Annotated in this window: 45 protein-coding genes (1 of these 45 only partly in view); 19 read left to right on the top strand and 26 right to left on the bottom strand. The window is 61.4% G+C overall.

Annotation, left to right across the window (positions count from 1 at the left end; genetic code table 11):
• The 6 genes from EV679_RS14170 to EV679_RS14195 all read left to right on the top strand — a co-directional run.
• Positions 1–303, top strand: the 3' end of a protein-coding gene (locus EV679_RS14170; RefSeq protein ID WP_130487561.1) for a Fic family protein. It extends 819 nt beyond the left edge of the window; 303 of the gene's 1,122 nt are visible here — the last part of the coding sequence; the start codon falls outside the window, past its left edge; the stop codon is at positions 301–303.
• A gap of 80 nt (positions 304–383) precedes the next feature.
• A complete protein-coding gene (locus EV679_RS14175; RefSeq protein WP_130487562.1) occupies positions 384–1,946 on the top strand; it encodes a class I SAM-dependent DNA methyltransferase in 1,563 nt (520 codons plus the stop codon).
• The gene (locus tag EV679_RS14180; protein ID WP_130487563.1) at positions 1,936–3,267 is read left to right on the top strand and encodes a restriction endonuclease subunit S; all 1,332 of its coding nucleotides are present in this window, start codon (positions 1,936–1,938) and stop codon (positions 3,265–3,267) included. The genes EV679_RS14175 and EV679_RS14180 overlap by 11 nt, the downstream gene beginning before the upstream one ends.
• Entirely contained in the window at positions 3,264–6,482 is a 3,219-nt protein-coding gene (locus EV679_RS14185; protein ID WP_130487564.1) for a type I restriction endonuclease subunit R, read from the top strand. Before EV679_RS14180 ends, EV679_RS14185 begins: the two co-directional genes overlap by 4 nt.
• Before the next feature lie 108 nt (positions 6,483–6,590).
• Positions 6,591–7,592 carry a restriction endonuclease gene (locus EV679_RS14190; protein WP_130487565.1) on the top strand — a complete coding sequence of 334 codons (1,002 nt, stop codon included), beginning with the start codon at positions 6,591–6,593 and terminating at the stop codon, positions 7,590–7,592.
• 243 nt (positions 7,593–7,835) lie between these two features.
• Positions 7,836–8,474 (top strand): hypothetical protein, encoded by a 639-nt coding sequence (locus EV679_RS14195; RefSeq protein WP_130487566.1) that lies wholly within the window; start codon positions 7,836–7,838, stop codon positions 8,472–8,474.
• Positions 8,475–8,867: 393 nt separating this feature from the next.
• Here the strand turns inward: EV679_RS14195 and EV679_RS14200 are convergent, their stop codons facing one another.
• Both EV679_RS14200 and EV679_RS14205 read right to left on the bottom strand, forming a co-directional pair.
• Positions 8,868–9,344, bottom strand: a complete 477-nt coding sequence (locus EV679_RS14200; protein ID WP_130487567.1) for a hypothetical protein — start codon at positions 9,342–9,344, stop codon at positions 8,868–8,870.
• A gap of 41 nt (positions 9,345–9,385) precedes the next feature.
• A complete protein-coding gene (locus EV679_RS14205; protein ID WP_130487568.1) occupies positions 9,386–9,622 on the bottom strand; it encodes a hypothetical protein in 237 nt (78 codons plus the stop codon).
• Between the two features lie 225 nt (positions 9,623–9,847).
• Between EV679_RS14205 and trhA the strand changes: the two genes are divergently transcribed.
• Positions 9,848–10,516, top strand: a complete 669-nt coding sequence (gene trhA / locus EV679_RS14210) for a PAQR family membrane homeostasis protein TrhA (protein WP_278043812.1) — start codon at positions 9,848–9,850, stop codon at positions 10,514–10,516.
• A gap of 168 nt (positions 10,517–10,684) precedes the next feature.
• On the opposite strand, the gene EV679_RS14215 is transcribed toward trhA, so the two are convergent.
• The 7 genes from EV679_RS14215 to EV679_RS14245 all read right to left on the bottom strand — a co-directional run bounded on the left by EV679_RS14215 (position 10,685) and on the right by EV679_RS14245 (position 19,539).
• Positions 10,685–11,698, bottom strand: a complete 1,014-nt coding sequence (locus tag EV679_RS14215) for an MDR family oxidoreductase (RefSeq protein ID WP_130487569.1) — start codon at positions 11,696–11,698, stop codon at positions 10,685–10,687.
• 383 nt (positions 11,699–12,081) lie between these two features.
• The gene (asd, locus tag EV679_RS14220; RefSeq protein WP_207224940.1) at positions 12,082–12,939 is read right to left on the bottom strand and encodes an archaetidylserine decarboxylase; all 858 of its coding nucleotides are present in this window, start codon (positions 12,937–12,939) and stop codon (positions 12,082–12,084) included.
• A gap of 167 nt (positions 12,940–13,106) precedes the next feature.
• A complete protein-coding gene (gene brnQ / locus EV679_RS14225; protein WP_068371189.1) occupies positions 13,107–14,435 on the bottom strand; it encodes a branched-chain amino acid transport system II carrier protein in 1,329 nt (442 codons plus the stop codon).
• Positions 14,436–14,781: 346 nt separating this feature from the next.
• Positions 14,782–15,711, bottom strand: a complete 930-nt coding sequence (locus EV679_RS14230; protein WP_193755188.1) for an NAD(P)-dependent oxidoreductase — start codon at positions 15,709–15,711, stop codon at positions 14,782–14,784.
• Positions 15,672–17,399 carry a dihydroxy-acid dehydratase gene (gene ilvD / locus EV679_RS14235; RefSeq protein ID WP_068371195.1) on the bottom strand — a complete coding sequence of 576 codons (1,728 nt, stop codon included), beginning with the start codon at positions 17,397–17,399 and terminating at the stop codon, positions 15,672–15,674. The genes EV679_RS14230 and ilvD overlap by 40 nt, the downstream gene beginning before the upstream one ends.
• A 26-nt stretch (positions 17,400–17,425) precedes the next feature.
• On the bottom strand, positions 17,426–18,214 hold the full coding sequence (locus tag EV679_RS14240; protein WP_130487570.1) for an SDR family NAD(P)-dependent oxidoreductase: 789 nt from the start codon (positions 18,212–18,214) through the stop codon (positions 17,426–17,428).
• On the bottom strand, positions 18,211–19,539 hold the full coding sequence (locus EV679_RS14245) for an MFS transporter (protein WP_130487571.1): 1,329 nt from the start codon (positions 19,537–19,539) through the stop codon (positions 18,211–18,213). The genes EV679_RS14240 and EV679_RS14245 overlap by 4 nt, the downstream gene beginning before the upstream one ends.
• 278 nt (positions 19,540–19,817) lie before the next feature.
• Between EV679_RS14245 and EV679_RS14250 the strand changes: the two genes are divergently transcribed.
• From EV679_RS14250 to EV679_RS14260, 3 genes are all read left to right on the top strand, one after another.
• A complete protein-coding gene (locus EV679_RS14250) occupies positions 19,818–20,774 on the top strand; it encodes a LysR family transcriptional regulator (protein ID WP_130487572.1) in 957 nt (318 codons plus the stop codon).
• A gap of 191 nt (positions 20,775–20,965) precedes the next feature.
• Entirely contained in the window at positions 20,966–22,144 is a 1,179-nt protein-coding gene (locus EV679_RS14255; RefSeq protein WP_130487573.1) for an SGNH/GDSL hydrolase family protein, read from the top strand.
• 77 nt (positions 22,145–22,221) lie between these two features.
• The gene (locus EV679_RS14260; RefSeq protein ID WP_207224941.1) at positions 22,222–23,286 is read left to right on the top strand and encodes a metallophosphoesterase; all 1,065 of its coding nucleotides are present in this window, start codon (positions 22,222–22,224) and stop codon (positions 23,284–23,286) included.
• Positions 23,287–23,446: 160 nt separating this feature from the next.
• On the opposite strand, the gene EV679_RS14265 is transcribed toward EV679_RS14260, so the two are convergent.
• Positions 23,447–24,472: a TRAP transporter substrate-binding protein gene (locus EV679_RS14265; protein WP_068371212.1), complete on the bottom strand. Its 1,026-nt coding sequence runs from the start codon at positions 24,470–24,472 to the stop codon at positions 23,447–23,449.
• Between the two features lie 402 nt (positions 24,473–24,874).
• Here EV679_RS14265 and EV679_RS14270 point away from each other — a divergent pair, with 402 nt between their 5' ends.
• Positions 24,875–26,572 carry an alpha-keto acid decarboxylase family protein gene (locus EV679_RS14270; RefSeq protein ID WP_130487574.1) on the top strand — a complete coding sequence of 566 codons (1,698 nt, stop codon included), beginning with the start codon at positions 24,875–24,877 and terminating at the stop codon, positions 26,570–26,572.
• 141 nt (positions 26,573–26,713) lie between these two features.
• Here the strand turns inward: EV679_RS14270 and EV679_RS14275 are convergent, their stop codons facing one another.
• Positions 26,714–27,193: an Lrp/AsnC family transcriptional regulator gene (locus EV679_RS14275; RefSeq protein WP_068371217.1), complete on the bottom strand. Its 480-nt coding sequence runs from the start codon at positions 27,191–27,193 to the stop codon at positions 26,714–26,716.
• A 289-nt stretch (positions 27,194–27,482) separates the two neighbouring features.
• On the opposite strand from EV679_RS14275, the gene EV679_RS14280 reads away from it, so the two are divergent.
• On the top strand, positions 27,483–28,370 hold the full coding sequence (locus EV679_RS14280; RefSeq protein ID WP_341272969.1) for a LysR family transcriptional regulator: 888 nt from the start codon (positions 27,483–27,485) through the stop codon (positions 28,368–28,370).
• A 197-nt stretch (positions 28,371–28,567) separates the two neighbouring features.
• On the opposite strand, the gene EV679_RS14285 is transcribed toward EV679_RS14280, so the two are convergent.
• Positions 28,568–29,896 (bottom strand): tetratricopeptide repeat protein, encoded by a 1,329-nt coding sequence (locus EV679_RS14285; protein WP_130487575.1) that lies wholly within the window; start codon positions 29,894–29,896, stop codon positions 28,568–28,570.
• A 323-nt stretch (positions 29,897–30,219) separates the two neighbouring features.
• On the opposite strand from EV679_RS14285, the gene def reads away from it, so the two are divergent.
• The 5 genes from def (at position 30,220) to nadB (ending at position 38,300) form a co-directional block, all read left to right on the top strand.
• Positions 30,220–30,753 (top strand): peptide deformylase, encoded by a 534-nt coding sequence (def, locus tag EV679_RS14290; protein ID WP_068371231.1) that lies wholly within the window; start codon positions 30,220–30,222, stop codon positions 30,751–30,753.
• A gap of 76 nt (positions 30,754–30,829) precedes the next feature.
• Complete coding sequence (locus EV679_RS14295; protein ID WP_068371234.1) at positions 30,830–34,291, top strand: hybrid sensor histidine kinase/response regulator; 3,462 nt, start codon at positions 30,830–30,832, stop codon at positions 34,289–34,291.
• A 266-nt stretch (positions 34,292–34,557) separates the two neighbouring features.
• Positions 34,558–35,460, top strand: a complete 903-nt coding sequence (gene nadC, locus EV679_RS14300) for a carboxylating nicotinate-nucleotide diphosphorylase (protein ID WP_068371237.1) — start codon at positions 34,558–34,560, stop codon at positions 35,458–35,460.
• Positions 35,461–35,542: 82 nt separating this feature from the next.
• Positions 35,543–36,706 carry a quinolinate synthase NadA gene (gene nadA / locus EV679_RS14305; protein WP_068371240.1) on the top strand — a complete coding sequence of 388 codons (1,164 nt, stop codon included), beginning with the start codon at positions 35,543–35,545 and terminating at the stop codon, positions 36,704–36,706.
• Positions 36,690–38,300 (top strand): L-aspartate oxidase, encoded by a 1,611-nt coding sequence (gene nadB, locus EV679_RS14310; protein ID WP_130487576.1) that lies wholly within the window; start codon positions 36,690–36,692, stop codon positions 38,298–38,300. Before nadA ends, nadB begins: the two co-directional genes overlap by 17 nt.
• Positions 38,301–38,322: 22 nt before the next feature.
• Here nadB and EV679_RS14315 read toward each other — a convergent pair whose 3' ends face one another.
• The 10 genes from EV679_RS14315 to EV679_RS14360 all read right to left on the bottom strand — a co-directional run bounded on the left by EV679_RS14315 (position 38,323) and on the right by EV679_RS14360 (position 49,562).
• Entirely contained in the window at positions 38,323–39,132 is an 810-nt protein-coding gene (locus tag EV679_RS14315; RefSeq protein WP_165390059.1) for a sugar phosphate isomerase/epimerase family protein, read from the bottom strand.
• A 7-nt stretch (positions 39,133–39,139) separates the two neighbouring features.
• Positions 39,140–39,952: an SDR family NAD(P)-dependent oxidoreductase gene (locus tag EV679_RS14320; RefSeq protein ID WP_130487578.1), complete on the bottom strand. Its 813-nt coding sequence runs from the start codon at positions 39,950–39,952 to the stop codon at positions 39,140–39,142.
• Between the two features lie 6 nt (positions 39,953–39,958).
• A complete protein-coding gene (locus EV679_RS14325) occupies positions 39,959–40,987 on the bottom strand; it encodes a TRAP transporter substrate-binding protein (protein WP_130487579.1) in 1,029 nt (342 codons plus the stop codon).
• Positions 40,988–41,070: 83 nt separating this feature from the next.
• Positions 41,071–41,571, bottom strand: coding sequence for a TRAP transporter small permease (locus EV679_RS14330; RefSeq protein ID WP_165390060.1), 501 nt, complete (start codon positions 41,569–41,571; stop codon positions 41,071–41,073).
• A 24-nt stretch (positions 41,572–41,595) separates the two neighbouring features.
• Positions 41,596–42,873 carry a TRAP transporter large permease gene (locus EV679_RS14335; protein WP_130487581.1) on the bottom strand — a complete coding sequence of 426 codons (1,278 nt, stop codon included), beginning with the start codon at positions 42,871–42,873 and terminating at the stop codon, positions 41,596–41,598.
• A gap of 154 nt (positions 42,874–43,027) precedes the next feature.
• Positions 43,028–44,620 (bottom strand): GMC family oxidoreductase, encoded by a 1,593-nt coding sequence (locus EV679_RS14340; protein WP_130487582.1) that lies wholly within the window; start codon positions 44,618–44,620, stop codon positions 43,028–43,030.
• Positions 44,617–45,099 carry a type II 3-dehydroquinate dehydratase gene (locus EV679_RS14345; RefSeq protein ID WP_130487583.1) on the bottom strand — a complete coding sequence of 161 codons (483 nt, stop codon included), beginning with the start codon at positions 45,097–45,099 and terminating at the stop codon, positions 44,617–44,619. The genes EV679_RS14340 and EV679_RS14345 overlap by 4 nt, the downstream gene beginning before the upstream one ends.
• A gap of 76 nt (positions 45,100–45,175) precedes the next feature.
• Complete coding sequence (locus EV679_RS14350; protein ID WP_130487584.1) at positions 45,176–46,165, bottom strand: PhnD/SsuA/transferrin family substrate-binding protein; 990 nt, start codon at positions 46,163–46,165, stop codon at positions 45,176–45,178.
• A complete protein-coding gene (locus tag EV679_RS14355; protein WP_242611503.1) occupies positions 46,162–48,036 on the bottom strand; it encodes a thiamine pyrophosphate-binding protein in 1,875 nt (624 codons plus the stop codon). Before EV679_RS14355 ends, EV679_RS14350 begins: the two co-directional genes overlap by 4 nt.
• Positions 48,033–49,562 carry an aldehyde dehydrogenase family protein gene (locus tag EV679_RS14360; protein ID WP_207224947.1) on the bottom strand — a complete coding sequence of 510 codons (1,530 nt, stop codon included), beginning with the start codon at positions 49,560–49,562 and terminating at the stop codon, positions 48,033–48,035. The genes EV679_RS14355 and EV679_RS14360 overlap by 4 nt, the downstream gene beginning before the upstream one ends.
• Positions 49,563–49,948: 386 nt before the next feature.
• On the opposite strand from EV679_RS14360, the gene EV679_RS14365 reads away from it, so the two are divergent.
• The gene (locus tag EV679_RS14365) at positions 49,949–50,926 is read left to right on the top strand and encodes a LysR family transcriptional regulator (protein WP_130487585.1); all 978 of its coding nucleotides are present in this window, start codon (positions 49,949–49,951) and stop codon (positions 50,924–50,926) included.
• A gap of 26 nt (positions 50,927–50,952) precedes the next feature.
• On the opposite strand, the gene EV679_RS14370 is transcribed toward EV679_RS14365, so the two are convergent.
• The 4 genes from EV679_RS14370 to EV679_RS14385 all read right to left on the bottom strand — a co-directional run bounded on the left by EV679_RS14370 (position 50,953) and on the right by EV679_RS14385 (position 56,045).
• A complete protein-coding gene (locus EV679_RS14370) occupies positions 50,953–51,624 on the bottom strand; it encodes a response regulator transcription factor (protein WP_130487586.1) in 672 nt (223 codons plus the stop codon).
• 173 nt (positions 51,625–51,797) lie between these two features.
• Positions 51,798–53,750 carry an acetate--CoA ligase gene (acs, locus tag EV679_RS14375; protein ID WP_130487587.1) on the bottom strand — a complete coding sequence of 651 codons (1,953 nt, stop codon included), beginning with the start codon at positions 53,748–53,750 and terminating at the stop codon, positions 51,798–51,800.
• A 325-nt stretch (positions 53,751–54,075) separates the two neighbouring features.
• Positions 54,076–55,737 carry a cation acetate symporter gene (locus EV679_RS14380; RefSeq protein WP_068371252.1) on the bottom strand — a complete coding sequence of 554 codons (1,662 nt, stop codon included), beginning with the start codon at positions 55,735–55,737 and terminating at the stop codon, positions 54,076–54,078.
• On the bottom strand, positions 55,734–56,045 hold the full coding sequence (locus EV679_RS14385) for a DUF485 domain-containing protein (protein ID WP_068371255.1): 312 nt from the start codon (positions 56,043–56,045) through the stop codon (positions 55,734–55,736). Before EV679_RS14385 ends, EV679_RS14380 begins: the two co-directional genes overlap by 4 nt.
• Before the next feature lie 512 nt (positions 56,046–56,557).
• Here EV679_RS14385 and EV679_RS14390 point away from each other — a divergent pair.
• A complete protein-coding gene (locus EV679_RS14390) occupies positions 56,558–57,436 on the top strand; it encodes a pirin family protein (protein ID WP_130487588.1) in 879 nt (292 codons plus the stop codon).
• The last annotated feature ends 235 nt before the right edge of the window (positions 57,437–57,671 follow it).

Consider the following 57,671-nt stretch of genomic DNA (forward strand, 5'->3'; position numbering starts at 1 on the left):
CTTGAGACCCTGCTAAAAGCCATCGAACACGCCCATGGCGTCCTCGATCAAGTTTTCACCAAGGCGAAGTTCTGGCAGCACGCCGCAACCATTCCGATGAATGAGCGACAGATAAAGGTGCTGAATCGGCTACTGGATGGATTTGAAGGCAAGCTGACGACTAGCAAATGGGCAGCGCTAGCCAAATGCTCTCAAGACACGGCTTTACGTGACATCACAGAGTTGCTACAGCGGAGTGTTCTACAAAAAACCAACGCAGGTGGCCGCAGCACAAGCTACCAAATCCGACAGCTCCATGATTAAGCATAAACAAAAATCACTGAGAAACGTTTATGCTAACTACGATTCAGTAACATTAACTTTCATTAACTTGTAAGCCACGCATGATCCAAGACATCAAAAAAACCTTATGGGCTGCTGCTGACAAGCTGCGCGCCAATATGGATGCCGCAGAATACAAACATTTGGTTCTGGGCCTTATCTTCGTCAAATACATCTCGGACTCGTTTGCTGCGCATCGCGCTGAGCTGACGAAACGATTTGCCGACGAAAACAATGACTATTTCCTTCCCGATGCTGACGCAGAATTAATTGCGGCCGAGTTGGAAGAGCGTGATTACTACACGGCAGACAACGTTTTCTGGGTACCCGAAGCAGCGCGTTGGGAATCCTTACGTGCCGCGGCAAAACAACCCGACATCGGCAAGCGTATCGACGATGCCCTAACAGCGATTGAGGCCGAGAACCCTAAGCTCAAAGGCATTTTGGACAAGCGCTACGGCCGCGCTCAACTGCCTGACGGTAAGCTGGGCGAACTGGTGGACTTAGTTTCCACCATCGGCTTTGGTGGCGATGCCAACACCGCCCGCGACATTCTGGGCCAGGTCTACGAATACTTCCTCGGCCAATTCGCCAGCGCCGAAGGCAAGAAAGGCGGTCAGTTCTATACGCCAGCCAGCATCGTCAAAACCCTCGTCGCCGTCCTGGCCCCGCATAAAGGCCAGGTCTACGACCCCTGCTGCGGCTCTGGCGGCATGTTCGTGCAATCCGAGAAATTCATCGAAGCCCATGGCGGCAAAATTGGCGACGTCTCCATCTACGGCCAGGAATCCAACCCCACCACCTGGCGACTGGCGGCGATGAACCTGGCGATTCGCGGCATTGACTTCAACCTGGGCAAAGAGCCGGCAGATACCTTCACCCGCAATCAACACCCCGACCTGCGCGCCGACTTCATCCTCGCCAACCCGCCATTCAATATCAGCGACTGGTGGCACGGCAGCCTGGAGGGCGACGTTCGCTGGGAGTACGGCGACCCACCGCAAGGCAACGCAAACTACGCGTGGTTGCAGCACATGCTGCACCACCTCAAACCCACCGGCCGCGCTGGCATTGTGCTGGCGAACGGCTCCATGAGCTCCAGCCAGAACAACGAAGGCGTGATCCGCGCGGCGATGGTCGACGCGGATGTGGTGGAAGTCATGGTGGCCCTACCCGGTCAGTTGTTCTTCAACACGCAGATTCCCGCCTGCTTATGGTTCCTCGCCAAGCAGAAAAAGCGCAAAGGCGAAATTCTATTCATCGACGCCCGCAAACTGGGCAAGATGATTTCCCGCGTGCAAGCGGAACTGGATGACGAGGCTATTAAGCGCATCGCAGAAACCGTTGCGGCTTGGCGAGGTGAAGTGGAAGACGGCGTAAGCATCACCGAATATCAAGATATCCCCGGCTTTTGCCGCAGCGTGACGCTTGCCGAAATTGCTGAACATGGGCATGTACTCACCCCGGGTCGCTATGTTGGTGCAGAAGAAATCGAAGATGATGATGAAGCCTTTGCCGAAAAGATGCAAAAGCTGACTGAAAAGCTGGGTGAGCAAATGGCGAAAGGTGCTGAGCTAGATGCGTTGATTCGGCAGAAACTGGGGGGGCTAGGGTATGAGTTCTGAATGGTCTAAATCATATTTTCTGAATGATCTTTGTCTAAAAATTACAGATGGAGCACACCAAAGTCCTAAGTCAGTCCTAAAGGGAAAACCTATGGCGTCTGTAAAGGACATGACCTCATCCGGTATCGACTTATCAAATGCCAGACGTATATCACCAAAAGACTTTGAGAGTCTCGTAGCTCAAGGCTGTCAACCACAAATAGGTGACGTACTAATCGCCAAAGACGGAAACTCTGCATTAGACACAGTTTGCTGTTTGAATGAGCCCTTAGATGCGGTGTTACTTTCATCCGTAGCTATACTTCGTCCTAATCCAGAACTTTTATACCCGCTATTCCTCAAGTATTACCTGTCATCACAGGACGTAATTTCATACTTAAAAAGCAACTTCATTTCCGGAGCAGCAATTCCACGCGTTGTCTTACGGGATTTTAAAAAAGCCAGAATAAATCTTCCCAGCTTAGCGTCGCAAAAAGCAATAGCTAAAACCCTCAAAACTCTCGACGACCGCATCACCCTCCTACGCGAAACCAACAAAACCCTTGAATCCATCGCCCAAGCGTTCTTCAAGTCTTGGTTCGTGGATTTCAACCCCGTGCGTGCCAAGATGGAAGGCCGTCAGCCGGAAGGCATGGACGAAGCCACCGCTGCGCTGTTTCCGGATTCGTTTGAAGAATCGGAGTTGGGGTTGGTGCCGAAGGGGTGGACAACCACAACCATTCAAAACGTTTGTGAAATCATCACTAACGGGTCCACACCTAGCAGAGCCAATAGTGAATACTGGGAAAATGGCGATATCCCCTGGATCAAAACGGGTGAATTAGCGGACGGATTTCTTATTTCATCTGGCGAAAAAATTACGGGGAAAGCATTATCTAAAACATCCGTAAAACTGCTTCCCGAGAATTCTATTCTTATGGCGATATATGCGGCCCCCACTGTTGGCCGTCTTGGGGTTTTAACTCAACCGTCAACATTCAATCAGGCTTGCACTGGCCTGATTCCTAAAAATGATATCGGCACATGGTTCTTATTTTGGACACTTTTCTTCGGGCGAGAATGGTTTAACTCCCGCGCAAATGGAGCAGCGCAGCAGAATATTTCAAAGAAAATTGTCGAAGGTTACAAAATTGTTTTACCACCCAAACGCCATCTTTCTAAGTTCGACGATATTGCATCTCAGGTACATAAAAAAATCAGAGCCAATGCTGAAAATATAAGCATCCTCAGCAGGCTACGAGACACCCTCCTCCCACGCCTTATCTCCGGCCAACTCCGCCTTCCAGAAGTCCAAGAACAGACTGAGAACGCTTTGACATGACTGAAGACCAACTCGAACAGGAAGCGTTAGGCTGGCTGGCAAAAACAGGCTATACGCTGCGGAGCGGCCCAGACATTGCGCACGACGGCGCTGATCCGCAACGCAGTGGCTATACCCAAGTCATCTTGTCTGCGCGACTACAGGCAGCGATGACTAAGCTGAACCCAGGTATCCCAGCAGCGGCGCTGGATGATGCGATTCAGCAAGTCGAACACCTAGACACCCCTGTTCAGTTGGTCGCGAATCGCGCCTTTCATAAGTTGCTCGTCAACGGCGTGCCGGTGCAATATCAAAAGGATGGCGAAACAAGAGGCGATTTGGTGCGCTTGGTCGATTGGAGCAATCCGCAGAACAACGAGTTCTGGGCTGTCAGCCAATTCACCATCAAAGGCCCGCACCATACCCGCCGACCCGACATCGTGCTGTTCGTCAATGGTTTGCCTCTGGTGTTGATGGAGCTGAAAAATTCCGTTAACGAAAACGCCGACATCTGGAAAGCCTACGACCAGATTCAAACCTATAAAGCCCAAGTCCCGGACATCTTCGACTACAACGAGATTTTGGTGATTTCTGACGGCAGCGAGGCCCGTTTTGGATCGTTGTCGGCAAATTCCGAACGTTTCATGCAGTGGCGCACGATTGATGGCGTGACGCTAGACCCTTTAGGTCAGTTCAACGAACTGGAAACCCTGATACGTGGCCTGCTTGCACCGCACTACCTGTTGGACTACCTGCGCTACTTCGTTTTGTTTGAAGACGACGGCAAGCTCATCAAGAAAATTGCGGGCTATCACCAGTTTCATGCCGTGCGCTTCGCTATTGAAGAAGTCGTGCGTGCCTCACGTCCAGATGCGCAACACGAAAAGCGTGGCAAAGGCGGCGTGGTGTGGCACACGCAGGGCAGCGGTAAAAGTATCACCATGACCTGCTTTGCGGCACGAGTGATGCAAGAACCCGCCTTGCAAAACCCGACCATCGTGGTGATTACCGATCGTAATGACTTGGATGGACAGTTGTTCGGCGTGTTCAGTCTGTCGCAAGATCTGCTGCGAGAACAGCCTGTCCAGGCCACGACGCGTCAGCAATTGCGCGCCTTGCTAAGCAATCGCCCATCTGGCGGTATCGTGTTTGCCACGATTCAGAAATTCATGCCGGGTGAAGATGAAGATATTTTTCCCGAGCTCTCAGATCGCAGCAATATTGTGGTGATTGCAGACGAGGCACACCGGACCCAGTACGGTTTCGAAGCCAAGCTAAAGACGCGAAAGCGCAACGCCGACAGACCGAGCGCGTATCACCTGACACCGGATGGCGTCCCTAGCTCGGCCCTCGCCGTTGAGTTCTCCGGTGCAGAGTACCAAACCAAGTATCAGGCGGGTTACGCACAACACCTGCGCGACGCCTTACCCAACGCAACGTTTGTGGCCTTTACCGGTACGCCAGTCAGCAGCACCGACCGCGATACGCGATCAGTGTTTGGCGACTATATCCATATCTATGACATGCAGCAGGCCAAGGAAGACGGTGCTACGGTCGCCATTCTTTATGAGTCACGCCTGGCGAAACTCAAACTCAGAGAAGCCGATCTGGAGGCTATTGACGAGGAAGTCGACGAGCTTGCTGAGGACGAAGAGGAAAATACACAGGCACGGCTAAAGTCAAAATGGGCTGCACTGGAAAAGGTAGTCGGTGCCGAGCCTCGCATTGCCAGTGTTGCGGCCGACTTAGTGGACCACTTTGAAGAACGCAACAAAGCGCAAGACGGCAAGGCGATGGTCGTCGGGATGAGTCGCGATATTTGCGTACACTTGTACAACGAAATCGTGAAGCTGCGTCCAGACTGGCACGATGACGACCCGGAAAAAGGTGCTATTAAAGTCATCATGACGGGTAGCGCTAGTGACAAGGCCTTGCTGCAACCTCACATCTACAGCAGTCAGGTTAAAAAACGGCTGGAGAAGCGCTTTAAAGACCCTGCAGACCCATTAAAAATGGTCATTGTGCGGGACATGTGGCTGACGGGTTTTGATGCGCCTTGCGTGCATACGATGTACATCGACAAGCCGATGAAGGGCCATAACCTGATGCAGGCCATCGCCCGCGTAAACCGTGTATTCCGCGACAAACAAGGCGGCCTCGTTGTGGACTACATCGGTATCGGCAACGAACTCAAAGCCGCGATGAAGGAATACACCGCCAGCAATGGCCGTGGCAAACCGACTGTCGATGCACATGAAGCCTTGGCCGTTATGCTAGAGAAACTCGATGTGCTGCGCGCCATGTTGCACGGATATGACTACTCAGGCTTCAAAACCGGTGGTCACAAAACGCTGGCCGGTGCAGCGAACCACATCCTCTCCCTACGCCCTCCTTCGGGTCAAAAAGACGGCAAACTCGACTGTAAAAAACGCTTTGCCGATGCCGCCCTGGCCCTGAGCAAAGCGTTTTCACTGTGCTGCACACTGGATGAAGCCAAGGCATTACGCGATGAGGTTGCCTTCATGCAGGCGGTGAAAGTCATCCTCACCAAGCGAGACATCAGCACTCAGAAGAAAACAGACGAGCAACGCGAAGTCGCCATCCGGCAGATCATTAGCCAGGCAGTCGTCAGTGAGCACGTCGTCGACATCTTTGATGCAGTCGGGTTAGAGAAGCCCAACATTGGTTTGCTGGATGACGAGTTTCTGGCACAGGTCCGCAACCTACCCGAGCGCAACCTCGCCGTGGAACTGCTAGAGCGATTACTGGAAGGCGAGATCAAAAGCAAATTCGCCAGCAACATCGTGCAGCAAAAGAAGTTTTCCGAGCTACTCAGCGGTGTGATCACGCGCTACCAGAATCGCAGCATTGAAACGGCTCAGGTGATGGAAGAGCTGGTGGAAATGGCCAAAAAATTCAGGGAAGCCGCTGGCCGTGGAGAAGAGCTAGGCCTGAGTGAAGACGAAATCCGCTTCTACGATGCGCTGGCAACCAACGAATCGGCAGTGCTGGAGCTGACGGACGAAACGCTGAAAAAAATCGCTCATGAACTGACCGAAAACCTGCGTAAGAACATCACCGTGGATTGGTCCAAGCGCGAGAGTGTACGTGCCAGCCTACGACTGATGGTGCGGCGGATATTGCGCAAGTACAAGTATCCACCTGATATGGCTGATGCGGCTGTGGAGCTAGTGTTGCAGCAGGCGGAGGTGCTGGGTGAGCAATGGAGTCAGTAAGAAAAACGCGCAAGAATGCATGTAAGCCATAAAGCCAATGGCCTGCTTCTGTCACTCGTCTTGTAGACGTCGCAATCATACGTAAGCACCAAAGAGGTGAGTAGCAATATGAAAACCATGTGGATGATTCGAGGGGACGCTGGGCGCCTCTATGACGAATTTCGCGATAAGGGTGTCGCTGCTATCGGATGGCGTCAAATTGCCGCGCAAGCCAAACCAGGGGTTTCCAGACAAGCCTTAACCCAAGCGTACCTAGCAGCAGAACCCGGAATCAAAGAAGGCACCGCTATTTCAGGTGCCTCGCAAGTTTTCCGTTTTGTAAATGAAGTAAAAGAAGGCGACGCTGTTGTCACGTACTCGCCAGCGACACGCACATACTTGGTGGGAAAATTCACGAGCATCGCCCGGCACGATCCCGCCGATGCGGAACACGGTATGGCGCTAATACGTACCGTCGAGTGGAATACGGTAGAGGTTGATCGGGACCTGCTCAGCGCGGCTAGCAAAAATAGCCTTGGCTCTACCCTCACGGTTTTCAAGGTTCCCGACTTTGCACGCGAGGAGCTTCTGGCATTGGTGTCGGGAAAACCGGGCAAGATAACACCCGTACTGGAAAAACTTGCTGACGAGCAGCTTGACGATCCACTAAAAGGCCTTAGCGACATTGCTTTCGAGCGGATCAAGGACCAGATCAACCGCTTGGATTGGGATGAGATGCAAGAGCTCGTCGCTGGCTTACTGCGGGCAATGGGCTACAAAACCAACGTCTCTCCCGCTGGTTCAGACCGAGGCAAAGATATTCTCGCGTCGCCTGACGGCTTCGGGTTTCAACAGCCCCGTATCGTCGTCGAGGTAAAACATCGGGATGGCCGCATTTCCAGTCACCAAATTCGAAGCTTCCTGGGTGGTCGCCATAAAGATGACCGAGGCCTTTATGTCAGCACCGGAGGCTTCACAAAAGACGCCCTGTACGAAGCCGACCGAGCTAACGTGCCGCTCACGCTTTGGACGCTAGAAGAGCTTGCTAGAACGCTCATGGCTAACTATCAGGAAACGGATACGATCACTAAGCAATTAGTCCCACTGAAGTATTTTTATGTGCCGGCGTAGATGAAACTGGTAGCGGGACTGACTGCTGCGAATTTAGACAGCATATCGGGCTGAGTTAGGTCAGAAGCGGCCCTTCGGCCATTAATCTTCTTTATCCACTAAAAATCGAGATCAAAATTTCTAGACGTCTCCAAATATGACGACAGGTTGTTTTTCTGTAGGTCGGCAAGCGACTAGAATACCTGGCAAACTAAGCATGCTTGTTGAATATCCACTGAATTTAGTTGGACCGATTAAGAACCCATGAAAATTATCGAGCAACTGATCGAGCTTCGCCGAGATATTCTAGACGCCATCGGCACTGTCGTAGATGCCGACGGCGGTATGTATTGGGACACGACTCGACCTAATTCAACTACTCGTGCCGTTCTCAACGGCTTACTCGATAAGCACCTTCTGCTGGCCGAGAAATTCGGAATCTACGTTGTCACGCGCCATTGCTCGTGCCCTAATCCAATACACAATGGCTATGTAATTTCAAAAGGTCGTCATGGCATCAAGAAAATGGGTGATCCATCCTTCATCTGGACAGGAGATCAGCTCTTTCAGGGCGATAGGCTATCTACCTGCCCTTGCTCTTCGCACGCAAAGCCGACAAAGCACTGGGTAATTGATGAGATCGTAGTTCGTAAGCATGGTGCGACTAAGCGACACAATGTCCTTGTCAACGCAGTCTCCGACCTAGAGCAGGCCATTGAGAACTCGGGTGATAATAAGCCTAGGTCTGCGATTCGTGAGTATCTGCTCCGTGCGGTGCTTCAACTCAATGACGGGATCCTGCATCAAACCGTTGATGAGTACATCGCCTCTAGATCACTCTCAGCTGGCAAACGACCAAACGATGTGACTTCCCCCGAGGTAAAGCGCTCCCCGCTGTACTAGGCAGTACCCAAAACCTAAATAATCGGTACAGTACAGGTACACACATCAGTTTTCACCAATTTCGCCAAAATGCGCTAACCCACTGATTCACAATTACTTTTACCTACTAAAACCTACGCCCAGCTTCGTCACACTGCCCTACACAAACACTGTAAACCGCCAACTCAAAATCCCCCGCCGCAAGGCATGTCGGTTCGATTCCGGCCAAGGGCACCAAGATTTTTAAAAGCTGCCGAGTTCATGCCTTCGGGCTTTAGCGTTTGACCGTCCAACTTATGGGGGTCAGTTCAAAACGGCGGAGCCGGTTTTTTTCGTTTTTACTGTATCAAAGCTGCCATCTACGATGCTACATGTGACTACGCCTACATCCGGCTTCGTCCCAGTCCCCCTCAATCAAACAACCCCGCCCCCTTCCCCCATCAATACCTGCTCCAACAGCCCATCCAAACTTTCCGCCACTTCGGTCACTTCCTCGAATTCCGGTTCTGCGCCATGTACGACGCGGCCGGCGATTCGGGCCAGGGCCAGGAATTGGTAATCGCCGTTGACGCTCATGAATATCGGTATGTGGTGTTTCCAGAAGGATTCAGCTGCCTGCCGGTCTGCTTCGCTGATGGCGGATTCCAGGCTGATGTCACGCAAAACGTCCGGGCCGAAGGCGCTGTCGGATGTTCCCGCGTAGTCGGCGGCACACAGGAACCAGCAGGTGTCGTCCTGGTTGTGCAGTTGTTCAAAGCAAGAGAGAAATGCCGCATGGGCGGTGTTGCCTGCCAGTGATGGCAGGCTTGCGGGCATATTGCCTGTAGGAGGATGGATAACCCAGCCGCGTGCGGCCAGGTGATCCTGGAATCGTTGGTGCAGCGTTTCCATAGGCACCCCGTTTTGTACGACGGGAAGCCGGTCTGACCAAGCTACGCCGTCCGATTGGGCCGTTTGTACTGGCTCAGCGCCTGCCTGCCATTTTCAGTCAGGACGGCAATGCGTGGCGCCGGAAAAGGCGATTGGGCCGATGTTTTCTGGTAGGTGGCCTCAATGAGGCCCAGCGCTTGCAGGCGGTCGAAGATGGCCTGTTTTTTGTGCCAGGGGGTCTGGCGCAAGCGTACGGCTTCAAGCGCGTTCCAGATGCTTTCGTTTCCTACCTGTGCCATGAAGGCATTCGCCAGATGAGGCATACATCCCCCCTTTCAAGAGCGGCCACGCCATCGCAGCAAATCAGGAATCCGATGGACACGGCCTGTAGCCTTTAACTATGGCCTCTTGTTCCCGTCTTGTCCATGCCTAAGTTGCAACCGTTGCGGTTGCATTTGTGCCTGCCATGGGGCAAGCCAATATTGGGGCATCAAAAGCGGTATGACTTGGGCCAGCGCCATCAAATGTTCATCACCGCGTGTTCTACTGACCCTTTCCCCTGGAATGAGAATCACGTGTACTACGGTGAAAGATTCAATAGTTTGAGTCATCTGTCCGGGTTGCTGCTCGCCGTCGCCGGCGCAGTATGGCTGCTGGCGGGCACCATCCACTCCGGTGACGGATTCCATATTGCGGGCGCCATCATTTTCTCGGTTGCGGTCATTACCTTGTATGCCGCGTCAACGCTGTATCACAGTACCCGCACTTCCCCGCTCAAGCAGATGTGGGAACGCTGGGACCATTGTTCGATTTATCTGCTGATTGCCGGTACGGTGACACCGCTGGTGCTCCGGCAGAGCATGGATTGGAGCGCCTGGCTGGCACTGGCGGTTATCTGGGCCCTGGCGGTATTCGGCATTTTCTGCGAAGTGCGCTCCAACCAGGGCAAGGCGCCTTCGGTGTGGCTGTATATCGGCCTGGGCTGGGCCGGCGTTCTGTCTGTGCTGCTGGACTGGAACCAGCTCAGCCAGACGTCACTGCTGCTGTTGATGGCAGGCGCGCTGCTCTATACCGCCGGCACGGTGTTCTACCGCAATACGTCGAATCGCAGGCATGCCCATGGTTTCTGGCATCTGTTCGTGGTCGGCGGCACCTCGTGCCATTTTCTGTCAATTTCTGCCCACCTGCTTTGATCGCCAGGTTGCTCAGCCTATGCACCTTGGGTCTTCGCGTTTCTGATGTCACTTCCGGACCAAGAAACGCCAGGTGCACCGAATGCAACGAAGATGCCCTGTTTAGTGGGGCAGACGGTTGTCCTCTGATCCGGCTGTTTCCGCAAATTTGCCGCCCACAGGCCGGACTCAGTCCACTGCCCCGCCCGCATTCACGTCTACCAGCACCCTGCCCTGCAGTTCGCCATCAAGCATCTGCGTGCATGCCTCGGCGACGCCATCCAAGGACACCGTCCTGGCCGTAATGCCTTCCAGCTTTTCCAGAGGAAGGTCCTGCGCCACGCGCTGCCAGGTTTCGATGCGGTTGGCGGTTGGCTGCATGACGGAATCCACCCCCAGCAGGCTGACATTGCGCAGGATGAACGGCATGACAGTGGTGGGCAGATCCGCACCGCCAGCAAGCCCACAAGCAGCGACCACACCGCCATAGTGCATTTCTGCCAGTACCCGGGCCAACACACCGGAACCGACGGTATCTATCGCCGCAGCCCAGCGCTGCCCTTCCAATGGCCGCGGCACTTCAGCCCATTGAGGCCCGTCGGCAAACTCCGCCGCACCCAAGGCCCGTACATAGTCCTGTTTGGCTGGATGGCGGGTCAGCGCCGTGACGGCGTATCCCAGCTTATGCAGAATGGCGGTCGCCACGCTGCCTACGCCACCCGAAGCGCCGGTGACCAGAACTGTGCCACTCTCCGGGCGGATACCAGCTTTTTCCAGCGCATTGACACACAGCATGGCGGTAAAACCGGCAGTGCCCACCATCATCGCCTGGCGCGTGCTCAAGCCTGCGGGCAGGGGCACCAGCCAACCGCTTTTGACACGCTGATACTGCGCGTAGCCGCCCCAGTATTTCTCGCCGACGCTCCAGCCCGTCAGCACGACTTTCATGCCGGGCCGAAAAGCCGGATTGGAGGATTCGACGACTTCACCGGCAAGGTCGATACCGGGCACCAATGGCCAGGTGCGGACAATCTTGCCACGCCCGGTGACAGCCAGCGCATCCTTGAAATTGATGGTCGAGTATTCCACTTTGACCAGGGTGTCCTCGGCCGGCAGCGCCGCCAGATCAAGCGTTTCGACAGCAGCCTGGGTACGGCCGCCCTTTTCCCTGAGAACCATGGCACGAAAATGTTCAACGGACATATTGACTCCTTGATGGCCCCATGCCGAAGGCATATGCATACTGCCGTGGATGCTCGGCTTGCCCCGCTATCATCACGCGGCCTGGAAAACGACCGATCTCTGGTGCAAGCATTTAGTGCCGGCTCATGTTCGACTAAACGATCTGCCAACTATATTGAGTGCAGCACAAGGGATCAAGTACTGAAACTCAAGGAAAGAAATGGTGCACCCAGCCCATACCGTTTCAACAAGATGCCCGATCACTGGTTGTTAAACGGTAGTACAGCCTCAATCACACGGGCAAAGGCGCACAAAAAAGGCGCCTGAACGGCGCCTTGGACGTTTGTGCAACCCATGCCGGCACAGCCATCAGGCCGCGCCGGGCAGGTGCTGGCACGCGGTATTCAGTGCACGTCCGCCATCGCTTCGCCCAGGCGGATGGCGCTGCCTTCCTGCCAGGCAGGGTTGAAGCGCCAGTCCCCCGGCGGCAGCAGGGCCACGACGGTGGAACCCAACTGGAAACGGCCCATTTCCTGGCCCTGCAGGAACTCGCTGGCCTCGGGCTGGCCCGCGCCGCCATACAACCATTGGCGCGCCTCGCGGCGCCGGGGCGGCGTGACCAGGCCGTGCCAGGTGGTGGCGATGCTGCCCACGATGGCAGCGCCCACCAGCACCAGGACAAACACGCCATATTGCGGATGTTCGAACCAGCACACCAGGCGTTCGTTGCGCGCAAACAAACCTGGCACGCCTTCCACCACAACCGGGTTAACGGAGAACAGTTCGCCCGGAATATGGCGCATGCCCAGCAGCTTGCCGGCACAGGGCATGTGGATGCGGTGATAGTCGCGCGGGCTGAGATACAGCGTGGCGAAGTGCCCGTCGCGAAATGGCGCGGCCTGGGCAGCATCACCCAGCAGGGCTGCCGCCGTGAACTCTTGCCCCTTGGCCTGGATCAACCGGCCTTCCCGCATCGGGCCGAACTGGCTGACCTTGCCATCCACCGGACAGATCCAGTCCGCCTGGGCCAGCGGCCTGGCGTCGGCTTTCAGTTCACGGGTAAAGAATTCATTGAAACTTCCATAGCCAGCCGGGTCCTGCATGACGGCTTCACTCAGATTGACCTGGTACTTGCGGACAAATGAGCGGATCAGGTACTGGGCCAGCCAGGGGGTACGGCAGTCGGCCATGCAGCCGGCGAAGCGGGTCAACAGGTGCTTGGGCGCCAGATGCTGAAGCAGGATCGAGGGTTTGATAGGCATGAAAGACTGGGGGGTCCGCGCATGGCGGAAAACTCGGAAGCCGGCAGAATACCTTGTTCCGCTGCGCAGATGGAAGAACATCCGTACAGATGGCTAGAATTGCCGGTCTGAAAGGCTGGCAATACAGGCCATGAACTGGCCCGGCGGCACTTTGCCGGGCGCAGGAATCAGGCTTGCGGCTGCCCATCTGCCGCTACCTGGCGGCGCCCCAGGATAGCGTCCACGACACTGGCAATCACCAGCACCAGCACCACCGGCAGCAGCCAGTCCAGGCCTTGTTCGGCCAGCGGCAAGGTGAGCAGCCAGCCCGGCAGCCAGGCTCCCAGGCCGGCGCCATGCAGGGCATGCAGGCCACCGAACAGCAGCGCGACAGCCATCGCCGGAGCAATCGCCCGGCCTGGGGCATGCCAGAATTTCCAGCAGAAGCTCAACGCCACCATCACGATGCAGGGAGGGTAGATCGCCCCCAGGACCGGTTCGGATAATTGGATAAGCTTTGTCAGGCCAAGATTGGACACCAGCAGGCCAAAGCCCGTCAGCAGGAATACCAGGTGACGGTAGGAAATCGGCAGGACCTTGCTGAAATACTCCGCGCAGGCGCAGGTCAGGCCAACGGCAGTGACCAGGCAGGCCAGGAACATCAGCACCGCGAAGAAAGCGCTGCCGACATCCCCGAAGACGGTTTGAACATAGGCGTGCAACACGGCCGCGCCATTGGTGGCGCCCACCGCAATTTCATGGCTGCTTGCCCCCAGGCGGAAAAGACTGATGTAGACCAGCGCCAGGCCGACCCCGGCAAACAGTCCGGCGATGATGGCGTAGCGGGTGATGAGGCGCAATGAATCCACGCCTTTGGAGCGTATGGCATTGACGATGACAATACCGAACACCAGCGCCGCCAGGGTGTCCATGGTGAGATAACCGTTGATGAAGCCCTGTGCAAACGGTGCCGCCTGATAAGCCGGGGTAGCGTCGCCAACCGTACCCTGGGGCAGCAGGAAGGCGGCCACGCCCAGCACCGTAAGCGCCAGGATTTTCAAGGGCGCAAGAAAACGCCCCACGGTATCGAGCAGGCGGCCCGGATACAGCGACACGGCCAGCACCACCATGAAGTACAGCAGGGTATAGATGAACAACACCAATGGCGTATCACCGACAAGCGGCGCCACGCCAGCCTCGAATGAAGCCGTTGCCGTTCGCGGCGTGGCAAACAGCGGGCCAACCAGCAAATAGCAGGCCGCAGCAAGTATGCCGCCAGCCGTGCGCCCGATGGGGCCGCTCAGCGCATCCATGGGGCCGCCCACGCGCGCCAGCGCGACGATGGTCATGACCGGCAAGCCCACAGCCGTGACCAGGAACCCAAGGGCGGCCACCCAGACGCTGGGGCCGGCCTGCAGGCCGATAATGGGGGGAAAGATGATGTTGCCAGCCCCGACAAACAGGGCGAAGGTCATGAAACTGAGTGCCAGGATATCCTGGCTTTTCAAGGATGCCATCGTAGGTATTGCCGCGGGCTGCGCGGACGGTCAGAAATTTTTGCCACCTCAGACAGAGGCACGGCAACCATCCGGACAATCCGCCCCAGACATGCACCCGTCCATCTCCGGCAATTCAGGCCGGCCGGCCTGAGGTGTGCCGGGTGGCCCGCCAGGCAACTGGCGGAGACACCTCACCAAGGATGTTTCCCCGGCTGGTACGGCGCCACGGAATCGGCAATCCGCCAGCCTGGAAGGTTTGCAAATGTAGCACAGCCGGCATCACGCCCTTTCCGCATGGCAGCGAAAAAGACGATGCCGGATGAACGGCAAGCCCCGCATCGGCGGGCGCGGCACACGCGGAGTGTCAGGCGTTCTGGGTGCTTTCCGCCAGGCCGATGCGAAACACCTGCGACAGGTCGGCCTCCGCCAGTCCCTGGCTGACGGCCGCCTGCAGCAGGCTGCGCACCTGCGGCAGGATCCGCTGCACCGTGCCGCTGGATTGCGCCAGCTCTGCAATGGCATCCAGGTCCTTGAGCATGACGCGCACGGTGCCCGATGCTGCCTGCGGCGGCGCCACCATGCGCGGCCAGAGCGTCTGCAGCAGCACGGAGTCGGCCCAGCCGCCTTGCAGCGCGGACGGCACGGCAGCCGTGTCCATGCCGTTGCGGCTGGCCAGTACGAAGGCCTCGGCCATGCCTGCCAGGGTCGTCGCCACGATAGCCTGGTTTGCCAGCTTGGCGGTTTGCCCGGCCCCTACGTCGCCCATGCGCGTCACACGGGCGGCAAATGCACGCAATACCGGCGTGACGGCAGCAATGTCCTCGGCCGTGCCGCCTGCCATGATGGCCAGTGTGCCGGCAGCAGCCCCTGCCGTGCCGCCGGAGACGGGCGCATCCACCCAGGCGCGCCCGGTTGCGTGACGCCAGCGCTGGGCCAGCTGGCGCGTCAGGGCTGGCGCCAGCGTCGAATGATCCACCAGATAGGCAGGCGCGACGGCGGCATGCGCCAGCCCGTCTGAGCCAAACACCACGTTGTCCACCGCCTGGCCATCCCCCAGGCATAGCAGCACCATATCTACCTGGGCGGCCATCGCCTGCGGCGTGTCGCAGGCCATCGCACCGGCAGCCAGCAGGGCATCCAGCTTGTCTGCCGAGCGATTCCACACGTGCACCTCATGCCCGGCGGCCAGCAGCCGCTGCGCCATGGGCTCGCCCATGCGGCCGATGCCGCAAAACCCGACTTTCACCGTTCCCGTCACCGTTGGTCTCCTGGATGTTCCGCCTCGTAAGGCCATTCGACTGCACCGGAATGCGTCACCGCGCCCAGTTTGGCTGGCCGCACCAGCGCTTCATATTTTTCCAGCACACCGCCAAGATGGCCCCGCACAAACGGCTGCGCGACACGCGCCCGCTCGGCCATTTCGGCCTCATCGAGCTCAACGTCCAGCTTGCCACGAATCGCGTCGATGTGGATACGGTCACCGTCGCGCAACAGTCGGATGGGGCCGCCAGCCGCTGCTTCAGGGCCCACATAGCCAATGCACATGCCCCGCGTCGCGCCGGAGAACCGCCCATCCGTCAGCAGCGCCACTTTCTCGCCCATGCCTTGACCATAGATCGCCGCCGTCACACTTAACATCTCGCGCATGCCCGGGCCGCCCTTGGGGCCTTCATTGCGTATCACCAGCACATCGCCTTCGCGATAGTCCTGCGTGGACACTGCCGTCATACAGTCTTCTTCGTTTTCGAAAACGCGCGCGGTTCCCGAGAACACCAGTTGCTTCAGGCCCGCCGTCTTGAGCGCCGCGCCATCCGGCGCAAGATTGCCGCGCAGCACCACCAGGCCTGCATTGGGCGACAGGGGCTGGTCGTGCGGCCGCACCACCCGGCCGTCCGGCCCGGGAAATGCCTTCAGTGCTTCTGCCAGGGTTTCGCCGCTTTGCGTCAGCGTATCGCCATGGATATGCCCGCCCGCCAGCAAGGCATTGAGCACCGCCGGCACGCCGCCGACGTGATGCAGGTCCACCGCCAGATAACGCCCGCCAGGCTGCATGTCGCCAATGAGCGGCGTGCGCGCCAGCACCTCGGAGACATCATCAAGCGTAAAGCGTATGCCGGCCTCATGCGCGATGGCGGGAATGTGCAGCATGGCATTGGTGGAACCGCCGGTCGCGGCCACCGCCGCACAGGCATTTTCCAGGCTTTTGCGGGTGACCAGATCACGCGGCAGCGGCCCCCCCTGGCGCAAGGCGCGCATGACGCTTTCCCCAGCGCGGCGCGCCACGGCAATGCGTTCGCTGTAGGCTGCCGGCACGGTGGCCGAGCCCAGCGGCGCCAGCCCCAGCACCTCGGCCACCATTGCCATGGTATTGGCAGTGAACTGGCCGGGGCACGAGCCTGCCGTCGGCGTGCAACGCTTTTCGATCTCGCGCAAGGTCTGCAGCGGCATGTCTCCCCGCTGGGCGGTGCCAACCGCTTCGATGGCCGTCAGGATGGTGGCCTGGTTGCCGTCCGGCCCCACGCCGGGCAACATCGCACCACCGAAGAGAAAGACCCCGGGCACATTGACCCGCACCATCCCCATCAGGATGCCGGGCAGGGTCTTGTCACAGCCGGCCACGCCAACCAGCGCGTCGTAGCAATGCGCGCGCACGAAAATCTCCACGCTGTCGGCGATGGTTTCACGCGACACCAGCGAGAAGCGCATGCCGGAGTGGTTCATGGAGGTACCGTCCGACACCGAGATCGCCGACCCACGGATAGGCACCCCACCGCCGGCAGCCACCCCCAGACGGACGTTGTCCGAGATCTGGTTGAGCGACATCGAGCATGGCGTGTTTTCGCCAAAGGTATCGACGATGGCGACGAACGGCTTGTCGATGGCCGCATCATCCAGGCCGGTGGCACGCAGGAAGGCGCGATGCGGCGTGCGGGTGATGCCCTCGGTCACGGTCCGGGAGCGATGTTTGTGAAGATCCGTCATGGCAATTCCTTTTCTGAAAATACGCTTCAGGTGTTGAGCAGCAGCCCGTTTTCGATCGCCAGCACCTGCCCGGTCATGGCGGGCGTGCGGGCAGCGATGAACCAGGCCAGCTCGGCGATTTCATCTGGCTGGGAAACCCGCCCCAGCGGGGAGTTCGCCCGCATGCCCTGCACGATGCCGGCATAGGCGTCTTCACCCAGCACGCGGCGCAACAGGCCGTCATCCACCATGCCGGGGGCCAGCGCATTCACCCGCACCTGCGGCGCCAGCGTGCGCGCCAGCGACAGCGTGAGCGCATTGACCGCCCCCTTGGACGCCGCATAGGCGATGGACGAGCCCGTGCCGTTGAGCGACGCCAGAGAGGAAATATTGATGACAGCCGCCGTATGACCATTGCTGCCATCGCCGCCGCTACGCCGCAACAGCGGCGCAGCGGCGCGCGTCATCTGGAACATGCCGATCAGGTTGACGCGATAGACCCGCTCGAACTCGGCAGCGTCCAGCCCTTCCAGGTCGTCATGCGGCACGACTTTGGTCGTGCCCGCGTTATTGACCAGGGCATCCAGCCGGTGCCAGGCATCGTCCACGGCTGCCACCAGACGCCGGCAATCCGCGTCGTCGCCGATATCGGCATCCACGACCAGGACCGGCACGCCCAGTTCCCGGCACTGCTGCGCGACGGCCTGGGCAGCCGGGCGAGTGCTGTCATCAAAGTTATTGATGGCAACCGCCCAGCCTTCGCGGGCAAAGCGCAGCGCCGTGGCGGCACCGATACCCGTGGCCGCGCCGGTCACGAGGCAAACAGGAAAGCTCATTTTTTACTCCGTTGTTTTCTGAGCGACAGCGCAATGACGGCGCCTGCAACCAAGGCACATGCAAGCACGATCATGCCCGGCAGCAACTGGCCTGTCCTGTCCTTGATGAAACCGATCACATAGGGGCTGACAAACCCTGCGAGGTTGCCGGTGGAATTGATCAGGGCAATGGCTGCGGCCGCCCCTGCGCCCCCCATCATGGCCGTGGGAATACCCCAGAACACCGGCGCGATGGAGTTGATCCCGATGGCGGCCACGACCAGGGCCGCCATCGACAACCAAAGGTGATCTACCAGCAGCACCGAGGAGAGCATGCCCGCCGCGCCCAGCACGCAACAAATGGCGACGTGAATGCGGCGGTCGTTGCTGCGATCGGCGTGCCGCGCGATCAGCACCATGGCGACGGCGCTGATGACCGACGGCACCGCAGACAGCAGGCCGATGTTGCCGATATTCGCGACCCCTGCCGACTGGATGACGGTGGGCACCCAGAACACCAGCCCGTAGTTGCCCATGGCGATGCAGAAATAAAGCAGCCCAAGCAGCCAGACCTTGCTGTTGCGGAACACCTGGCGCACGCTGTGATGCGCACGGGTGCTGTCATCGGCTGCCAGGTCTTCCTTGAGCAGGCGCTTTTCTTCCGCACTGAGCCATTTCACATTCGCGATGCTGTCCTGCAGGATGAAGAACGCCGCGATGCCCACCACCAGGGAAGCCAGGCCTTCGATCAGGAACAGCCACTGCCAGCCGGCCATGCCGTGCAGGCCGCCGAACTGCTGCATGATCCAACCCGAAACCGGGCCGCCAATGGCGCCCGACACCGGGATGGCCACCATGAACAGCGCAATGATCTGCGAACGGCGGCTGGACGGAAACCAGGTGGCCAGGTACAGGACGATGCCGGGAAAGAAGCCGGCTTCGGCCACGCCCAGCAGAAAGCGCAACACATAAAAGGAAACGGGGCCCTGTGTGAACAGGGTCAGGCAGGAAATGACCGACCAGGTCACCATGATGCGGGCGATCCAGACCCGTGCGCCGACCCGGTGCAGGATCAGGTTGCTGGGCACTTCGAAAATGAAGTAGCCGATGAAAAACATGCCCGCGCCCAGCCCGTAGATGGTTTCGGACATGGACAGGTCTGCCAGCATTTCCAGCTTGGCAAAACTCACGTTGACGCGGTCTATGTAGGCCACGATGAACGCCAGGAACAGGAAGGGAATGATGTGCCAGGTCAGCTTGCGGTACAACGCGTCCCGCTGCGCCTGCGACACAGGAACGGCGGAACCGCCATGCGGCTGCCCGCCACGGCCAATAGAGGTGCTCATGCGTATGTCTCCAAAACGCGTGCCGTCCGGCACGTCTAGTTATCTGGCAGTCACATCTCGGCATCCGGTTATGTGCCGTGCTGCAGGCCTTTCCTGGAAAGAAGCCCATCCGGTCCCTGAACAGGCATGAAACCTGGCGCCAATACGGTGCTGCCGATGGGAAGAGTAAAGTCGCACCCGGGCTGCGGCAAATCACGTTTCAAGCAACAGGAATAACCATATGGTTATGATTGACCTGGCATCCCGAAAAAAAACAGCGAAAACACAGGAGACATCCCATGCCAGCAAGCAGCGATTCCATGGAACGCTTCTTCCGCAGCGGCCTGAAGCTCGGCCACCTGCGCATCCTGGTGGCCCTGAGCGAGCTCGGGCAGGTCACGCGCGTCGCATCGGCTTTCCATGTCACACAACCCGCCATTTCCAAGCAGATAGCAGAGATGGAAACTGCCCTGGGCGCGCCCATCCTGCAACGCTCGGGCAACGCCATCGAACTGACTGGCATTGGCCGGGTGCTGGTGGAGCACGGCCGCGAGATCCTGCGGCAACTGGAACTGGCGCGCCGCGACGTCAGCGCACTGACGGCCGGCACGGCCGGGCACGTACGCTTTGGTTCTGTCGTCACCATCCCCCAGCCACTGATCGCCCATGCGGTTGAACTTTTCACCCGGCGCGCGCCCACGGCCTCCTTCTCCTTTGTCGAGGCGACACTGGACCGGCTCCTGAAAATGATGGACGAAGCCAATCTCGACCTGGCGCTGGGGCGCAACCGGGTCACGGACCGTCTGCCGGTCGTGCGCAGCGAAGTCCTGCACCATGAACCCTTCGTCTTTGTCGTGGGCACCCGTCACCCGCTGGGTGAACCAGATACGCCCGTGTCCTGGCGCAACCTGGACAACGTCCGCTGGATCACGCCCATGAAAGGCTCGCCCGCCTTTGCCACCATGGTGGAAATCCTGGCCGAACAGGGCGTGACATTGCAGCACCCTGCGATCGAATCCAGTTCGCTGGCGCTGAACCTGACGCTGCTGCGCGGTGGCGATTTCGTCTCCATCCTGCCGCTGTCGCTGGCACGCCGCCATGTGCAGCGCGGCAACATGCGCATGCTGCCGCTGCCGCCGCTCGCGCCGCTGGGCCAAGCCGTGCTCTATTGGCGCGAAGACACGCTGACGCCGGCCGCCCAGCTTTTCATGGAATGCCTGCGTGAGTCTTCCGCCGAGCTGATCGACACCCCCTGATGCCGGCGCCGGCCATGCGACCGAGAATCCCCCTTTCCAGTGATTCCCGCCTGCCGGTATTCGGCGTTCAATCACCTTTGCCTTGGATACGTCAGGACAGATAAAGCTTCAGCCCTGGATGCTCGCCTGGCGGCATTCCGGTGTTTCCTGCGTGGCCGTTTCCAACCAGAAGAAGACAAAGGAAGCCTCGTATGACCTCCCGTACAGAATCCCTGCATTCCATCCATACACTGGCGCTGACGGCCATTTGCTCGGTCCTGCTTGGCGCCTGTGGCGGCAGCAGCAATAGCGACGAACAGCCAGCACCGGTTGCGACATCATCCGTCACGGTAATCGGCGACAGCCTGTCCGATATCGGCACCTTCGGCATCCGCCATACGGTGCAATCCACCAGCGGCGTCCCCTACCCGCTCTGGACCGACCTGCTGACGCGCGCTACCGAAGCCCCTGAACCCTGCAGCTACTATCTGGCAAGTTCCGCCAGCAGCTTCAACCAGCGTGCCGGCTGCACCAACTACGCTGTCGCGGGCGGACGCATACAGGCTCCGGATGCCGCGCAACCCACCAGCATCCTGTTGCAGATGCAGCATGCCCGGCAGGCGGCAGGCGCGGCAGGCTTCGGCGCGCAGGACCTGCTGCTGCTGGACGGCGGCGGCAATGACGCTGCCGACCTGATCGAAGCCTATATCGCGCTGTTGTTGTCAGCCGCCACGCAGCAAACCCCTGATGTCGCGTCCTATGCTGCCTTCCTGCAGAACGTGCTGGGCGAAACCGCAACCTGGGCACTGCTGCAATCCGGCGAACATGGTGCAGAAGCTGCCGCGCAGGCCTACATGCAGGCGCTGGCCGAACGCTTCGCCGCCGCTATCCAGGAACAATTGCTGGATGCCGGTGCCCAGCGCATTGCGGTCCTGAATATTCCGGACGTTACCCGCACCCCTCGCTTCCAGCCCTTGCTGCAGCTCCTGACGCTCGCCGCCGGGCCGGAAGCGGCCGCGCAAGCACAACAGTTGCTGCAAGGATGGCTGACGGCCTTCAACGCCCAGCTCGACAGCGCCTTCGCCAGCCATCCGCATGTCGTCGTGGTCGATGCCTTTGCACAACTGGGAATGTGGGCGGAGGACGCCAGCCGCTTCGGCTTCACCAACGCCAGGGATGCCATCTGCCCGGAAGCCAGCCCGGCCACCCCGCTGCCGTCCTATGACATCACGCAGTGCACGGATAGCTACCTGGACGCCCATGCCCCCGCCGGGGCTGCAACCGGTTGGTGGCAGGCGTACGCCTTTGCCGACGGTTTCCACCCCACGCCCAAAGGCCATGCCGTGATGGCCCAGGCCGTCGCGGAAGCCATGCAAGCCAAGGGCTGGTGATCGCCCCGGCAAGGCCGGCGCGCGGGCAGTTGCCTTGCAATGGTCATCTTTCTCAAGCCGGCGGCGGCTGGAGCGAGGTGCATACCCTGCCCCCCTTCCCGCGCGACAAATTCCGCTTCTGCCACTTTGGCGACCAGGCGGTACGCGACTCCAGCCGACGCGTCATGGACAGCGTGCGGCAGCAGAACCCGGATTTCTTCCTGGTCGCGGGCGATCTTTCCTATGCCAATGGCGACCAGCCAGTCTGGGACCGCTATTTCGACATGCTGGAACCCTATACCGCCAGGCTGCCCATGATGACCTGTCCCGGCAACCACGAAGCCAAGGACGGCCGTGGCCAGGGCTACCGCACCCGTTTCAGCCAGCCCGGCGAAGGCACTTACTTCACCTGGGACGTGCATCGTGTCCACTTCCTGTTCAGCACGGGCGGTTCGCTGCTGCGCGACCTGTCCACCACCAAGGAATTGATGGAAGAACTCGATTTCATGGAAAAAGACCTGGCCGACGCCTACCAGCGCCGCCAGAATGGCGAGATCGACTTCATCGTGCTGGTGCAGCACTATCCGCTCTGGACCAACACCGAAGGCCGCAGCCCGGCCAATTTCTCGCTCGTGGCGCTGGAAGAAAAGATGCTGCTGCGCTATGAGGTCGACCTGGTGCTGGCCGGCCACGACCACCTTTACGAACGCTCGCATCCGACCATGCGCGGCAAACCGGCCGAGGGCGGCTACATCCAGGTCACGCAGGGCGGCGGCGGCAAGTCCCTGTACTCGCTGATTGCCAAGCCTGCAGCCTGGGCCGCGGTTTCCCGCGTCTGCCACGGCTATACGGTGCTGGATGTCGAGGGCCGCACCTTGCGTGCCCGCAGCTACGCCGTCAGCGACAGCGACGGCAATCTGTTCGAGCCCGATGCCGACCAGCTGATAGACAGTTTCGAGATCCCCGCCCGGGTACCGGCCGCCAGTGCACGTAGTGCGGTCGCAGGCAGCGCGGCCGCGGACGCCAAGGCGCTGCTGCCCCTGCGCAAGGCCAGGCGCCTGGAGGACATGGAGATAGACCTGCACGCCATGCTGCTGCACACCATCCAGCGCAACCGTGACCACGACCTGCACGAAGAAGGCCTGGAACACGACGAGGACTAGGCCGGACGATAGGCCGGAACCTGCCGCCATGCACACGGCGACGGGTTCCTCAGCGATAAAAAAACCGGCCCCAGGGAGTATTTCCCCTGGGGCCGGTGCCATTTCACCGGTTGCTGCCAGCAACTGCCATTGACTGGCAGCAGTGGCGCGGCTGCCTTGCTTACTGTGCCGGCGTACTCAGATTCCGGGCCGCTTCCAGCAGTTCAGCCGCATTGATACCGCGGCGCGTCGCGTCCTTGACCCAATCGTCCGACACGCTCGCGGCGGCCTGTTGCAGCGCGGCGTAGTCTTCCGGTGCGATGTCGACCAGGCTGCCCGGTGCCGATGCCGCCTTGGCATCACGCGTGAACTTGTCCCAGGCCACACCGAAACGCTGCACCAGCGCGTCGCCGCTGTTGCGGTCGAGGATCTCGCGCAGGTCAGCCGGCATCTGGTCGTACTTGCGCTTGTTCATCACCATCGCCAGGATCGTATGGCTGATGGCAGGATCACCTTCGGCAATGGCGCTGTGGTACTGCGTCACTTCATCCAGCTTGGTCGAGGGCACCACTTCCCACGACGCCAGCGCGCCATCCACCACGCCCTTGGAAATGGCTTCCGTCATTTGGGCCGGCGGCATGCTCACTGGTGCAGCGCCCCAGGCTTCCAGGATATTGGCGCCAACGCGATGCGAGGCCCGCACCTTCTTGCCTTTGATATCTTCCAGCTTGCGCACCGGCTGGTTACGCATGTGCAGGTCCATGCCGCCGCCAGTGAACATGGCCAGCACTTCATAGGCCTTGTACTCGTCCTTGAGGTGGTCGTTGTAGAACTGCCAGATCAGCTTGTTGCTGGCTTCATTCCCCGTGGGCAGGATGAAGGGCAGTTCCAGCACTTCGGTACGCGGGAACTTGCCGGTGGAGAAGCCCGGCCCCATCCAGACGATATCAGCCACGCCGTTGCGTGCCTGGTCCGGCAGGGTGGCCGCCGTGCCGCCCAGTTGCAGCGACGGATAGATCTGGCATTTGATCCGGCCATTCGATTCCGCACCCAGCTGTTCGCACCAGGGTTCGATGACGTTGACCTGTGCATTCGAATTCGAAGGCAGGAAGTGCGCAATTTTCAGGGTGACATCCTGCGCCTGAACCGGCGCGGCCGCAATGAACGTCACGGCGCAAACACCGGCTGCCTTGCTGAGTAGTTTCATGACTGCTGTCTCCAGATAGTGGTTCGCTACGACGCGCTGTGCCACTGTTCCAAACAAAAGTGTGCGCCGCAGCATAACGCTGTTGATAATAAGTTACTAGTGAAATAGCCGCCCGGACATCGGTTGAAGCACCGCCACGCACCAGGCAGGCGGCGGTTTTCCGGCTATCGGCAAGCATTGCGCCGGGCCTCCCCGCCCCTGTCGCAACGCTTCCCTCAATTCACACCATTACTGCACGCACAACCAATAATACGCAGTTATGCCGCAATGCAACCAATTTATAAGACCGATTATTGCACAACAGCGTGTTTTGATGCTTATAATCTGCGCATACCAGGAGACAGACGCCTGGACGGCCCGCCTGCCTGCGCAGGGCTTTACTCAGAACAACAAGGACTATCCATGCAAACCACCGTCGGAGACTTCCTGATTCGCCGCCTACGTGAACTTGGCATCGAACATATGTTCGGTGTGCCGGGCGACTACAACCTGCAATTTCTCGACCAGCTGCAAAATGACGGCAGCGTGGAATTCGTCGGCTGCTGCAATGAACTCAACGCAGCTTATGCTGCTGATGGGTATGCGCGCCTGCGCGGCGTCTCTGCGCTACTGACGACCTACGGCGTCGGCGACCTGAGCGCGATCTGTGGCATTGCCGGCGCGGCCACGGAACACATCCCGATGGTGTGCATCACCGGCGCGCCGCCGCTACATGCGATGCGCCGCAACCTGGCGCTGCATCACACGCTGGCCGAAGGCAATTACGACGATGTGATGATCTGCCTGCAGCAGTTCACGGTTGCCCAGGCCCGCCTGACGCCGGAAAACGCCGTCATCGAAATTGACCGCGTACTGACGGCCTGCATGATGGAAAAGAAGCCGGTCTATCTGCAATTGCCGTCCGATGTGTCCCACGTCGTCATCGACGCGCCCGCCGCCCCGCTGCAGCCGCGCGCGAAGAATGACGAGGCGCGCCTGGAAGCGGCGGTCCGCCATATCCTGACGATCTGGAACGAAGCCCAGCAACCGGCCATCCTGGTAGATATGGATGCGGACCGCTACGGCTATGCCGGCGCCCTGCTGGACTTCGCCACGGCCACTGGCACGCCTTATGCGGCCCTGGGTAGCGGCAAGGCGGTTCTGCCCGAAACCCATCCGCTTTCGCGCGGCCTGTACGGCGGCCGCAACTCGGCCCCCGCCACGCGCGAACTGATCGAAAATTCGGATTGTCTGCTGTATGTATCGCCCCGCTTCATCGAGGGCAATTCCGGCCTGTTCACGGCGCAGCTGCCCAGCAAGGGCGCCATCCGCCTGTTCGGCCACTCGGTCGAAATCGAAGGAACGGCCTATTACGCCGTCGAGCCGCGCGACCTGCTGCAGGCCCTGAAGGCCGCCCTGGCCAATTCGCCAGCTGCCGTGCCTGAAGGCCAGGCGCCGCGCCTGGCTGCGCCCAGCCCCGCCACGGATGCCCCGCTGAGCCAGGCCCGCCTGTGGCCACGCATTGCGCGCTTCGTGCGCGCCGGCGACGTGGTGGTCGCCGAGGCCGGCACGTCGAACATCGGCCTGATGCCGCAATCGCTGCCTGAACAGGTCAGCTATATCAATGCCAGCATCTGGGGCGCCATCGGCCACACCCTGCCTGCCATGCTCGGCACCTGCATGGCCGCGCCGGAACGACGCCACCTGCTGTTCATCGGCGATGGTTCCTTCCAACTGACGGCACAGGAACTGTCCACGCTGCTGCGCTACGAACAGAAGCCCATCATTTTCCTGGTGAACAACCGGGGCTATACGATCGAACGCTTCATCCTGGGCATGCGCGACGCCTACAACGATGTCGCCAACTGGGACTACCAGGCATTGCCCGGCGTTTTCGCAGGCCAGGACAAATACCTTACCCTGTCGGCACGCACGGAAACCGAACTGGAGCAGGTATTGCAACAGGCCGAACACACCGACGGCCGCCTGGTGTTCGTGGAACTGCACCTGGACCCCTTCGACGCGCCCGAAGGCCTGAAGAAGTTCGGCCCGGCCACCGCCGAATTCGACTACGGCCCGCTGGGCCCGCAACGCCAACCGCAAACTGCGGTCACGGCCTGAGCATCCTGCAGCAGCGCGCTTGCGCTGCTGCCCCGAGTTGTTCCTCTCCAGCCCCGCAAGGGGCTGTCTCTCCGGAATGCCGGCAAGGCTTGATACGCTGGTATTTCTTTTGCTGATCTTCCGGGCCCTGCGCCCGGAAGATCAGGCTTCTTCCAGCGGCAGGCCGTTGTTTTCCTTGACCCACTCCATGACGAAACTGGAGCGGCAGTCGCGCACGCTTTCGTGGTGCAGGACCTTGTCGGAAATGAAGCGCGAAAAATGATTCATGTCGCGTACCGCCACGCGCAGCAGAAAGTCCATTTCCCCCGTCAGCGACACGCACTCCACGACCTCAGGCCAGGACTGCACGGATGCCTGGAACATTTCCTTGGGGCCGACCTGGGCCGCACCCACCTGTTTTTCCAGCCGCACGTTGACATAGGCCATCAGGCCAATACCGGCTGCCTCCGCGTTGATCACGGCGCGGTAGCCCTTGATCAGGCCCTCTGACTCCAGGCGTTTCACGCGCCGCAGCACAGCCGAGGACGATAGCCCGACTTCCGCTGCCAGTACATCGAAGGAAGACCTCGCGTTTTCCTGCAAAAGCCTAAGAATGCCCAGATCCGCTTTATCAAGCTGCATTGATTTCCACTTGGGTTTGAAATGAGTGCCAAGAAACGCAACCGTCGCCCGAGCGCCACGCCTCTGATACATGGCCAGCGTCCAGTTCGGGAACCGCCTAGGACGGGCATGCCATGGAAATTCTAAATCATGCAGGATACCCGCATGGGCAGGCCGGACCTGCAAATTACCCGCAAAGTGGCACAAATACCGCCAGAATCAGGGATAACCCCGTCTTCCAGCATAAAATCCACGGAGATATCCCCTCATTTTCCTGTCTGCGCGAGCCCCCATGGATAGACTCCAGGCCATGAATACCTTCGTCGCCGTCGTGGATGCCGGCAGTTTTGTCGGCGCCATGGACGCCACTGGCCTCTCCAAGCCAGCGGTTTCCCGGCAGGTGGCTGACCTGGAACAATACCTGGGCGTACGGCTGCTGCACCGTACGACGCGCCGCCTGTCACTGACCGATGAAGGACGGCTCTACTACCTGCGCTGCAAGGAAGTGCTGGCGGCAGTGCGCGAGGCAGAAGACGAGGCCGGTACACGCGCGGCACAGGCCCATGGCCGGCTGCGCATCGGTGCGCCGCATGACTTCGGCATCCTTCACCTGGCGCCGCTGTGGGCCCGCTTCATGGCGCTCAACCCGCAGGTTGAGCTGGATATCGTGCTGTCGGACCGCGTCGTCGACCTGATCGAGGAAGGCTACGACCTGGTGGTGCGCATCGGCAATCTCACCTCGTCCGGACTGGTTGCCCGCCCCCTGGCCCGGACGCGCATGGTGCTGTGCGCCGCGCCCGCCTACCTGGAACGGCACGGTGTGCCAGAAGAGCCGCAAGCCCTGGCCCAGCACGCCATTATTGGCTACAGCTACTCATCACATGGCGATGAATGGCGTTTCTTGCATGAGGACGGCCGACGCGCCGGCCTGCGAGTGCAGCCGCGCGCCCATGCCAACAGTGGCGCCACCTGCCTGGCGCTGGCGCTGGCCGGCCAGGGCGTGATCCTGCAACCGGATTTCCTCAGCCATGGCGCGCTGCAACGCGGCGATCTGGTGGAACTGATGCCGCAATGGCAAGCCGGCACTATCAACGTACATGCCGTCTACCCGACCCGCACGCTGCTACCGCTCAAAGTTCAACTATTGCGGGATTTCCTCGCGGACGCGCTGCGCGATCCGCCCTGGCTCGCCGCCTGAGTCCCTGTTCGGATATGGCAGTGCCGTCACTGCACCGACCACGGCACGGGCCATCCTGGCCACGCTGGCCAGTTCCGTTGCCTGCCGCAGGCGCTGGGCCTGGAAAGCGGACCGCGCGCTGGCGCTGCCACCCGCGAAGAAATCCGTATCTTTTCGTCGCCATAGCGTCATGGCAGGCTCTCGCACTCGTACGTTACTCAGCCTGCGCTGCCTGAAGCGGACTTGAGCGCTTCGATGCGCTGGGCATAGCCGGCGGCATCCGCACTGCGGCCCTGGCTGACGCACAAGGCATGCAGGTTTTCCAATACCGGCAGCAGGCGGGCATCTTCCGTGCCCAAGACCTGTTCGGAAAGCGCCAGCGATTGCAGGAACAGTTTCTCGGCTTCGGCAAAGCGGCGCTTGCGGTAGATCGGCCCGGCCATATTGTTCAGAATCTGCGCCTGGCCCAGCAGGGCGTCCGCCTCATTGCCATGGGTAGCATAGGCGTCAAGCGCCTGCTGGTACAGGGCGCTGGCGCCGGCTTCATCGTTCTGCTCTTCGCGCAGGCGTGCCTGGCTCGACAGCAAGTGCGCAGCAGCCAGGCTGTCCGCCCCCTGCCCGCGCTGCACCAGCGCCAGCGCGCGCGCCAACAGAGGTTCCGCTTCGGCATATTCCTTGCGGCTCATGTGCCAGATCGCCAGTTCATTCAAATGCCCGGCGATGCCCGGGTCTTCCGGGTTGAGGCGTTCGCGCAGCGCCAGCGCGGCGCGGTGCAACGGTTCGGCTTCATCATTGAGCCCCTGGCGATTCAGCAATGCGGCCAGTTCGCCCTGGCTTTGCGCTACCACGATATCGTTGTCGCCCAAGGCCTGGCGCCGCAATTGCAAGGCTTCTTCCAGTGCCGCACGCGCCGCCGCCACGTCCCCGCGGGATTCCTGCACCCGCGCCTGGCGCGTCAGCCCGTCGGCGCGTACCAGCGGCGGCAGTTCCGCCGAGGATGCCAGCAGGGCGCTGGTATAGCGCTCGGCCTCGGCCTGGTTGCCTTGCGCCGCATACACACGGCCCAGTGCGGCATTCAGATTCGCCTTGAGCGTATTGTTCTGTGCATCCGCCGGCAAGCCGGACACGATATCCAGGCCGCGCTTGTAGTAAGTCAGCGCCTCTTCGCCACGGCCTTGGCCGTCTAGCGTATTGCCCAGGTTATAGGCCAGCGAAGCCGTATTGGTGTGCTTGCCCAGCGACTGTTCACTCAACTCCAGCGAACGCTTCTGCAATTCGATCGCCTTGTCGTACTCGCCACGCTCGCCATGGATCATGGCCAGCAGATTCAGGCTGCTCGCCATATAGGGCTTGGTATTGCCCTTGCCCGACTCGGCGATCTTCAGCGATGCGCGCGCGGCTTTTTCCGCGCCCGCGAGATCCTGCGCCTGATATTGTTTGATGGCTTCGTCGTACTGGGTCTTCCAGTCGTCCGTTGCGGCCTGTGCCGTCGTTCCCGCCCAAGCCAGCAGGCAAGCTCCCAGCAAATGTTTGATGTTGATGTTCATGGATCAATCCGGTCCGTCGAGATGGCACATATGCCAGAAAACGCCACAGCTGACCGCGTCAGCGACGTACAGACTCGAAGTTTAGACAAAAAGACGATTGATATAGATATTTATTTCTAAATCATGACCCTCCCCGCCCCCCGACCCTTTCCCTACAATAGAGCCTGCCCCCCGGAATGCCCTGCACAGTCCGCGCGGACAACGAGGCGCGGAAAATCCGCCGGGATGTCTGGCCCTAGGCCCGCCAGGCATGTCAGAATGAAATATCTGCCAGAACCCGGTGCTTGGCACCATGGCCTGGCCAACGGATCAGGAGAACGACGATGATTCGCGAGATTCTGAAGATGGGAGACCCGCTGCTGCTGCAGATTGCGGAACCCATCGAACACTTTTCCACGCCGGAACTGCTGGCGCTGGTGGCCGATATGTTCGAAACCATGGACAGCGCGGATGGCGTCGGGCTGGCTGCGCCGCAGATCGGCGTCAGCCTGCAGCTGATGGTCTTCGGCTTCGAGCACAGCGAACGTTATCCGGATGCCCCGGCCGTGCCGCGCACGGCGCTGTGCAACCCCATCATCGAACCGCTGACGGAAGAAACCGAGGACGGCTGGGAAGGCTGCCTGTCCATCCCGGGCCTGCGTGGCGTGGTGCCGCGCTACCGTGCCATTCGTTACACCGGCTATACCCCTGAAGGCGAGGAAATCAGCCGTACCGCGGAAGGCTTCCATGCGCGTGTCGTGCAACACGAATACGACCACCTGATCGGCCGCTTGTACCCGTCACGCATCCAGGATTTCGGCCTGTTCGGCTATACCGACGTGCTGTTTCCGGAACGCAGCCAGACCGGCAGGGCCTGACACACTGTTGCGCCCGGCCATGCCCTGAAGCACGCCACGCAGGCATCGGCCCCTGGCCGGAAAGGATGACACGACAATGCTGCCAGCCTGGGTTTTGCTGGTCTCGCTAGGCTATGCCGCGCTGCTGTTCGCGGTCGCCTGGGCTGGCGACCGCTATCCGCTCTATCCGCAGCGGCCCTGGCTGCGGCCGGCGGTCTACAGCCTGGCGCTGGCAGTCTATTGCTCGTCCTGGACCTTCTATGGCGCGGTCGGTTCAGCCGTGCGCTACGGGATAGGCTATCTGCCCATCTATCTCGGGCCATTCCTGATGATGCTGTTCGGCTGGCGCATCATGGAACGCCTGGCGCTCATTGCGCGCTCGCAGAACACGGTATCCATTTCCGACTTCATTGCCAGCCGCTACGGCCGTTCGCAACGCCTGGCTGCGCTGGTGGCGATCATTGCCCTGCTGGCGGCCGTGCCCTATCAGGCCCTGCAGTACAAAGCGGTGGCGCTGAGCCTGGATGTCCTGACCGGGCCCACCCGCGACGCCAGCCTGCTGGGTGATCCGGCACTGTATGTCGCCATCCTGATGGCGGTGTTCTCCGTGATGTTCGGCACGCGCAAGGTCGATGCGACCGAGCACCGCCCCGGCCTGATCCTGGCCGTAGCCTTCGAATCACTGGTCAAACTCATCGCGCTGATCACCATCGGCGTCTTTTCCATTCTCTGGTTTTCCGGCAGCGGCACCAGCCTGGTCCAGGCCACCCAGACCCTGCTGGACCGCCCGCCCATCGGCTTCGTGGGCCAGACCTTGCTGGCTTTCGCAGCCATGATCTGCCTGCCGCGCCAGTTCCACGTCGCCATCGTCGAATGCGGCGATGTGGCCGACATCCGGCGCGCGCGCTGGTGGTTCGGCGGCTATCTGGTCATCGTCTGCCTGATGGTGCTGCCGATTGCCAGCGCCGGCGCTGCGCTCTTCGGCTTCAGCGATACGGCCGCGCCCGACAGCTTCGTGCTTGCGCTGCCGCTGGCGCAGAACAATGCCGCACTGGCACTGGTGGCATACATCGGCGGTTTTTCTGCCGCCACGGGCATGGTCATCGTGGCCAGCGTCGCGCTGTCGACCATGATCAGCAATGACCTGATCATGCCCATCCTGCTGCGCCGCCGCCGTGCCGGATCGCTGGAACGCAACGTTGCCGGTACGGTACTGTGGGTGCGGCGCGTCGGCATCTTTTTCATGGCCTCGCTGGCCTATGGCTACTACCGGGCCAGCGGCAGCGATACCGCGCTGGCCTCCTTCGGCCTGATGGCCTTTGCCGCCGTGGCCCAGTTCGGTCCCGGCCTGGTGGGCGGGCTTTACTGGAGCGGCACCAGCCGCCGGGGCGTGGAAGCCGGGCTGCTGGTGGGCTTTGGCATCTGGACCTATACGCTGCTGCTGCCCAGCCTGACCGAAAGCGGCTGGCTGGACCCGGCCTGGATGCGCGACGGCCTGTTCGGCCTGCTCTGGCTGCGCCCGCAGCACCTGTTCGGCAGCACCGGCTGGGACCCGCTGACCCACGGCACCTTCTGGTCCCTGCTGCTCAATGGCCTGACCATGCTGCTGGTATCCATGCGCTGGCCGCCGGGCCTGGCCGAACGCCTGCGCGCCGAGCCTTTCCTCAACCCCTATGCGGAGCACCGCGCCCAGGCGCCCAGCCAATGGCGCGGCAACCTGCAAGTCACCGACCTGCAGGTCCTGGCCGGCCGCATCATCGGCGAACCTGCCGCCCAGAAGGCCTTCGAGGAACAGGCGCGCCAACGCGGCCTGACGCTGGCGCCCGGATTGCCCGCCGACGCGGCATGGATACACACCACCGAACTGCTGTTGGCAGCCGCCGTCGGCGCGGCCTCCGCACGCCTGCTGATGACCACGGCGCTGGAAGGCTCGGGCATGGAGATCACGGCCATCGTCGCAATCCTCGACGAAGCCGGGCCGGCGCTGCGGTTCAACCGCGAGATCCTGCTGGCCACCCTGGAAAACATTGACCAGGGCGTGAGCGTGGTAGATGCGGAAATGCGCCTGGTGGCCTGGAACAAGCGCTATCTCCAGCTGTTCGGCTATCCGGCGGACATGCTGTACGTCGGCCGTCCTGTGGCCGACCTGATTCGCTTCAATGTGGAGAACGGCAAGCTCGGCCCGGCCTCGCGCCTGGATATCGAACAGGAAATCGACAAGCGCATTGCGTTCATGCGTGCCGGTTCACCGCATATCTTCCAGCGCGTGCTGGAAACCGGGCAAGTGCTGGAACTGCGCGGCCGCCCCCTGCCCGCTGGCGGCTACGTCACCACCTACAGCGACATCAGCGCCTACAAGCATGTGGAAGGCGAGCTGCGCGAAATGAATGAGAACCTGGAGCAGCGGGTGGCCGAACGCACCCGCGAGGCTGAACAGGCCCAGGAGTCTCGCACCCGCTTCCTCACCGCCGTCAGCCATGACGTGCTGCAACCCATCAATGCCGCACGGCTGTTCGCGTCGGCGCTACGGGCCTCTGACCAGGCAGCCGAACAAAAGCACCTCGCCGAGCGCGTCGATACCTCGCTGCGTGCCGCCGAGGAATTGCTTGACGGCCTGCTGGATGTATCGCGCCTGGATGCCGGCGCCCTGCGGCCGGATGTCACGGTATTCGACGCCGGCATCCTGATGCGCCAACTGGTCGAACAGTATGCGCCGATGGCCCAGGGCCGGGGGCTGGAACTCCGGCTGCACGCGCGCTCGCATTATGTGCGCAGCGACCAGCGCCTGTTGCGGCGCGTGCTGCAGAATTTCCTCGCCAACGCCTTGCGCTATACCCGCCAGGGCCGCATCCTGCTCACCGCCCGCCAGCGCGGCGACAGCATCGTGTTCCAGGTCTGGGATACCGGCCCCGGCATTCCCTCGCACCATCTGCGCCAGATCTACGAAGAATTCCACCGCTACGAACAGCCCTTCGACTGGGACGGCCGTGGCCTGGGCCTGGGGCTTTCCATCTGCCAGCGCATTTCCCTGCTGCTGGGCCATGCGCTGGACGCGCGCTCCATCGTCGGGCGCGGCAGCATGTTTTCCATTGCCGTGCCGCGTGTCGCGGCGCCGGCGCCCGATGCCGCCCACCTGGCCAGGCCCGCAGGACAGGCGCCGGATGCCAGCAATGTCGCCGGCCTGAAAGTGCTGTGCGTGGATAACGACCCCGATATCCTCGAAGGCATGCGCGCCCTGCTGCAGCGCTGGCAGATAGACATAGACTGCGCCACCACGGTAGACGAAGCGCTGGCCGCCATGGCCCATGCTCCCGACGTGCTGCTGGTGGACTATCACTTGCACGACCGCCTGGACGGGCTCGACACCCTGGACGCACTGCGCGCATTGCGGCCGGGCGTACGGGGCGCGCTGCTGACTGCCGACGGCAGCGATACGCTCAAGCAGCTGGCCCGGACGCGGGGCTACCATGTTCTGACCAAACCAGTGAAGCCTGCCTCCTTGCGTGCCTACCTGGCAGCCCAGCTCAAGGCCGCCCGCTCCGGGGCTGTCTCTCCCTAGCCACATGGCACACGCCCCGGGGAAACCCGGACTTTACTTATGCTCAATTAAAGAATAAAACTTATGCTCACGAGCAGAATAACAGTCTGACAACGATCCGTCCGCCCCCCTGGGCCGGTCTTGGCACCGCGTCATGCCTCGCCGCAGCAACGCTACCCACAGCGTCGCAACAACGCCGGGGCCATGCCTGCGTGTGGCGGCCTGGATGGCCTATGCCCTGGCTGTGCATTCTGCGTTCCACAACTTTTTTCGCAAGGATAATGCTCATGGAGAGCAAATCTATCGCCTCCACCCCCAATGCCGCTGCGGCGGCCGACGCCTGGCCTGCGCCCCCCCTGCCACGGCTCATCCTGGAACCGCAGGTGCGCGCCGCCTTGCTGGAAGACCTGGGCCGGCGCGGCGATATCACCAGCGATGCCATCATCCCGGCCGACACCGAAGCCCGGCTGGCCCTGCGCGCACGCGAATCCGGCGTGCTGGCCGGCCTGGATGCGGCCCGCCTGGCGTTCGAACTCATGGACGGCCGCATCCACTTCGAGCCCGCCATGGCCGACGGCACGCACCTGGCGCCCGGCGACACCATCGCGCTCATACACGGCCCGGCCCGCGCCCTGCTCGGTGCGGAACGCACAGCGCTGAACTACCTGAGCCACTTGAGCGGCATCGCCAGCGCCACGGCGCGCATCGCCGATACCGTACGCCCCTACGGCACGCGTGTGAATTGCACTCGCAAAACCTTGCCCGGACTGCGCAGCCTGCAGAAATACGCGGTGCGCGTCGGCGGCGGCAGCAACCATCGCTACGGCCTGGATGATGCCGTCCTCATCAAGGACAACCACATTGCCATCTGCGGCAGCTTGCAAGCCGCCGTCGAACGCGCACGCGCCCATGCCGGCCACCTGACCGCACTGGAAGTCGAGGTCGATACCCTGGCGCAACTGCGCGAAGCACTGGACCTGGACGTCGCCGTGGTGCTGCTCGACAACATGGATACCGATACGCTGCGCCAGGCGGTTGCCCTGGCACGCGGACGCGCCGTCACCGAAGCCTCAGGCGGCGTGTCGGAAGCCAGTGCTGCCAGCATTGCTGCAACCGGCGTCAATTACATCGCCATCGGCGCGCTGACGCACAGTGTGCGTGCGCTGGATATCGGACTGGATAGCCTCTAACCCCTGCGCCTGCTGTCGGGCCGTAGCCGGACACCTGCTGCGCCCCATAAATACTCACATAGAGCATAAAAGGAACCCTGCCATGCCAACTGCCGCCAGTCCCGATGCCCTCCGCCGCTGGTTCGATTACGACACGCACGCCAGCGCACCGGCTGCAGGCTCAGCCTGCTCCACCCGCAGCGCCTGGGCCACTGTGCCGCCGCCACTGGATGACAGCCTGCGCGAGCATTACCGCACCCGCATCAAGACCCTGCTACATCGGGAAAATGCCGTACTGGTCGCGCACTACTATGTCGATGCAGACCTGCAGGATCTCGCTCGGGAAACCGGCGGCTGCGTGGGAGATTCGCTGGAAATGGCGCGCTTCGGCCGCGACCACGATGCCGCCACCATCGTTGTCGCCGGCGTTCGCTTCATGGGCGAGACTGCGCGCATTCTGAGCCCGGAAAAACGCATCCTGATGCCCGACCTGAGCGCCACCTGCTCGCTCGACCTGGGTTGCCCCGCAGACGAGTTCCGCGCCTTCCGCGCACTGCACCCGGATCGCACCGTAGTGGTCTATGCCAATACCAGCGCCGCCGTGAAAGCCCAGGCCGATTGGGTGGTTACCTCCTCGGTGGGGCTGGATATCGTCGCCAGCCTGCACGCGCGCGGCGAGAAGATCCTGTGGGCGCCGGACCGCCACCTGGGCAGCTACATCCAGCGCCAGACCGGTGCCGACATGGTGCTGTGGCAGGGCTCATGCCTGGTCCACAATGAGTTCAAGGGTTTCGAACTCGAAACGCTGCGCCAGGAATACCCGCACGCGAAAGTGCTGGCGCATCCGGAATCACCAGACTCGGTGGTCAGCCAGGCGGATGTCGTCGGCTCCACCACGCGCCTGATCCAGGCGGCGACCGAACTGGACGCCACGCATTTCATCGTCGCCACAGACATGGGCATCCTGCACGAAATGCGCATGCGCGCCCCTGGCAAGACTTTCCTGGCGGCGCCAACCGCGGGCAACAGCGCCGCCTGCAAAAGCTGCGCCTTCTGCCCCTGGATGGCAATGAACGGCCTGGCAGGCCTGGCCAACGCGCTGGAACACGGCCAGGGTGAAATCACGCTGGAACCGGCCCTGGCGCAGGCCGCCCGCCTGCCCATCACCCGCATGCTGGACTTTGCCGCCGCGCGCCAGGCGCGCGTGCAGGCCAGCGGCGACCTCGAACAAGATATGGAGCTTTACAGCCATGTGGGCGCAGCCTGAACCTACCCATACCGCGCCGCAGCGTTTTGACGCCATCATCGTCGGCGGCGGCCTTGCCGGCGTCACTGCCGCACTGCACCTGCCTGCGCACTGGCGCATTGCTCTGGTGCTCAAGCAAGCTCCTGAACACAGCGCCAGCTACCATGCCCAAGGGGGGATTGCCGCCGTGCTGGCGCAGGATGACAGCATTGCCGCTCACGTCGAAGACACGATAATCGCCGGCGCGGGGCTCTGCGATATCGGCCATACGACAGGCATCCTGTCGCAAGCAGGCGCGGCCATCGCCTGGCTGCAAGCCATGGGCGTGCCATTCAGCCAGGAAAACGGCTGCCTGCACCTGACGCGCGAAGGCGGACACAGCCAACGCCGCATCGTGCATGCGGCCGACGCCACGGGCCATGCCGTGATGGAGGCACTCTGGCCGCACATTGCCAGGCACCCGGGTATCACCGTGCTGGGCGGGCACGCCGCCATAGACTTATTGATCGCCGAGCCAGGCCAGCATCAACACTGCCAGGGCATCACTGCCATCGACCTGGACCGCGGCACCATCCGGCCTCTGCTGGCACCGCATACCATGCTGGCAACGGGCGGCAGCGGGCAACTCTACCCTCGTACCACCAATCCCGCCGGCGCGACCGCAGACGGCGTAGCCATGGCCTGGCGCGCAGGGTGCGTCATCGAAAACATGGAATTCATCCAGTTCCACCCCACCGGCCTGGCAGTGGAAAATTGCCAGCAGAATGGACGCACGCCCCTGATCTCCGAAGCCATGCGCGGCGAAGGCGCGCTGCTGCGCCTGCCTGACGGCGACCGCTTTATGCCCCGCCACGATGCTCGCGCGGAACTGGCCCCGCGAGACATCGTGGCCCGCGCCATCTACCGCGAAATGCAAGACCACAAGCTGGACCATGTCGACCTGGACATCAGCCATCGCAGCCCAGGTTTCCTGGCCAGCCATTTCCCCAACCTCATGGCATTGTGCCGTTCATACGGCATAGACCCCGCCACGACACCCATTCCCGTCGCCCCCTTGGCGCACTATGCCTGCGGCGGCATCCGCACCGACCTGAACGGACGCACCAGCCTGCCTGGCCTCTACGCCATCGGTGAATGCGCCAGCACGGGCCTGCATGGCGCCAACCGGCTGGCCAGCAACTCGCTGCTGGAGTGCGTCGTCATGGGGCGCGCCAGCGCACGCGATGCCCTTTTGGGCAATCGAACGCCAGACATGGCTGACGACCAGCTTGGCGAGGCCATGCATTGCCGCTCAGTTCTGAGAAGCCATGCCATACCCGAGCCTGCGCCGCACAGCACATGGGATGATACGCGCTGCGCCCAGGCGCGCCGCACCCTGCAGCACCTCATGTGGCAAGGCGCAGGCATTCTTCGCACCCCTGCGGGCATGGCGCGGGCCAGCCTGGAATTGGGCCAGCTGCGCCATTCCTTCCTGGCTGCGACACGACCGGTAACGCTGTCCCTGGCCTGGCTGGAACTGCGCAACCTGCTGGACGTTGCCGGATTGGTCCTGGACGCAGCCTCGGCACGCCAGGAAAGTGTAGGGATGCATGCGCTGGAACACAGCAGCACCTGAAACACCCCTCGCAGCGTGCAGCCTATCTGGCCGTTGAGCCCGTCCCCAGGCTCGCCAGGAAGGCTTCGCCTGCCTCGCGCGCCTCACGGGCACGCTGCGCAGGCGGCAAGCCCAGGTAGCGCGCATTGGGCGCTTCGATTTCCAGTTCGATATGCGCAGGCACGGCATCCATCAGCCCACGCAAATCCAGTTCGCCCTGCCCTGGCAAAAGCCTCCCCTGTCGCATTTCCTCATGCAAATCGCTGCCTGGCGGCAAGCGCAAGGGGGCATCGCACAATTGCAGGGAAAACAGGAGGGCAGGGTCGACGTTCGCCACCTGGCCCGGCCCGCCACCCGAGCGCCACAAATGCAAGGCATCTATGACCAGGCCCAGACGGTCCCCCGCACCAGCCTGCTGCAATACATCAAGCGCATCCTCCAGCGCAGGGATCTTGCTGACAGGGATGAACTCCAGGCCAACCCGGACGCCATACTGCTTGCCCAACTCTGCCACCGCATGCAATTGCTCCGCCACGCCCGCACGGTCAGGATGGAAAGAGTTGGCAACCAGCGTATGGATACCGAGCTGGGCGCAAGCGGCCAGTACTGGCTCATAATCGGACGGCCGCACTTGGTCGGTGAAGCGATAGCTTGATGCGCTGGTCAGCGCCAAACCACTGTCACGAGCCACTGCCGCCAACTGCGCCACAGCGGCTTCGCGGAAAACATCCAGGGGCCACTCGTCACCAGGACGATGCCCGGTCAACCGGATGGCGCTGGCACGAAACCCGCCTTCAGCCGCTGCACGCACCATTTGCTCAGGCGCCAGTTCCGCCAGAGTGAGATATGCCATGACAAGGTTAGCCATGCGTACTCTCCGCCAGACGCGGCCGCGCGCCAGGGATACCGCCAAAAAGCGTCCATGCCTGGGTCACGGCAGTGCCGGTATCCACCAGCAAGTTGGCGCCGCTGATGCCGGAAGCCATGTCGGACACCATGAAGGCAATGGTATCGGCCACTTCCTCGGACGTCACCAACCGCCCCAATGCCGTCATCTCGATAGGATTGACGGTATAGCGCTGCCCCGTCGCAATGCGTTCCGCTACCCTGGGCGTCATCACGACACCAGGCGACACCGTATTGAAACGGACCCCGCTACGCCCCCATTCCACGGCCATGCTTTCCATCAGCAAATTGACAGCTGCCTTGGAAGAACAATATGCATGCATGCGTGCCGCCCGCACACCATTCCATGAGGATACCCCCACGAACGAACCTGCGCCCCTGGCAGCCATGCGCTTGCCAAATGCCACCGCCACCAGGAAAGTGCCCCGATGCACCAACTGGGCGATACGGTCCCACTCCTCCACCGAGGTGTCTTCGGCCGGGGCCAGCGGCTGGAACGTGGCAGCAGCGTGCACGACCGCCGCCACCGGACCCATTTCCGCTTCAATGGCGTCAGCGACTCCCTCCACGTCGTCACGGTCCAGAATATCCATGCGCCAGAACCGCGCCCCGCACTCGGCTGCCACGTCTCTCATGCTGTCTTCATTGATATCGCAAACGACCACACGCCAGCCCAGCGCCGTCAGCGTACGACATATGACGCGACCGATACCGCCCGCGCCTCCCGTGACCACGGCCACCCGCCCCTTTCCTGACAAACGATCCATCCTTCCTCACTCCTCTTGGCTGTCTGCCAGCGCGGCCACGTCGGCTCGTGCAAGATCCAGCATTTCCATGCCCCGGTCACCCGCGACTTTCTTCAAATATTTTTCCGACTCTGGAACCGCCAGGGCTGTGATTTCGGCCAATGTTTCTGGCGAAAATTCCTGCATTCCCAGGTGCTCGCGGGCGCCGTCAATCCCCAGTTGCACGTCTTCTTCGGCCCACTCTCGGCTCAAGCCAGCCCCCATGGCGACTGTCTCCTGCAGCAGCGCTCGCGTGCCCTCGTCCAACCTGGACCAAGTGCGTTGGGCCACGACCAACGGCTGCGTGCTGAATGCAGCAGGCAGGTAGGTCGCGTACTTCGACACTTCGTAAAACTTGCGTTCGACCACGGACTTCGGCCCCGTGAACGTGCCATCTATGGTGCCGCGCTGCAGGGCCATGTAGACCTCGCTGGATGACGTGATCACCGAACTGGCTCCCAGGGACTCCAGCATGATGGATGCAAACGTATTCGGCGCCCGCAGGCGCAGCCCCTTGAAGTCTTCTACCGTACGAACCGGCCGCACGCGGTTGAGCAGCATGCCATTCAGGCCAAACTCCATCCACCCCAATACCTTGATATCGTTGTCCCGCTCCAATGCGGACGACAATGCCCGGCCCATATTGCCATCCAGGGCGGCATGGGCCTTGGCATAGCTATCCAGCAGCATGGGAAAGTCCAGCACGGCCATTTCCGGCGTGGTTTCCTCCCAGAACGTCGATGCCGCGAAAATCATGTCGACGGCACCGAACGACACGCTATTGACCAGTCCTTTCTCGGTATACAGCGTGCCTGCGCCAAACACTTCCATGCGGTACTGGCTGCTTTTTTCATTGAAATGCTTGGCCATGGCATCAGCCACCCGCGACAGGTGATTGGATACCGGCGAATGATGCGCCAGCTTCAGCACCTTGCGGTCATCAGCCAGGCCAGCACCCGGCGCAACCGTCAGCGCCGCCAGGCACAACGCGGCCAGGGATCGGTAGATTGTTTTCATAGTCTCCTCCGTTATATGTATCGAAAATGAACTGCCACAAAGAACTGCCCACTCGTTTTTCCAGGCTGGCCATCACCTGCCTGCTACTTTGCTTCTTCCTGCTGCACGCTTTTCTCGGATGCACGGCGCGGGCGCCATATCTGCAGCACCATGGCAATGAACAACAAGCCGAACCCCAGCGGAATGGCTGAGTACGGTATCCAGTAAGGCATGCGGAACAACCCCGGCGTCATGCGGCCCGTTTCCCAGGCGTCCAGCGCCAGCACACCGCCGTTCCACGCCATCGCCGCCACATAGGGCAAGGCAAAGGCCAGCGTCGCCCTGAAGCAGACGCGCTGCCATTTCGACGACATCATTTCGACGAACACATCCACCCGCACATGGGCATCCTCCAGCATGACGGACGCCTGCACCAGGAATGCCGCGATGATCACCAGGAAAATCGCCAGGTCGTGCACCCATCGCGTGGGCATGCCCAGATAGCGCGCCACGATTTCATAGGTCACGATGCCCGCCACCGTGACCAGCAGCACTGCGGCAATCACGCCCGCCAGGCGGCAAATGGAATATAGAAAGCCATACATATTCATCTCCTCCTTATCGTCCGCTTACAGGAAAACCCGCGTCATGCCAGGGAAGACCAGCAAGAGCACCAGCATGGCCAACAAGCAGAACAGATAGGGCGAAGTCGACATCAACACTTCACGAAACGTCGTGTTGGTATATCGCCGTCCGATCTCCTGGATGATGAACAGGTTCATCCCCACAGGCGGAGTCAGGAAGGCGCTCTCGATGGCGACCACCAGGAAGACGCCGAACCAGACCGGGTCTATCCCCATGGCAGTAATGATCGGGAACAGCACCGGCGAAATGATCAGCACCAGCGGCGAAACCTCGAAGAACATGCCCAGGAAGACAAGCAGCGCGGCGATGATGATCAACACCGTGGTCTGCGACACATCAGCGGACAGCGCGAAATGCGTCAGTGATTCAATCACTCGCATCTCGATCAACAAATGGTTGAACAGCGAAGAAGCCACGATGGCGCCTAGGATAAAGCCCGAGAACTTGGTGCCTTCCAGCATCACTTTGGGCAGTTGCTGCCATGTGATCGTCCGCTTGATGAGAACCGTCACGATCAAGGCCATGACCACGCCGAAGGCGCCTGCCTCGTTGGGTGTGAACAGGCCGCTGTACAAGCCACCCAGGACGGACAGCGACAGGAAGCAGGCCCAACCGGCTTTCTTCAAGGCAGCGCCACGCTCGGCCCAGGTCGCCTTCGGCGGGCGCAGCGACGTATCGTTGCGGAACAGGAAAGCCGTCATGCCGCAAAACAGCAAGGTCAGGATCAAGCCCGGCACGATACCGGCCAGGAACAGGTCGCCCACCGACACTTCCGTCACGGCACCATAAAGAATCATGACGCCACTGGGCGGAATCAGAACACCCAGCGTCCCACCCGCTGCCACGGGCCCGAACACCAGCTTGCGCGGGTAGCCCGCCTTCAGCATGGCCGGCACGGCAATACTGCCGATCGTGGCAGCCGTCGCCAGGCTGGATGAGGAAATCGCAGCGAACAGTGCGCAGGCCACCACGGAAGAGATCGCCAGGCCACCGCGTATATGCCCCAGGAAACTACTGGCCAGGGCGAACAATTCGTCGCCAATGCGGCCATGGAAAATCAGCGTTCCCATCAGAATGAACAAAGGCAACGCCATGAACGTCGACGTATTCAGCATCTGGTAGGCGATGATGGGAAACTGGATCAGCGCATCCAACCCGCCCCCGAGCACCGTACCCAGCAAAGCTGCCAAGCCCATGGCAAAGGCAAAGGGCATTCCCAGGATCAACATCGCCAGAAATAGCCCGACTATCGCAAAACTCATATTGTCTCTCCTTTGCCCAGACCGGCACGGTCGCCGGACACACCAAGCACTGCTCTCATTTTTTGTCTCCTTTCTTCTTATTTCATGCGCCGCGAAAGAAACGCCTGCGGCTGGCCATCCCGCAACAGGACAGCACTTTTGGCGCAGCGCCCCCTCACTGCCGTTGCAAAATCATGTCTGCCGCTTTCTCGCCTATCATCACGGTAGGCGCATGTGAATTGCCGGAAGGGCAGGCGGGCATCACCGATGCATCCACCACCCGCAGCCCCTGCACACCGCGCACGCGCAGCCTTGCATCCACCACTGAATCCGGCCCGTCACCCATGGCGCACGTCCCCACCAGGTGCAAACCGGAAATTCCTTTTTCCCTGGCAAACGCCAGGATCTCGTCATCGCTTTCCACCTGGCTGCCAGGGATCGTTTCCCCATGACTCCATCGTGCCAACGCCGGTGAATCAAGCAAGCGGCGCGCCATCCTGAGCGCCGCCACCAGGTTGCGCTGGTCAGCCTCATCGGAAAGATAATTAGGACGGATTTCCGGTGGTTCGCAGGGATCGGCAGAGCGGATATGGACAGCCCCCCGGCTGGCCGGATAAGACGGCCAAGCGCCCACCGTCATACCCGGTTCTTTCTCAAGCTCTCCGGGCGCTGCAAAGCTGCCGGGTGCGAAACTCAACTGCGCATCCACCCATGCAGAGTCAGGCGTAGCCTTGAAAAACAAGGCGGCGGCGCCGGCTCCTGCCGTGAGCAGGCCACGCCCCTTGACGGCAAAATTCATTGCCTCCCAGGCTGCCGTGAGGCCACGCGTGCGCTCGTTGAGCGTGGCAATGCCCTGCACCCTGTGCGCTACGCGCACCAGGAAATGGTCCTGCAGATTCTGGCCCACGGCGGGTGCGTCCCGCACGACGGGAATACCCAAGGCCTGCAAGCGTTCCGCCGCGCCAATCCCGGAACGCTGCAGGATGGCCGGCGACCCGATGGTCCCCGCGCTGATCACGACCTCCCGCCGAACGACAATCCGCCGTTCCTGGCCCCGCTGCAGGTAACGTACCGCGCATGCCCGCCCCTGCTCGAACTCCACGTCGCGGCACAGGCTTTCACTGATGATGCGCAGATTCCGGCGCTTGCGCGCCTGCCTCAAATACGTTTGCGCCGGGTTGGCGCGAAAGCGCCCCCGCCTGTTCTGCTGGAACAGCGCCACGCCTTCGCGCCGGGGGCCGTTCATGTCTTCATTGACAGGAAACCCCAGGCTGGCCGCCGCTTCGACAAACGCCAGCGTCAAGGGATGCGGATTGTCCTGGCGGCTCACGCCCAGGGGACCGCTGCGCCCACGATAGGCATCCTCGCCGCCCTGGAAGCTTTCTGAACGCTTGAAATAAGGCAAGACATCGGCGTAGCGCCAGCCTGTGCAGCCTTCGTCCGCCCAGCGGTCATACTCGGCAGGCTGGCCACGCACATGCAGCATGCCATTGATGGAACTGGAGCCGCCGAGCACCTTGCCTTGCGAATACTTGATGCGCCGCCCGTCCAGCCCGGGCTCCGGCTCGCTCATGTACATCCAGTTAAACCGACGATCATGTTGCAGGAACAGGCAGGTTGCCGGAATATGGATAAACGGATGCCAATCACGCGGGCCCGCTTCCAGCAATATCACCTGGTTGGCGGGGTCCTCGGACAAACGGTTGGCAAGCACGCAGCCGGCAGGCCCTGCACCCACGATCAGATAGTCGCACCCTTCTGCCGTCATGACGCCTGCTCCTGGCGGAACACCGGCGGGAACAGTTGCTGGTGCACTGCATCAACCGCCAACAGGTAGCCACCAGGCCCGAAGCCCAGGATGACACCCGTTGCCACCGGACGCACATATGACCGCTGCCGCTCCACCTTGGCCGGGTCGCGGTAGACATTCGCGAAGTGCAGCTCCACCAACGGAACCCCCAGGATGCGCAGTGCATCAGGAATCGCCATGGATGTATGCGTCAGGGCGGCAGGATTGATGATGGCGCCTGCGACCTTGCCACGAGCCGCGTGAATCCAGTCGATCAACTGGCCCTCGTGGTTGGACTGCCGGAAATCAATCTCCAGGCCTCGCGCCAAGGCATGCGCACGCGTCACACGCTCGACGTCGGGCAAGGTGGCGCCGCCATACAGCGAGGGGTCTCGTTCCCCCAGAAGATTGGTATTGGGCCCATTCAAGACCAGCACGACGGGTTTGCTTTGATTCATGGCTATCTCCTCTTTTTTTTCTCTGTAGCAGGCGTAAAGCAGACTGCAAGCCAGGCTGCCGCACACGCCGCCCCCTTCAAATCCGATAACTTTCCAAGGTAGCCGGATGAAACAGTTCATCCAGCGCCACCTGCCGCTGCGATAGCCCCTGGGCATGGTGATGACGCAGAAAATATGTCAGCGCATCCTGATTGCCATCCAGGCCATAGCGCCAGAAATCCTGGCCCATGAATTCGTGCGCACGACGCAGTTGCTCTTCCACGAAGGGCAATGTGACCTTGGTGGCGGAGGTATCCGCCAACGCATCCAGCGCCATGTCCCGGGAAAGGGTAAAGGCTTTTTGCAGGGCTACCGGCAGCCAGGGATGAGCCGCCGCCAGCTCCTTGCGCACCCCCAGCAAATGCATGATCGGGAAAATGCCAGTACGCTCATGAAATGCCAGCGCCTCCGCAGTGGGGTCGTCGAACAGCCACCTCAGCGCAGGGTTGCCCGGCTGGAAGCTGGTCGGCGCACGCGGCCCCATGAAAGCGTCAATCGCCCCCTTATCCAGCATCTCGCGCAAGGTATCGCCAGGACCAATGTCCTCCACCACGATATCGGGCGCCAGCGCCAATTTCACTTTTTCCACCCGGCCAGGCTCTTCCAAGCCCCCCCTGAACCAGTGGATCTGGCGAGCATGCACGCCAAAATCCTCTTCGAGGAAGGCACGCGTCCAGACATTCGCCGTCAACTGCCATTCCGGCGTCCCGACCCGCTTGCCGACAAGATCGGCTGGCTTCCGTATCCCACTGTCCGAGCGCACGATAATGCTGGAATGCCTGAAGGCACGTGACAGAAAGACGGGCACACCGATATACGGGCAGTCGCCCCTGGCAGTGCGCAGCACGTAGCTGCTAAGTGACAGTTCACAGACATCGAAGGCTTCATGACGCATGGCACGAAAGAACATTTCTTCCGGAGAAAGCGGCATGACGACAGGGTTCACCCCGTCAATCCGGGCCCGGCCATCAATGATGGCCTGGTTGCGGTCATAGGGGCCGATTGCCAAGGAAAGCTGCAACGTCATTTGCCTGCCTCCCCGGCAGCGGACGCCTGGCTGCCGGCACCAGGCTCCGTGGTCAGGGACGCGACCATCGCCGGTGTATAGCCCGGCTGCGTCCGCACATCCACCACTGCCACGCCTCCCGCATCCACGTGTGCAATCGCACGCGCCAGTATTGCCGGCAGCTCGTCCGCCCGATGTACTGGCCCAAGGCCCAGCGCGCCTTGCGCTTGTGCCAGACCGGCAATGTCGATCTCCGGATCGACCATGCGCTGCCCGATCCATTTGTTCTCTACCGGACGTCCTCGCATGCGTGCGACCCGTTCCTGGTGCACTTCATCATTGAAGAACGATTGATTGTTCGCCACCAGGTACAGCAGCGGAATCCGATAGTGCACCGCTGTCCAAAGCGCTGTCGCCCCCATCAGGAAATCACCATCGCCGCCAATGCACACCGGCAAACGTTCCGTTCCACGCAAGGCCAGGGCGGCTCCCACCGAAATACCCGGCCCGCCGCCGATACCGCCGCCGCCATCCGAACCCAGGAAGTCCAGCGGGTGGCGCAACGGCCAGAAAGCGCCATCCCAACCCAGTGGCAAGTGCACCAAGGACACCTTGCGCTTGCCCACCGCTTCCCTCAAGCCCGATGCCAGATGCGCCATCGTGATCAGCGCGCTATCCAGGGCCGGCAAACTGGGCAGCGCCCTGGCCGGCAAAACCTCTTCGTCCTGGCGTGTCGCATCGAAGCCCATTTCATCGACCAAAGCCGCCACCACCGCATCGGGCTCAGCCGCCAGATGCACGTCGGCAATCGGCAAAGCCTGGTGATCCATGCTCCAGCCGTTATGGACCGTATAGTCCTGCGAAACCTGGATGACCGTGGCGCGCGGCGCTTGCCGCCCATACGCAGCCAGTTCCAGCCCGGCCAGATCCACCCAGTCCAGGCTCAGGATGACGTCGGCTTGCCGCACTGCCTCCAGGGCTTCAGGCGTGGCGTAGATGCCTGGCGCTCCGGCATGCAAGGGATGATCGGTCGGGAATGCCGCGCCCACCTTGAGATCCGTCAACACCCTGGCGCCCAAGCCTTCGGCCAATGCAATGCGCGCGGCCCAGGCGCGCTCGCACCGCGACACGCGTCCCGCCAGAATCACAGGCCTCTCCGCACCTGACAATATTTCCGCCAGTTCACGCGCCTGGCGCACAGACACCCCGGCACTGACCTGGGGCCGATAGCGCGCTTCGGGCAGCGGTTCCGGCATGCGATCCAAAGGCTGCTCCTGCAGGCCGGCATCCAGATTGATATAGACCGGCGCCTTGGGCGCGGTTTCCGCCAGCCACATCGCACGCATCAATGCTTCACTCGCAGCTGCTGGCGAAGCAGGCTGATCATCCCACTTCGTATAGGGCCGGACTATCGCCCCCTGGTCCCTGGCGGTATGGATCCACTCGATCCATGGACGACGATGCGAGGCATCCACCGGCCCGGTCGCGCCAATCAACAAGAGTGGCATGCGGTCGCACCAGGCATTGAAAACCGCCATCGTGGCGTGGAACAGGCCCACATTGGAATGCGCTGCAGCCGCCATGGCCTTGCCCGTCACCTTCGCATAGCCATGCGCAATAGCAACCGCATGCTCTTCATGCAGGCACAACAGCAAGGAGGGCTTGACGTTGCCCAGGTAGTTCACCAGGCTGTCATGCAAGCCGCGAAAGCTCGCCCCGGGGTTCAAGGCGATATATGGGATATCCATCGCCCGCAATGTTTCCGCGATGACATCGCTGCCAAACACTGCGCCCTGCGCGCCCATGCCCACGGGCTGCTCCAGTTTCCTGCCTTCATCCACGCCAGCATCGGCGGGCAACCCGACAGGCTGCTCATTCTTCGTCGTTGTCATTCCTCAACTCCTCCTTGTCCAGCGGCTGATCCCCCCGTGCGATCAAAACGCACATGCACATTCTTGCTTTGGGTAAACGCCAGCAACTCCTCCAGGCATTCTTCACGCCCGGTACCAGATTGTTTGAAACCGCCATATGGCGCGCCCAGGAAATGCCGCCCAACCTCATTGACCCAGACATAGCCTGCCTCAACGGCATGTGCCAGGCGCAATGCCGCGGACAGGTCGCGGGTCCAGATCGAACACGTCAGCCCAAGATCCAGACCATTGACGTCACGCAACAGGCTGGCCTCGTCATGCCAACGCAAGATCGAGAGGACCGGCCCGAAGATCTCTTCGCGCGCCAGTGCCATTGCAGGCGTGACGCCGGTAAAGACCGTGGGTTCGATATAAAACCCGCCAGCCAAGGCCGGCTCAGTCGGCACATTGCCGCCGTAGATCAATTGCGCGCCCTGTTCCTGGCCCTGCTTGATGAATGCCAGGATGCGTGCATGCTGACGTTCATCCACGATCGCCCCCATGGCGGTCGCCGGCGACTCTGGCTTTCCAGGACGAAAACGGGCCAATTGCGCAGGCAGCAAACGCAATACCTCGTCATGGATGTCGTCATGCAGAAACACCCGGCTGGTGGAGCCGCAAGACTGGCCGCACCAGGCAAAGTTCATGCCCGCTACCACGGCGCAAGCCACCGCCTGCGGATCGCTATCCGGCCGTGCGATCAGCGCATTCTTGCCACCCAGTTCCAGCAGCAAGGGCTTGAGCGTATCCGCCGCATCGCGCATGACCGCCTTGCCTGCCGCCACACTGCCGATCAACCCGACCTTGGCGACATCAGGATGACGCACCAGGCGCCTGCCCGTGTCCTTGCCACTGCCGCAAACCACATTCAACACACCGGGAGGGAAAACATCCTGCAGCAACTCGGCCAGCCGCAAGGCGGAGAGCGGCGCCTGCTCCGGCGGCTTGATCACCACGGTATTGCCAGCGGCCAGCGGCGCAGCCATCTTGCCCGCAGCAAACATGAATGGATGGTTGAAAGCGGCGATACGCGCCACCACGCCCAAGGGCTCACGCAGCGAATAATTGAGCCTGTCCGCCCCCATAGGAATGGTATCGCCCTTGATTTCCGTGACCAGGCCTGCAAAAAAATCCAGCTGCGCGGCAGCGATGGCGGCGTCACCCAATAACGCCTGGAAGGCATTGCCGCAGTCCAGCGCATCCAGCAATGCCAGCGCCTGGGCATGTTCGCGCACGATCTGCGCCGCTGCCCGCAGGCATTGCGCCCGAGCGGCAGGCGCCGTATCCCGCCATCCCGGAAAAGCCTGGCGTGCCGCTGCCACGGCAGCGTCCACATCTTCGTCCGCTGCGTCCGGCACCCGGCCCAGCGAAACACCGCTTCCCGGACTGAACACTTCAAACGTACGGCCTTGCGCCGCGTCATGCCACGCACCGCCATAGAACAACGCCCTATGCTCCGGCAACACCATTGCGGTGTCCGGCAAAGGCCCCGCCATATCCTGATCCATCGCCACCTTGAACTCCTCGATTGACTGGTATCCCCACTCTTGTCAGGCATCTTAGGCAGGCGGGCCGACACGATCCAATACCGTTTCCATGGGTGAGTCCAAAGCAAAAAGTTTTCCTCGGCAAACCCTCGCCAGCGCTGCATCACGCCGCCGGGCCATCTTCCCCTGGCCACATGGGCATACAGGCAACAGGCGCATCCCCCTACAATATTCTTGGGTATTCTTGGCAGCTGCCATGCCTGAACAGCATGGCAAGCAGCGCAAGCGGGCCATCTGGCGTCAGCATCAGCGACCCGAATGTGGGGGGATTCTTTTTAAATATGTTGGCCAGACAGGGATGGAATCAGGCATAACTGTTCCCCTGGCCCAAGGAGACAATCATTAACTTGCGTCAATTGCGTTACTTTGCCAAAGTCATCGAAACCGGCAATATGACACGGGCAGCGGAGCAGCTCTATGTTGCCCAACCGGCACTGGGCCTGCAGATCAGGCAGCTTGAAAACGAACTCGGGGTGCCGCTACTGGTTCGGCACTCGCGCGGTGTGCTGCCCACCCACCCCGGCCGCCTGCTCTACGAACGCGCCACGGATATCCTGCGACAAGTCGAGGAGACCCGCACCGAGATCATGTCGCATGCCGGACTGGACAAGGCCACACTGGTACTGGGTGTCACCCCCGGACTGGCGAACGTACTGGGTAGCGATCTCTTCATTGCCGCACACGCCGCCATGCCGGACATGCACCTGAGCATCGTCGAGGAAATGAGCTATGTGCTGGTCGATGCGCTGGAGCGCGACGAAATCGACTTGGCAATCGCCTACGGCGTCGCCGACAAACCGGGTTTGCTGCGCATTCCCCTGCTGGATGAAGACCTGCTGTTCGTTGCTGCGCCCCAGGCTGGCCTGCTCGATACCATTCACGATCGCAAGAGTGGCTACATCGACCTACCGGAAGCCTTGACACACCCCCTGGTTCTGGCAGGAGACCGCGACCCGGCACGCCAACTGGTACTCACCGCCGCTGAAAATCTGAGCCACTCCCTGCGCATAGACTTCGAGGCCTCGTCCATCTCAATGATGAAAAGCCTGATTTCCAAAGGCAAGGCAGCCGGAATCATGCCCTATGGCAGCGTCATGCAGGAACTCAAGCAGGGCACGCTGATAGGCTTGCGCATCGCCAACCCGGCACTGCAGCGTACGCTCTACGTGACGCGCCAGGCCCGGCGTCCGGGCTTCCCGGGAGAAGAAAACATCATGGCATTCATTGGGCAATTAATGGCGCGCTTCATGGAAGCGCTGGGGCCGCTTGGCCTGCCCAGGGAAGGCTTGGCCCACATACGTGGCAAAACCGGCCCTGCCGCCTGACACACAGGAAAGCCAAGACGATCGGTTCAAACCGCCAAATGCTGCTCGAACCCTTCGCCGTTTTCATGGGCCAGGCCCAGCCTGGCAACCAAAGCCACAGCCTGGGTCCGGTTGGAAATCCCCAGCTTGCGCATGATGGCCGTCATATGCGCCTTGACGGTCGCCTCGGAAACGCCAAGATCGTCGGCAATCTGTTTGTTCAGCCTGCCTGCCACCACCATCTGCAATACGCGGAACTGTTGTGGCGTCAGTTCGCCGACACGCCTGCCGACATTCAATTCTTCGGCATCGGCGCCAGGCGCCAGCAGTATGCCTTCGGGCACCCAGGGCGTGCCGTCGAGCACCTGCTTGAGCGCATGGCCCATCAGGTTGGCATTGGCCGACTTGGGAATGAAACCCATGGCGCCATGATCCAGCGCCCGGCGCACCACGGCGGGATCCTCATGCGCCGAGACAATGACAATGGGTAGTTGCGGGTGCAGCGCCCGCACATGTGCCAGGGCGCCGAAACCTTGCGCGCCGGGCATATCCAGGTCCAGCAGCAGGATATCCGCGTCTGGATGCGATTCAACTAGGTCGTAGAGCTGCTCCAGCTTGTCCGCTTCCAGGATATCGGTCTGCGGGAAAGCGCGCGCGACCACGCCCCGCAGTGCCTCGCGAAACAGCGGGTGGTCGTCAGCAAGTAATAGTTCTTTCATGTGTCCCCGGCCCTTTGCCGCGATGCATTGCGACACCGGAACCCACGCTACCCTGGAAAGGCAGCATGGGCTCCTGGGTCCGCGGCCTGGGCTGAGCCAGCGCCGCGTTCCTGCTGCGTCCGGAACATCTTGCCGCCCCGCTTGCTGGTAACCAAGAAGGGCCGACAGGAATGCTACGGCACGCGACGGCCTTCCAGCAGGTCGTTGACCACGGACGGGTCGGCCAGCGTTGTCGTGTCGCCCAGTTGATCCGGCGCGTTTTCTGCGATTTTACGCAGAATGCGGCGCATGATTTTCCCGGAGCGAGTCTTGGGCAATGCCGGGGCCCATTGCAGGTGGTCCGGCGTGGCGATCGGGCCGATGATCTTGCGTACGTGCGCGACCAGTTCCTTGCGCAACTCCTCGCTGCCCTCGTGGCCAGCCACCAGCGTGACGTACACGTAGATGCCCTGCCCCTTCAGGTCGTGTGCAAAGCCGACGGCAGCTGCTTCAGCCACCAGCGGGTGCTCGACCAGCGCGCTCTCCAGCTCCGCCGTCCCGATGCGGTGGCCGCTGACATTGATCACGTCGTCCACGCGGCCGGTGATCCAGTAGTAGCCATCGTTATCGCGGCGCGCGCCATCACCGGTGAAATAGGTTCCGGGGTAGGTCTTGAAATAGGTGTCGATGAAGCGCTGGTGGTCTCCATACACGGAGCGCGCCTGGCCGGGCCAGGAGTCCAGAATGACCAGGTTGCCTTCACCCGGACCGTCCAGCACTTCGCCATTGGCATTGACCAGCGCGGGCTTCACGCCGAAGAACGGTTTGGTGGCCGAACCCGGCTTGAGGTCCATGGCGCCCGGCAGCGGCGCAATCAGCGCACCGCCGTTTTCGGTCTGCCACCAGGTGTCGACGATAGGTACGCGGCTGTCGCCCACGACCTCGTAGTACCAGCGCCAGGCTTCCGGGTTGATGGGTTCACCCACCGTGCCCAACAGGCGCAGCGACTTGCGCGACGATTTCTTGACCGGGCCTTCGCCCTCGCGCATCAGCGAACGGATGGCGGTAGGCGCCGTATAGAAAATAGTGACCTGGTGCTTATCCACCGTATTCCAGAAACGCGATGCGTCCGGATAGCTGGGCACGCCTTCGAACACCACGGTAGTCGCGCCATTGGCCAGCGGGCCGTAAACAATATAGCTGTGACCGGTGATCCAGCCGATGTCGGCCGTGCACCAGTAGACATCGTTTTCGCGCAGGTCGAAGACCTTTTCATGCGTGAATCCGGCATACACCAGATAGCCGCCGGTGGTATGCAGCACGCCCTTGGGCTTGCCGGTACTGCCGGAGGTATAGAGAATGAACAGCGGGTCCTCGGCATTCATGCGCTCGGGTTCGCACTCGGCCGGCACGTTGTCGATCAACTCGTGCACCCAGCGGTCGATCGAGCTGTCGAAGGCCACGTCATTGCCGGTATGGCGCACCACCAGTACGCGCCTGACGGTATCCACGCCCGGCAACTTCAGGGCGGCATCGACATTGGCCTTGAGCGCGATGGTACGGCCCGCGCGCAAGCCTTCGTCGGCAGTGATCACAACCGACGCCCCGCAGTCGCGAATGCGGTCGGCGATGGAGGTCGGCGAGAAGCCGCCGAACACCACGTTGTGGATCGCACCGATGCGCGCGCAGGCCAGCATGGCGACGGCAGCATCGACGATCATCGGCAGGTAGATGGTGACGCGGTCGCCCTTCTTCACGCCTTCGGCACGCAGCACGTTGGCAAAGCGGCACACGCGCTCATAAAGCTCGCGATAGGTCACATGGCGGGCGGCCTGGGAAGGATCGTCCGGCTCCCAGATGATGGCGGTCTTGTCGCCGCGCTCGGCCAGGTGGCGGTCCAGGCAGTTCACACTGACGTTCAGCTCGCCATCGGCAAACCAGCGGATGCGGAAATCTTCCTCCAGGAAGCTGACATCGCGGATCTCGGTGGGCTCGCGGAACCAGTCCACACGCTTGGCCACCTGGCGCCAGAAACCTTCCGGATCACTGACGGATTCCGCATACAGGCGCTCGTATTGTTCCTTCGTCACCGTATTGGGCCCCGCGAAGCCCTGGGGCACCGGATAGCGTTCTTGCTGCTCAGTCATGAATTGCCTCTTCTCTTGGTAAATCCTCCTGCGCTACCTTGGCGCAGGACCTGGTTATATAAGGTTGCTCAAAGCAGCTCCGACATGGCGCCGGCACCCGCCGTAAAGAGCCGGGAGATCCATCCGGAACTCCCTATGCACCGGCCTTGCCGCCTGCCCCGTTCATCTCGTTCCCTGGCATCAGGGCAGAACGTGCCGGGCGATCCGGCCAGCCACACCACTCCTACAGTACTGCTTTTTTTGCCTGCCTTGAACCCGCAGGCCGGCACAAATCGTGCCGCACTGCAGCAACCGGCAGGCCGGGCAGGCCGCCGGTTGCGGGACTTCAGTGGTCGGATGCCTGGGCAGCGCCGATGCCGGTCTGGCTGCGCACGGTCAGGGCATCGAAAGCTGCCTGTTCGGACTTCGCACGCTTGCTGGTATCCAGTTTGGAAAACACCCAGATTGCAACGAAGGCCAGCGGGATCGACAGGATGCCGGGGTTGGGGAACGGCGTGATCGGCTCGGCAAAGCCCAGCACATCCACCCATACCGTCTGGCTCAGAATCACCCAGCCAGCAGCCGTCACCAGGCCCAGGAAGCCGCCGATGGTCGCACCGCGCGTGGTGCAGCCGCGCCAGGAGATCGACAACACCAGCACCGGGAAGTTGGAACTGGCCGCGATGGCGAAAGCCAGGCCCACCATGAACGCCACGTTCTGGTTCTCGAAGATGATGCCCAGCAGGATGGCCAACACGCCCAGCACCACGGTCGAAATACGCGAGATGCGGAACTGGTCGCGGTCGGACGCCCGGCCCTTGGCAATCACGTTGGCATACAGGTCATGCGAGATCGCTGCAGCGCCAGCCAGCGTCAGGCCTGCCACCACGGCCACGATGGTCGCGAAGGTCACGGCAGCAAGGAAGCCCAGCAGCATGCTGCCGCCCACGGCATTGGCCAAGTGCACCGCCACCATGTTGGTGCCGCCGATCAGGCTCTTGATGAGGTCGAAGCTGCCATCCGGGCCGGTGATGAAGAACTCGGGGTGACGCACCAGGAAGGCCACGGCGCCAAAGCCGAGGATGAAGGTCAGGATGTAGAAATAGCCCATGAAGGTACTGGCCCAGATCACCGACTTGCGCGCTTCCTTGGCGTTGGCCACGGTGAAGAATCGCATCAGGATGTGCGGCAGGCCGGCAGTACCGAAGGCCAGCGCCAGGCCCAGCGACAAGGCATTGATGGGATTGCTGCTGACCGACGCGCCCGGCGACATGATGGCAATGCCAGACGGGTGCACGCGCACGGCTTCGGCCACCATGGCGTTCGGGTCCCAGTTGAAGGCCGCCAGCACCAGCACCGTCATCAGCGTCGCGCCGAACAGCATCAGCACGGCCTTGATGATCTGCACCCAGGTGGTGGCCGTCATGCCGCCGAAGGTCACGTAGATCATCATCAGCGCGCCCACGATCAGGATGGCGAACTTGTATTCCAGGCCGAACAGCAGCTGGATCAGCTTGCCCGCCCCCACCATCTGCGCAATCAGGTAGAGCGCGATAATGATCAGCGAGGCGCTGGCCGCCAGGATGCGCATGGACTTCTGTTCCAGGCGGAACGAAGTCACATCGGCAAAGTTGTAGCGGCCCAGGTTGCGCAGGCGTTCTGCGATCAGGAACATCACCACCGGCCAGCCGAACAGGAAGCCGATGGCGTAGATCACGCCGTCGAACCCGCTGACATAGACCATGCCGATGATGCCCAGGAAGGATGCAGCGGACAGGTAATCACCGGCAATGGCCAGGCCGTTCTGGAAGCCGGTAATGCCGCCGCCTGCAGTATAGAAATCAGACGTGGTGCGGGTACGGCGAGCCGCCCAGTAGGTGATGAACATGGTTCCGGCGATAAAGACCAGGAACATGACAATGGCCGATGTATTGGCTTGGCCCTGCGCAGCCCAGGCGGGCGATGCACATGCCATCGAAAGCAGTGTGGCGGTAAGCAGCTTCTTCATGACACATCCTTCACGATGGCTTCGATCAGCGGATCGAAAACGCGGTTGGAAATGCTGACATAGACAGCAATCAGCACCACGGCGATGATGCACATCAGGACACCGGAAAGCACGCCGATACTGAGCGTGTAGCCAGGCGCGATAGGTTGGCCGAAGAGCACCGGGTCGAAAGCCAGCGTGAGCACGAAGCCCGAGTAGAGGACGAGCGTGATGATGAAGAAGGTCATGCTGATGCGACTACGTTTTCGCAGCAGCTCCTGGTACTTCGGATGCCGCATTACGGCGGGTACAACGTCATTGGGTTGCATGTCGCCTGTCTCCTGTTTTCTTATATTTAGGTATCGGGATTTGCCATGCGCCCGTGTGGAAACGGCACGCGCCGGGAATCCTCTGACTGGCAATTTAGACCTCTGCAAGCCCCGGGAACAGGCGACTTTGGTCGTACAGGAAAACCATGGGTGGCCGCCAGCAACACGGCCATCGCCGCATTGCAACATCGCCGCAAAGCCTTGACTGTCGCGGGTTTCCGGGCAGAACAAGGCAACCGCCGGCACCGCTGCACCTGGGCCTGCCAGCTTTGACTTATATCAATCCTTCCGAAATATCTAAGGGATTCCCCTGCCATCCACGTCGACAGCCACCGCCCGGCAGCAGCCGCCTGGACCGGCTTTCGTGACAGCAGTACGAAAATTGGAACGATGCAGTCCATTAGCGCCTCTGGCAAGACACGGGGTTTGCCCTTACCTTGATACTCATCCCCCTACTGACACGCATCCGCCTCGGCAGTCCACTGCCGCGGCCCCGACAAGGAACATTCCTGATGAAACCGATTCTTTCCCTGCACGCCCCTCCCGCTGGCCACTGGGTAGGCGACGGCTTCCCCGTGCGCTCGCTGTTCACCTATAACGACCTGGGCCAGAGGATCAATCCCTTCCTGCTGCTGGATTACGGCGGCCCCATGCATTTCCCGCCGACCACGGCGCGGCGCGGCGTCGGCCAGCACCCGCATCGCGGCTTCGAAACCGTGACCATCGTCTATCACGGCGAGGTGGAGCACCGTGATTCCACTGGTGGCGGCGGCATCATCGGCCCGGGAGACGTGCAATGGATGACGGCGGCCGCCGGCATTCTGCACGAGGAATTCCATGCCCAGGCGTTTGCGCGCAGCGGCGGCCTGTTCGAGGTGTTCCAGCTCTGGGTCAACCTGCCGGCCGAGCACAAGCAGGCCCAGCCGCGCTACCAGACCCTGCAGCGCACCGGCATTCCCGTCACCGCGCTGCCCGGCGGCGGCCACCTGCGCCTGATCGCCGGAGAGTATGGCGGCCAGCGCGGCCCGGCCTGTACCTTCAGTCCGATGAACGTCTGGGACGGCCATGTCGCTGCGGAGACAGCGGTGGACCTCGAACTGCCCGCAGGCCACCTGGCCGTGGTGGTCGCCCGCCGCGGCACACTGCGGCTCAATGAGTCCGCCAGCCTCGAAGAAGCACACCTGGCCCACCTGGATACAGCGGGCACCCGCGTCCGCCTGGCAGCAGGTGCCGGCGCAGGTACCGACTTCCTGCTGCTCAGCGCACCCCCGCTGGAGGAACCGGTCGTGGGCCAGGGCCCGTTCGTGATGAACGACGCCACGGAAATCCGCCAGGCTTTTGCGGATTTCCGTGCCGGCCGCTTCGGCCAGATGCCAGCCGCCCAGCGCTGAAACCCCGCCGCGCCATGCGCCGCAAGTGTGGCGGCAGGCGCGGCAATCCCATCACAGCCCGTTGCAATGACACCGCAGCGCCGCTGCCAGGACTGGCGCTCGGGCCAAGAACTACTACAATCCCCCCAAAGCCCTTCCCGCCACCCTGCGCGGCGGGAAGATCCTGCGCCCCGGAAACGGGCGGGATGCAGTCACCCAGCCTGCCCTGGCCCATTTGGACGCCCAGGACAGGCAG

The sequence above is a fragment of the Kerstersia gyiorum genome, assembly GCF_004216755.1.
Classification (GTDB): Bacteria; Pseudomonadota; Gammaproteobacteria; order Burkholderiales; family Burkholderiaceae_B; genus Kerstersia; species Kerstersia gyiorum.

What these genes read in the sequence shown, in the direction of transcription:
- EV679_RS14270 (WP_130487574.1), top strand. Translation starts at nt 24,875, where the DNA reads ATGCAAACCACCGTCGGAGACTTCCTGATTCGCCGCCTACGTGAACTT.
- EV679_RS14350 (WP_130487584.1), bottom strand. Translation starts at nt 46,165, where the DNA reads ATGACGTTGCAGCTTTCCTTGGCAATCGGCCCCTATGACCGCAACCAG.
- EV679_RS14325 (WP_130487579.1), bottom strand. Translation starts at nt 40,987, where the DNA reads ATGAAAACAATCTACCGATCCCTGGCCGCGTTGTGCCTGGCGGCGCTG.
- EV679_RS14370 (WP_130487586.1), bottom strand. Translation starts at nt 51,624, where the DNA reads ATGAAAGAACTATTACTTGCTGACGACCACCCGCTGTTTCGCGAGGCA.
- EV679_RS14385 (WP_068371255.1), bottom strand. Translation starts at nt 56,045, where the DNA reads ATGCAACCCAATGACGTTGTACCCGCCGTAATGCGGCATCCGAAGTAC.
- EV679_RS14175 (WP_130487562.1), top strand. Translation starts at nt 384, where the DNA reads ATGATCCAAGACATCAAAAAAACCTTATGGGCTGCTGCTGACAAGCTG.
- EV679_RS14280 (WP_341272969.1), top strand. Translation starts at nt 27,483, where the DNA reads ATGAATACCTTCGTCGCCGTCGTGGATGCCGGCAGTTTTGTCGGCGCC.
- EV679_RS14265 (WP_068371212.1), bottom strand. Translation starts at nt 24,472, where the DNA reads ATGAAACTACTCAGCAAGGCAGCCGGTGTTTGCGCCGTGACGTTCATT.
- EV679_RS14335 (WP_130487581.1), bottom strand. Translation starts at nt 42,873, where the DNA reads ATGAGTTTTGCGATAGTCGGGCTATTTCTGGCGATGTTGATCCTGGGA.
- EV679_RS14330 (WP_165390060.1), bottom strand. Translation starts at nt 41,571, where the DNA reads ATGTATGGCTTTCTATATTCCATTTGCCGCCTGGCGGGCGTGATTGCC.
- EV679_RS14275 (WP_068371217.1), bottom strand. Translation starts at nt 27,193, where the DNA reads ATGCAGCTTGATAAAGCGGATCTGGGCATTCTTAGGCTTTTGCAGGAA.
- EV679_RS14255 (WP_130487573.1), top strand. Translation starts at nt 20,966, where the DNA reads ATGACCTCCCGTACAGAATCCCTGCATTCCATCCATACACTGGCGCTG.
- EV679_RS14200 (WP_130487567.1), bottom strand. Translation starts at nt 9,344, where the DNA reads ATGGAAACGCTGCACCAACGATTCCAGGATCACCTGGCCGCACGCGGC.
- EV679_RS14190 (WP_130487565.1), top strand. Translation starts at nt 6,591, where the DNA reads ATGAAAACCATGTGGATGATTCGAGGGGACGCTGGGCGCCTCTATGAC.
- EV679_RS14340 (WP_130487582.1), bottom strand. Translation starts at nt 44,620, where the DNA reads ATGACGGCAGAAGGGTGCGACTATCTGATCGTGGGTGCAGGGCCTGCC.
- EV679_RS14205 (WP_130487568.1), bottom strand. Translation starts at nt 9,622, where the DNA reads ATGGCACAGGTAGGAAACGAAAGCATCTGGAACGCGCTTGAAGCCGTA.
- ilvD (WP_068371195.1), bottom strand. Translation starts at nt 17,399, where the DNA reads ATGACGGATCTTCACAAACATCGCTCCCGGACCGTGACCGAGGGCATC.
- EV679_RS14295 (WP_068371234.1), top strand. Translation starts at nt 30,830, where the DNA reads ATGCTGCCAGCCTGGGTTTTGCTGGTCTCGCTAGGCTATGCCGCGCTG.
- def (WP_068371231.1), top strand. Translation starts at nt 30,220, where the DNA reads ATGATTCGCGAGATTCTGAAGATGGGAGACCCGCTGCTGCTGCAGATT.
- EV679_RS14245 (WP_130487571.1), bottom strand. Translation starts at nt 19,539, where the DNA reads ATGAGCACCTCTATTGGCCGTGGCGGGCAGCCGCATGGCGGTTCCGCC.
- EV679_RS14185 (WP_130487564.1), top strand. Translation starts at nt 3,264, where the DNA reads ATGACTGAAGACCAACTCGAACAGGAAGCGTTAGGCTGGCTGGCAAAA.
- acs (WP_130487587.1), bottom strand. Translation starts at nt 53,750, where the DNA reads ATGACTGAGCAGCAAGAACGCTATCCGGTGCCCCAGGGCTTCGCGGGG.
- nadA (WP_068371240.1), top strand. Translation starts at nt 35,543, where the DNA reads ATGCCAACTGCCGCCAGTCCCGATGCCCTCCGCCGCTGGTTCGATTAC.
- asd (WP_207224940.1), bottom strand. Translation starts at nt 12,939, where the DNA reads ATGCCTATCAAACCCTCGATCCTGCTTCAGCATCTGGCGCCCAAGCAC.
- EV679_RS14230 (WP_193755188.1), bottom strand. Translation starts at nt 15,711, where the DNA reads ATGGCCTTACGAGGCGGAACATCCAGGAGACCAACGGTGACGGGAACG.
- nadC (WP_068371237.1), top strand. Translation starts at nt 34,558, where the DNA reads ATGGAGAGCAAATCTATCGCCTCCACCCCCAATGCCGCTGCGGCGGCC.
- EV679_RS14315 (WP_165390059.1), bottom strand. Translation starts at nt 39,132, where the DNA reads ATGGCATATCTCACTCTGGCGGAACTGGCGCCTGAGCAAATGGTGCGT.
- EV679_RS14180 (WP_130487563.1), top strand. Translation starts at nt 1,936, where the DNA reads ATGAGTTCTGAATGGTCTAAATCATATTTTCTGAATGATCTTTGTCTA.
- EV679_RS14215 (WP_130487569.1), bottom strand. Translation starts at nt 11,698, where the DNA reads ATGTCCGTTGAACATTTTCGTGCCATGGTTCTCAGGGAAAAGGGCGGC.
- EV679_RS14250 (WP_130487572.1), top strand. Translation starts at nt 19,818, where the DNA reads ATGCCAGCAAGCAGCGATTCCATGGAACGCTTCTTCCGCAGCGGCCTG.
- EV679_RS14240 (WP_130487570.1), bottom strand. Translation starts at nt 18,214, where the DNA reads ATGAGCTTTCCTGTTTGCCTCGTGACCGGCGCGGCCACGGGTATCGGT.
- EV679_RS14195 (WP_130487566.1), top strand. Translation starts at nt 7,836, where the DNA reads ATGAAAATTATCGAGCAACTGATCGAGCTTCGCCGAGATATTCTAGAC.
- nadB (WP_130487576.1), top strand. Translation starts at nt 36,690, where the DNA reads ATGTGGGCGCAGCCTGAACCTACCCATACCGCGCCGCAGCGTTTTGAC.
- EV679_RS14320 (WP_130487578.1), bottom strand. Translation starts at nt 39,952, where the DNA reads ATGGATCGTTTGTCAGGAAAGGGGCGGGTGGCCGTGGTCACGGGAGGC.
- EV679_RS14355 (WP_242611503.1), bottom strand. Translation starts at nt 48,036, where the DNA reads ATGACAACGACGAAGAATGAGCAGCCTGTCGGGTTGCCCGCCGATGCT.
- EV679_RS14345 (WP_130487583.1), bottom strand. Translation starts at nt 45,099, where the DNA reads ATGAATCAAAGCAAACCCGTCGTGCTGGTCTTGAATGGGCCCAATACC.
- EV679_RS14285 (WP_130487575.1), bottom strand. Translation starts at nt 29,896, where the DNA reads ATGAACATCAACATCAAACATTTGCTGGGAGCTTGCCTGCTGGCTTGG.
- brnQ (WP_068371189.1), bottom strand. Translation starts at nt 14,435, where the DNA reads ATGGCATCCTTGAAAAGCCAGGATATCCTGGCACTCAGTTTCATGACC.
- EV679_RS14390 (WP_130487588.1), top strand. Translation starts at nt 56,558, where the DNA reads ATGAAACCGATTCTTTCCCTGCACGCCCCTCCCGCTGGCCACTGGGTA.
- EV679_RS14380 (WP_068371252.1), bottom strand. Translation starts at nt 55,737, where the DNA reads ATGAAGAAGCTGCTTACCGCCACACTGCTTTCGATGGCATGTGCATCG.
- trhA (WP_278043812.1), top strand. Translation starts at nt 9,848, where the DNA reads ATGTTCATCACCGCGTGTTCTACTGACCCTTTCCCCTGGAATGAGAAT.
- EV679_RS14360 (WP_207224947.1), bottom strand. Translation starts at nt 49,562, where the DNA reads ATGGATCAGGATATGGCGGGGCCTTTGCCGGACACCGCAATGGTGTTG.